Below are 56,633 nucleotides of genomic sequence, written 5' to 3' on the forward strand. Positions count from 1 at the left end.
GCCTTCCGTGGCAAACGCAAGATCGCCGGCGGTCGAAAGCGCGTTCGCGACGCTCTCTACATGGCTGCTCTCAACGCGGTTCGACGGGCCGATCCGTTCAAGGCCTTCTATGAAAGATTGCGACAGGCCGGCAAACCGGCCAAGCTCGCCCTCATTGCCGTTGCCAGGAAGCTGCTAACGGTCCTTAACGCTATGATGCGCGACAGGAAACCGTACCTGAAGGCCGGCCCCCAATAACAGTTGCCGGCTCTGCGGAGCGTCACAGCGTGCCGCACCGCGTCCGGGACACGAGAGTCGTGAAAATCCTACGACTTGAAAAAGCTGTTCGCCGCATCGCGCGAGGCGCGCTTCTTCGTGGCGGCTTCTTCCAGCCTTGCGATCTCGGTCTTGAGCAGCGTGACGCGCTCGGTCAGTTCCTCGACCGACAAGAGTGAGAGGTCCTGCCCGATTTCATGGCTGATCTTCTTGCGCGGGCGGTCGTCGTCTTCCGTCGCCATCCTCGTTCCTCCTGCGTTCGCGCACACAATATTGAGGCGGTTGCCAGCTTGGATCACGCTGGCTAAGCAAGGGCCTCGTTCATCCCGCACCTTCACCCAAGGACACATCATGGACAAGCTGCCCGCGCAAATGACCGTGGTCGCCATCTCCAAGCCCGGCGGACCGGAGGTGCTGGTCCCGGAACAACGCGCACTGCCGCAGCCCGGTCCTGACGAGATCCTGGTCAAGGTGGAGGCCGCCGGCGTCAACCGGCCCGACGTTGCGCAGCGCTCGGGAGCCTATCCGCCGCCGCCCGGCGCCAGCGACCTGCCCGGTCTCGAGATCGCGGGCGAAGTGGTTGCCGTCGGCAGCAATGCCAAGCGGCACAAGATCGGCGACAAGGTGATGTCGCTGGTCGCCGGCGGTGGCTACGCGCAGTACTGCATCGCCCAGGACGCCCAGGCGATGAGCGTGCCGCCGGCGCTGTCGATCAAGGAAGCCGGTGCGCTGCCGGAAACCCTGATGACGGTCTGGCACAATGTGTTCGAGCGCGGTGGCCTGAAGGAAGGCGAGACGCTGCTGATCCATGGCGGCTCCTCCGGCATCGGCACCATGGCGATCCAGCTGGCGAAGGCGTTCGGCGCGAAAGTGTTCGTCACCGTCGGATCGCAGGACAAGATCGACGCCTGCCTCAAATTAGGCGCCGACCGCGCCATCAATTACAAGACCGAGGACTTCGTCGCCGTGGTCAAGGAAGCGACCAACAAGGAAGGCGCCAACCTGATCCTCGACATGGTCGCCGGCGAATATGTCGATCGCAATTATGATGCCGCCGCGGTCGATGGCCGGATCGTGCAGATCGCGACGCTCAACGGGCCCAAGGTCAACGTCAACATCGCCAAGGTGATGGTGAAACGCCTGACCCATACCGGCTCGACCCTGCGCCCCCGTAGTAATGCGGACAAGGCGGCGATGGTGGCCGCAATCGAAGCGAAAGTGATGCCACTTTTGCGCGAAGGCCGCGTCAAACCGCTGATGGACAGCACTTTCCCGCTGGAAAAGGCGGCCGATGCGCACCGGCGCATGGAAACGAGCGCACATATTGGCAAAATTGTGTTGGAGGTCTAGGCCTCCGGCCCACAGGCGGCGGCGGAAACCCTTTGATTTTCCTTGCTTTCGTGGCATCTATCGCGACGCACCGAACTCATCCCGTTCGGTCTGAAATCGTCTTCACCTGAAGAGTTTGCGTCGAACGCGGAGAACTGGCCTTGCGTCTGATCAGGTGCCTCGCGCCCATCGCGCTGGGCCTCATGATTCTTGTCGCCGCGTATCCCGCGCGCGCGCTCGACGCCGTCAGCGTCCGCAGTGACGCGCCCGCGATCGACCTCACCGGCGTGCTCGAGCATCAGCGCAGCGATGCGGACCGCATCCAGGTCTCCACCGCGCCCGGCACCGACGGCATCGTCCGCCGCATCGAAGTGCGCGCCCGCGAGGGCGGCCAGAACTGGGTGGTGTTCGCGCTCGCCAACAACACCGACGACCAGCTCGACCGCCTGATCGTCGCCCCGCATTACCGCATCGTTTCCTCGGGGCTCTTGTGGCCCGACCTCGGCCTGTCGCGCATCGCGACCATCACGCCCTCCACCGGCGACCGGCCGGAGCGACAGGAAAGCCCGACCGCCGACGTGTTCCGCATCACGCTCGACCCCGGCGCCGTCATCACCTTCGTCGCGGAGCTGCGCACCGACAAGCTGCCGCAGCTCTATCTGTGGGAGCCGGAAGCCTACAAGGACAAGGTCAACTCGTTCACGCTGTACCAGGGCATCGTGATCGGCATCTCGGGCCTGCTGGCGCTGGTGCTGACCATTCTGTTCGTGGTGAAGGGCAGCATCATGTTTCCGGCCGCCGCGGCGCTGGCGTGGGCGGTGCTGGTCTATATCGGCGTCGATTTCGGCTTCTGGGGCAAGGTGCTCGACATGTCGAACAACGCCGAGCGCATCTGGCGCGCGGCGGGTGAAGCGATTTTGGCGGCAACGCTGCTCGTGTTCCTGTTCGCCTATCTCAATCTCAGTCGCTGGCATGTGCGCTATTCGCACATCACGGTGGGCTGGCTCGCGTTCCTGGGCTCGCTGGTGGCGCTGGCGCTGTTCGATCCCGCGGTGGCCTCCGGCATCGCCCGCATCTCGCTGGTGCTGATCGCCTTCGCCGGCTTCGCGCTGATTGTCTATCTCTCCACCCACGGCTTCGACCGCGCAGTGCTCTTGATCCCGACCTGGTTCCTGCTGGTGGTCTGGGTGGTCGCGGCCGGCATGACGGTCGCAGGTTCCGTCACCAACGACATCGTCGGCCCTGCCCTGCTCGGCGGCCTCGTGCTGATCGTGATGCTGATCGGGTTCACGGTGATGCAGCACGCCTTTGCCGGCGGCGGCGCCACCACCGGCGTCGTCTCTGACATCGAGCGGCGCGCACTGGCGCTGGCCGGCTCCGGCGATCTGATCTGGGACTGGGACGTCTCCGCCGACAAGGTCTTCACCAGCCCCGAGACCGAAGCCCTGCTTGGCCTCAAGCGCGGCACGCTCGAAGGGCCCGCGGCCTCCTGGCTCGAAGTGCTGCATCCACTCGATCAGGACCGTTTCCGCGCCGCGCTCGACAGCGTGCTCGACCAGCGCCGCGGCCGTCTGGTGCAGGATTTCCGCCTGCGCACGCCGGACGGCCATTTCATGTGGTTCGCGCTGAAGGCGCGCCCGGTGGTCGGCTCCGACGGCGAGGTCTCGCGCGTGGTCGGCACGCTCACCGACGTCACCGAGCTGCGCAACGCCGAGGAACGCCTGCTGCACGATTCCGTGCATGACAACCTCACCGGCCTGCCCAACCGCAAACTGTTCATGGACCGGCTGGGTGCGGTGGCGCATTTCGCCAAGACCATGCCGACGCTGCGACCGACGCTGATGGTGATCGACCTCGACCGCTTCAAGCAGGTCAACGATTCCGTCGGCATCGCGGTCGGCGATTCCATCCTGTTGACGCTGGCCCGCCGCCTCACCCGCATCCTGAAGCCGCAGGACACGCTGGCGCGGCTCGCCGGCGACCAGTTCGGCCTGATCCTGCTCTCGGAGCAGGACCCGGCCCGGATCACCGCCTTCGCCGAGACCATCCGCAAGACCATCCGGGCGCCGATCGCCTTCAACGATCGCGAGATTTTTCTCACGGCCTCGATCGGTCTCGCCCTTTCTGATCCGCAAGTTCAGCTCACGGACGAGATCATCAAGGACGCCGAGCTTGCGATGTATCACTCCAAGCGCATCGGCGGCGACCGCATCGACGTCTACAAGCCCGCCATGCGCGCGCGGAAGACCGACCGCCTGACGCTGGAGAGCGAGCTGCGCCGCGCCATCGAGCGGCAGGAGCTCACGATCCTGTATCAGCCGATCGTGCGGCTGGAGGATCGTTCGGTCGCGGGCTTCGAAGCGCTGGTGCGCTGGGATCACCCGAAGCTCGGCCGCATGGCGCCCTCGGAATTCATCACCATCGCCGAAGAGACCGGCCTGATCGTCGACCTCGGCATGTTCGTGCTCGACCAGACCGCCAAGCAGCTCTCGATCTGGCAGCGCGCGATGCGCTCACGCGAGCCGATCTTCGCCTCCGTCAACGTCTCGTCGCGGCAATTGCTGCGCCACGATCTGATCCACGACATCCGCACCGTGCTGTCGCGCTCATCGGTGGCGCGCGGCACGCTCAAGCTGGAATTGACGGAATCGCTGGTGATGGAGAATCCGGAGCACGCAGCGCAGATGCTGACGCGGATCCGCGAGCTGGGCACCGGGCTCTCGCTCGACGATTTCGGCACCGGCCATTCCTCGCTGGCCTATCTCCAGCGCTTCCCGTTCGACACCATCAAGATCGACCAGTCCTTCGTGCGCACCACCAATCGCGGCACGCGGCCGGTGATCCTGAAGTCGATCATCGCGCTCGCGCATGATCTCGGCATGGATGTGGTCGCCGAAGGCGCCGAGACCGATTCCGACGCGGTCGAGCTCTACCAGATGGGCTGCGAATACGCGCAAGGCTTTGCCTTCGGCGAGCCGATGGACGCGGACGCGGCGATGCGCCTGCTGACCGAAGTGCGGCTCGAAGCGGCGAGCTAGGCGCTCGTCCCTCCCCTAATCCGGTATCAGGGTGGGCAAAGGCGCACTTGCGCCGTGCCCACCATCCATCCAGCACTGCGACAGAAGTCCTGGGCACGCTTCGCTTTGCCCACCCTACGATACTGTTGGATATGGAGAGACCTTCACCCACCTGACCGGGTGCTCCGCCGCTACCGCCGCCCGTCCTTCTTCATCTTCGTGAACCGCACGCTCTGGCCGTCCGGCATCCGCACTGCCTTGAACCCGGCAGCAAGGCAGGCTTCGCGTTGCGGCATCTGGATGTCGGGGCTGCGCAGGCTGTCCCACCATGAGGCCCGATTGGCCGCGCGCGGCAGGGCCGCACCGATGATCTCTTCGATCTGTTCGAAGCTCAGGACGAATTCGGCCTGCTTCTGCCGCAGCAAATAGTCGCGCAACGCGTCGTAGTCGTTCACATCAGTCCTCTCGTCCGAAACCGGTCTGCTCGCAGGAGATCTGCCCAAAACCGTGAGCGGCGTAAACCGATTCTTAACTCACTACGGCAGCGCTGTTCCACCTTAAACACTACTCAAGATTTCGGGCGCATCCACTAGGGGATCGGGAGCAAGCGATGCTGTCTGGATGGCGCGAAGTCATGGCCCGCCGGCCGTGGCGGATTTCGGCGAAGCTGCTGATCATCTCGTCCGTGGTGACGGTGATCGGCTTTTCCGCCATTTGCGTCAACGTCATGCTCGACATGCGCCGGGGCGAGGAGGCGCTCGCCCGTCAGACGCTGGAGAACCTCGCGACCACCATCCAGTCCGACGTCAGCCGCAACGTCGAGATCTACGATCTGGCGCTGAAGGCGGTCGCCAGCAACATGTTGCTGCCCGAACTCGCGACCGTGTCGAAGCCGATCCGTCACCTGATCCTGTTCGATCATGCGACGACGGCGAGGCATTTCGGCGCCATCCAGGTTTTCGACCCCGAGGGCAGGCTGGCCATCGACGCCTCCACGCTCGATCCCCTCCCCGAGAACCGGAGCGAGGAGGAGTATTTCAAGGTTCACCGCGACAATCCCGACGTCGGGCTGTTCATCAGCCGCCCGATGCTGTTCCGCGGCGCCTACGCGATCGTGCTGAGCCGTCGCATCAGCGATACCGACGGCGGCTTCCTCGGCGTCGTCGCCGGCTCGATCCGCTTCAGCTATTTCCACGAATTGTTCGAGCGGCTGAACCTCGATCCTGAAGACACCATCACCGTGCTCAAGCGTGACCGCACCATCATGATGCGGCGGCCGTTCGATCTCGACATCATCGGCACCAACCTGAACGACCGGCGGGCCTGGAAGCCCGACAATCTCCCGGTCGGCACCTCCTATTCGGGAAAGGGCCCGGTCGATCCGACGCCGCGGCTCTATGTCCGCAGCGCCGATAACGGTCCGCTGTTCGTGGTGGCGGGCAAGCCGCTGACCGCGGTTTTCGCGCTCTGGCAGAAGGAGGCGTATCGCATCGGCGCTGTGGTGCTGGCGCTTGCGCTGTTCGTGCTGGGATCGACGCTGGTGCTCGCGCGCGAGATCGGCCGCCGCGCCGAGGCCGAGCGCAAGCTCGAGGAGATGGCGACGACGGACGCGCTCACCGGCCTGAAGAACCGCCGCAAGTTCGATTCCGTCATCGACGTCGAATGGCGGCGCGCCATGCGGCAGAAGGCGCCGGTCGCGCTGTTGATGATCGATGCCGATCACTTCAAGGCCTACAACGACACGTTCGGCCATCAGGCCGGCGACCAGGTGCTGGTCGGCATCGCCATCTGCATTTCCGATTCGGTGAGCCGGGCCGGTGACTGCGCCGCGCGCTATGGCGGCGAGGAATTCGCGGTGCTGCTCCCCAACACGTCTGCGACCGACGCCTTCAAGGTCGCCGAGACGATCCGCCTCAAGGTGCAGGGCTGGTCTGACGACGAGGTGATGTTGACGGTCTCCTGCGGCGTCGCCAGCCTCGTTCCCACCGCTGGCATGGACTGGGCGATCCTGGTCGCCGCCGCCGACAAGGCGCTCTATGCGGCGAAGGCGGGCGGACGTAATCAGTCGGTGGTTGCGAGCCTGCCGAAGCTGTCGCTGGTGGCGTGAGAGGTTCGCTCCTCGTCATTGTGAGCGAAGCAATCCACCACACCATTGGTGTCGTCCCTGCGAACGCAGGCACCCATAACCACAGGAAGTGGTTTGGCGAAGACTAGTCGCTCGGTACTGCTACCGAACGCCTTAGATAGATTCCGCGGTATGGGTCCCTGCGCCCGTGCGCAATTGCACACTAGGCAGGGACGACACCGCGAGTGTGGCGACTACTGCCCCAAATACTTCTTCATCTCCGCGATCAGCCCATCCCGCAGCTCCGGGCGCTTCAGGCCGTAGGCGATGTTGGCGCGGAGGAAGCCGGGCTTGGAGCCGCAATCATGGCGCTCGCCCTCGAACTCGACGCCGTAGAATTTCTGCGACTTGGCAAGGCCGATCATGGCGTCGGTGAGCTGGATCTCGCCGCCGGCGCCGCGCTCCTGTGTCTCGAGGATCTTGAAGATCTCAGGCTGGAGGATGTAGCGGCCGGTGATCGAGAGATTGGAGGGCGCAGTGCCCTTGGCCGGTTTCTCGACCATGCCGTCGACCTCGAACATCTTGCCGCTGCGCTTGCCGACGCCGCAGATGCCATATTGATGGGTGAGATGGTCGGGCACCGCCTCGACCGCGACCAGGTTGGATTTCTCGCCGAGCGTCGACGCCGTCTCGATCATCTGCTTGAGGCAGCCGGGCGAGTTGAGCACGAGCTCGTCGGGCAGCACGACAGCGAACGGCTCGTTGCCGACGATGTCGCGCGCGCACCAGACCGCGTGACCGAGGCCGAGCGGCGCCTGCTGGCGGGTGAAGCTGACAGCACCGGCTTCAGGCTGGTTCTGCGACAGGATGTCCTGCTCGGCCTTCTTGCCGCGCGCGGCCAGCGTGGCGTCGAGTTCGTACATCCGGTCGAAATGATCTTCGATGACGTTCTTGTTGCGGCCGGTGACGAAGATGAAGTGCTCGATGCCGGCCTCCCTCGCCTCGTCATAGACGTACTGGATCAGCGGCTTGTCGACGATGGTCAGCATTTCCTTCGGCATCGCCTTGGTGGCGGGCAGGACACGGGTGCCGAGGCCGGCGACGGGGAATACGGCTTTGCGAATTTTCATGTGATTGTTCGAATACCTGGGGGCACATGGGAACGGCGGAACGGAGCAATGGCATCTTGCTAGCCTGTTTGCAGCCGCCAACAAAGGCGGATGTGGGGCCTCACCCGCGCAGAGTTAAGAAAAAGGCCGCCACCAAAATTTCACCTTTGTTAAGCTATTGGCAACCGTAACCGGGCCTCCTGATGGCAGATTTTTGGAAGGCCGATGGGTGGGACATGATGCAATTGGTGGCAGGGCAGGCAAGACGGGCGGGATCCGTGACCGGCGCGGCGATGATCGCGGCCGCTCTGCTGCTGCCCGTCAGCGCGCACGCCCAGACGCAGAACGGCCTGTCCAATCTGTTCGGCGGCATCTTCTCGGGCCCCAACGCTGCGCCCTCGCAACCTGCGCCCGGTCCCGGCGGCGCTCTCCCCTGGAGCGGTGAGGACGGGGCTTCCGGCCATCCGCTGATGACGGCCGCGGCGATCCGCGAGGCCGCCGGCAATTTCAGCAATTGCGTTGCCGCGATGTGGCCCGATGCCGCACGGCGCAACATCACCCAGGAAAACTTCCAGCGCTTCACGGCCGGGCTCTCACCCGATCTGCGCATCATGGACCTGATGGACTCGCAGCCGGAGTTCACAAAATCGATCTGGGACTATCTCGACATTCTCGTGAACGACAACCGCCTCGCCAAGGGCCGCGAGATCCTGGCCAAATACAAGGCGCAGTTCGACGCCACCGAAAAGGCCACGGGCGTCGACCGCTACATCATCGCCTCGATCTGGGGCATCGAGTCCAATTACTCGACGCAGATGGGCGATCGCAGCGTACTGCAATCGACCGCGACGCTCGCCTGCATCGGCCGCCGCCAAGCCTATTTCAAGGACGAGTTCCTCTCCGCGCTGGAGATCCTCAACCGCGGCGACCTCAGGCCGGAGCAGATGCGCGGCTCCTGGGCCGGCGCGTTCGGCCCGACCCAGTTCATGCCGACCGCCTTCAAGCGCTTTGCCGTCGACGGCGATGGCGACGGCAGGCGCGACGTCGTCGACAATCCGACCGACCTGATTGCATCGACCGCCAACAACCTCAAGAAAGACGGCTGGCAGGCCGGCCAGACCTGGGGCTTCGAGGTCGTCGTGGCGCAGGGCTTCAACTACATGCTGGCCGACCGCGCCAAGGCGATGACGATCGCGCAATGGGAGAAGCTCGGGCTGAAGCGGGCGACGGGCCAGCCGTTCCCGCATCCGGCCGAGAAGGCCTATCTGCTGGCCCCCGCCGGCGCGCAGGGGCCCGGCTTCCTGATGCTGCAGAATTACCGGGTCATCATGAAGTACAACCCGGCTGAGGCTTATGCGCTGGCGATCGGCCATTTCGCCGACCGCCTGCGCGGAGGCCAGCCCTTCGTGCAGCCCTGGCCGCGGCAGGAGCGCGAGCTGTCGCGCACCGAGCGGCTGGAACTGCAGCAGCTGCTGGCCCAGCGCGGCTTCTACAAGGGCACCCCGGACGGCCAGTTCGGCGGCCAGACCCGGGAAGCCCTGCGCAATTTCCAGGCCTCGATCGGGGTGCCCGCGGACGGCTTTGCCTCCTCGGACGCACTGGAACGACTGCGCGGGCGGTAATATCGCGCCGAAAGTAACCCTGAACAGGGATTTTGGCAGGCAGCTTGACGGAGGCGGCTGTTCCCCGGTGTATGGGCACAAGAATCTGCAACGGAATTTGCCCGTTTGGCGCCTGATTCCGTTATTATATGAGCTACCTCCGATCCCAATTGCGCTGGCCCGAGATCGCATGTCGAAGCCGAAGTCCCTGTTCAAGGCGCTGACCGAGACCGGCCCGTTGATCGCGCTGGGGACGGCGCTTGCGATTCTGGTCTCGGTCGCTGGGCCTGCCTCGGCGCAGTTCTTCAACTTCCCCGGCTTTGGCGGCCCGCCGCAGCGTTCGGCTCCGCCACCACAACGGGGCGGTGGCGGAGGCGGCGGCTGGTTCGGCGGCGACTTCTTCGCGCCGTTCCAGCAGCAACAGCCGCAGGCGCCACGCCAGGATTTTTCGCGCGCGCCGGCGCCAGCCAAGCGCGACACCATTCCTGAGAAGAACGTGCTGGTGATCGGCGACGCCATGGCCGACTGGCTCGCCTATGGCCTCGAAGACGCCTACACCGAGCAGCCCGACATGGGCGTGATCCGCAAGCACAAGACCACGTCCGGCCTGATCAAGTACCAGCCGCGCGGCGAGCCCGCGGATTGGACGACTGCCGCAAAGGGCATCCTCGAGACCGAGAAGCCAGACGTGATCGTCGTCATGCTGGGCCTCAACGACCGCAGCGCGATCCGCGAGCCCGTCGCCGACAAGACGGACAAGGCCGCCGCAGATAAGGACAAGAAGAACGACAAGGGCGCGCGCGCCAAACAGCCAGCGAAGCCGGGGGACGCCAAGCCCGGCAACGACACCGCCGCCAAGCCCGACGACAAGCCTGCCGATGCCGATCTGCCGCAGGACGACGCCGACAATGCCGACGCGCCGGCGGCCGCGCCCGAAAAGACGGCCCGTAATCCGAACGGCCTCTACGAATTCCGCGACGACCGCTGGGTCGAGCTCTATGGCAAGAAGATCGAGGAGCTCGCCAACGTCCTCAAGACCAAGGGCGTGCCGGTGCTGTGGGTCGGCCTTCCCGCCATCCGCGGGCAGAAGGGCACGGCGGACATGCTGTTCCTGGATTCGCTCTATCGCGAAGGCGCGGCCAACGCCGGCATTACCTATGTCGACGTCTGGGACGGGTTTGTCGACGAGGCCGGCCGCTTCCTCCAGAAGGGTCCTGACTTCGAAGGCCAGATCCGTCAACTCCGCAGCTCTGACGGTGTCTTCTTCACAAAGCCCGGCGCGCGTAAGCTCGCGCACTATGTCGAGCGCGAGATCACGCGCCTGCTGGCAGGACGCTCCGGCCCGATCGCGCTGCCGAGCGAGCCGGCGACGCCCGACACCAGCGCCGAGCCCGGCAAGCCCGCACCGCGGCCGCTGGCGGGGCCGATCGTGCCGCTGGTTGCAGCCTCGATCTCGACCGATCAATTGCTGGGCGGCCCGGGCTCGCGTCCCGCCGCCGTCGACGCGCTGGCTGCGAAGACAATGGTGAAGGGCGAGCCGCTGGCGGCTCCAGCCGGCCGCGCCGACGATTATGCCTGGCCGCGCCGCGAAGTCGGCCGCGAGCAGGCCAAGGGCGATACCCCGATGGCCGCGACGACGCCTGAGGGCGGCGTCGCCAATCCCACCGCGCCGGGAGCCGCCGCCGCGATTGCCCCGCCGAAACTTGCGCCGAAGAAGCCGCCGGTCCTGCCGCAGCAACCGGCACAGGCTACGCCCTCATTCCGCGATTTCTTCGGCTTCGGCTCTCCGCAGCCACCGCCGCCGCGTCAACTGGCGCCGGCGCCCGGTCCGCGCAATCCGAATCCCGGGGTCCCGCGTCCGCCGGGTAACGTTGGCCGCTCGGCCGAGATGTTCCGGTAAGGTAAGGCCTCGTGTCCCGGACGCGACGCAGCGCCTCTTGGTGATGCGGCGCAGAGCCGGGACCCAATTCGTGCGGCATTCACAAAAGAATAGGCCCCGGCTCAGCAATGCGGCGTTGCCGACGATGCTACGCATCGCCTAGGCCGCATTGCGTCCGGGGCACGAGAGTTCGGGCGTTAGTTACGGGACTTGGTCACAAGTCCTAATAGCGCCAGCGCGACGGCGGGGGACGACGCGCGGGGCGCGACATCAGAAGCGCGAGCGCGAAACCGATGCCGCCGGCGACCAGCAGCGCGCCGAGCGGATTGTCCTGCACCTTCTTCGACAATGCTTGCGTGCCATCGCGAAGGGTCTCGCCGCTGTTGTCGTAGGCGTCCTTGGCGTAGTCGGCCGCAGTCTCGCCGGCCTCGCGCACGGCATCCTTGGCCTGGCCGTAGAGATTCTGCACCGTGCCCGCGGCTTCCCGCGCCTTGCCCGACGCCTGCGTCTTCGCATCGCCTGCCATGTCTCCGATCGCGCCTTCCGCGCGTCCGGCATATTCCTTGGCCGATCCAACAATCCGATCCGTGTCCATGATGATCCTCCTCGGTGGTCAGCCGAAGTAACCGATCAGGCGCGGCGCAGTTCCAAGTGTTTGCGAAAGTGTAACCCCTACGAAGGTGTGTAGCCCGGATGGAGCGCAGCGTAATCCGGGAGGGTCTTTCCGTAATGGGAGGACCCCGGATTACGTTGCGCTCCATCCGGGCTACGGGCCAGCTAAAGGATGAGCCCGCCATCAACGACCAGCGTCTGTCCGACGATGTAGGACGACAGCGGCGAAGCCAGGAACAGAGCCGCGCCCGCCATGTCGGCCGGTGTGCCCAGCCGCCGCAGCGGAATGCGTGACAATGCACCTTCGAGCCGCTTGGGATTGTCGGTCGTTACCTTGGTCATCTTGGTGTCGACGAGTCCTGGCGCGATGCCGTTGACGCGGATGCCGTCCTCCGCCCAGGCTTCGCCCAGTGTCCGCGTCAATCCGACCGCACCGGTCTTCGACGCGTTATAGGCGGGATTGCCCATGGTGGAATGATAGGCCGCGGTCGAGGACACCATGATCAGCGAACCCTTCGCATCCCGCAGCATGGAATGAAATCGCGTCGCACAGGCCATCAGGCTCATCAAATTGACCTCGACCACCTTGCGGAAGCCACTCATCTCGAACTCGCCGCGGCGATAGAGCACCGCGCCTTGCGCGAGCACGAGCACGTCGAGCCGCTCGAAGGAGGGCTTGAACGCCTCGATCGCACTGGGGTTGCTGACGTCGAGCTGCGCATAAGACAGGCCCGTGAGATCAGAACCTTCCTCTATCGAATAATCCTTTGGCTGCGCACGCGTGCCGCAAACCGCGACATGCGCGCCCCTCGCGCGAAACGCTTGCGCGATGCCGTTGCCGATCCCGCTGGAACCGCCGACCACCAGCACCTGCCTGCCTGAGAAATCGAGCTCGTTCGCCATCGCGGCCTCCCCTTTTGTCTTGCTTGTTTGACCTGTCTGCGGATCGATGCCAGCCTTGTCAATCATAACAAGAACAAGCAGGGCGCGAGGAAACAGCATGTCCGAGTTCAAACGGCTCAGCCGGTCCGTAAAGGGCCTGACCGTTCTCGTCACCGGCGCGGCCAGCGGCATGGGACGCGCCACCGCGCAATTGTTCGCTGCGGAGGGCGCGAACGTTGCCGTCACCGACTATGATGAGCAAGGCGCGCTCGCTGTCGCGAAGGAGATCGCGGCGAGCGGCGGTTCGGCAAAAGCCTGGAAGCTCGACGTCGCCGATGGCACCGAGATCAAGCGCGTGGTGAATGATGTTGCGGCACATTTCGGCGGGCTCGATATCGTCGTCAACAATGCCGGCATCTCCGTGCGCGTCGCGATCGACGACGAGTCCTATGAGGACGCGTGGGCAAAGGGCATCGCCGTGATGCTGACTGCGCATCCGCGCATCATCCGCGCGGCACTGCCTTACCTGCGCAAATCGAAGAGCCCGCGCATCGTCAACATCGCCTCGACCGAGGCACTCGGCGCCACCGCATTACACAGCCCCTATTCGGCAGCGAAGGGCGGCGTGGCGAGCCTCACCCGCTCGCTCGCCGTCGAGCTCGGCCGCGAGGGCATCACCGTCAACTGCATCTGCCCGGGTCCGATCCGCACTGGGATCACCGACCGCATCTCCGAGGAACACAAGACGATCTATGCCAAGCGCCGCACCGCACTCGGCCGCTACGGCGATCCCGAGGAGGTCGCGCATATGACGCTGAGCCTGTGCTTGCCGGCGGCGTCCTTCCTCACCGGCGCGGTGATCCCGGTCGACGGCGGGTTGATGGCGCGGAATGCGTAAGAGCTGATAAGGCGCCGTAGCCCGGATGGAGGGAAGCGCAATCCGGGAATCGTGCCACACGCAACGACGGCCTCGGATTACGCTACGCTCCATCCGGGCTACAGGCAGCCATGCGCGTCGAGCGTTGACAACGGCGAGTGCGGGAGTAGCTTTTTCGCCGACAGAGCGGGGCCAACCGCTCGCACATGCGGGAGAAAACGCCATGACGATCGCCATCCGGCAGCTTCAGAAGCACTTTGCCGGCGAGGTTTCCGGCCTCGATTTGCGAAAGCCCCTCACCGAGGTCGAGGCGCGCGAGGTCGAGGCCGCCATGGACAAATACGCGGTGCTGGTTTTCCACGACCAGGACATCACCGATGAGCAGCAGATGGCCTTTGCGCTGAACTTCGGTCAGCGTGAGGATGCGCGCGGCGGCAACATTACCAAGGCCAGCGAATACCGCCTCAACTCGGGCCTGAACGACGTCTCCAACCTCGGCAAGGACGGCAAGCCGCTGCCGAAGGACAGTCGCGCCAATCTGTTCAACCTCGGCAATTGCCTGTGGCACTCCGACAGCTCGTTCCGGCCCATCCCTGCAAAATTCTCGCTGCTGTCGGCGCGCGTGGTGAACCCCAAGGGCGGCAACACCGAATTCGCCGACATGCGCGCCGCCTATGACGCGCTCGACGACGACACCAAGGCGGAGATCGACGATCTCATCTGCGAGCACTCGCTGATGTATTCGCGGGGATCGCTCGGCTTCACCGAATACACCGAGGATGAGAAGGAGATGTTCAAGCCGGTGCTGCAAAGGCTGGTGCGGACGCATCCCGTGCATCGCCGCAAGTCGCTGTATCTGTCATCCCATGCCGGCAAGGTCGTCGGCATGAGCGTGCCCGAGGGCCGGCTGTTGCTGCGCGATCTCAACGAGCACGCAACGCAAGGAGAGTTCGTCTACGTCCACAAATGGAAGCTGCATGACCTCGTGATGTGGGACAATCGCCAGACCATGCACCGCGTCCGCCGCTATGACCAGTCGCAGCCTCGCGACATGCGCCGCGCGACGGTGGCGGGGACGGAGCCGACGGTGCAGCAGCAGGCGGCGGAGTAGCGCGGCAACCTCCGCTATCGTCCCGGACGAGCGAAGCGAAGATCCGGGACCCATGACCACAGGACGTGGTTTGGCGAAGACTTGGAGTGACCGGTCTGCCTTAAACTTCATCCTGGGAGTATGGGTCCCGGATCTGCGCGCGCTTGAGGCGCGCTTGTCCGGGACGACAGCGGAGGATGACGCACCACCGCGGAGCATGTCGCGGTAGCGACTAAAGCACCTACGCGTGCCCCGCCTCGTTCGAGAGCATGCCGGGGTCGATGCCGATCTTGCGCAGGGCGCGTCCGTATTTGTCATCGACGTCGTCACCGAAGATCAGGTCCGCATCCGCATCGCAATGCAGCCAGCCGTTGCTCTGGATCTCGGTCTCGAGCTGGCCCGGCGCCCAGCCGGCATAGCCGAGCGCGAGGATGGCGTGCTTGGGACCGGAGCCGTTGGCGATCGCGCGCAGGATGTCGACGGTCGCGGTGAGGCAGACGCCGTCGTCGATCCGCAGCGTCGCGTTCTCGATGTAGAAGTCGCTGGAATGCAGCACGAAGCCACGCCCGGTATCGACCGGACCGCCGCGCAGCACCTTCATGCTTTCGGCATTCTCCGGCAGCTTGATGTGCTCGCCCTTCTTGATGATGCCGAGCTGCTGCAAGAGTTCGGGAAAGTCGATGCTGCCAGCCGGGTGGTTCACGATGATGCCCATCGCTCCCTCCGCAGAATGGGCGCAGAGATAGATCACCGAGCGTTCGAAGCGGGAATCGCCCATCACCGGCATCGCGATCAAGAGCCGGCCGTCGAGATAACCGGCCGAATTAGGGAGCACGGGTCCCGCGCTGCGGGTGCTTTCGCCCGTCCTCTTGCCTGTGGGAGCCATCGGTTAAGCACTCCGGTTTCAATTCCTATCCTGATGTCGGGCCGGGCCGCTGTCAAATCAAGGCTTGCAGAGACTTGATTCAAGTGCATCCATCACAAGCAATTCAATGGTTTGCCTCAGGACGACCCTGTAAAGACGTGCCATGCTCACAAGAGTTCCCCTGCGTGCGGCGATTGGCGTCGCAACAACCCTGTTTGCGTCGTCGCTGGCCATCGTAGCCCGTGCCGATGACGCTTCGCCGTGGCAGCGCGACGGACATTCCGCGGTGCGGCTATTGGCGGGATCGCGCAGCGGCGCCGTCCTGCTCGGCGGTATCGCCATCCAGCTCCAGCAGGGGTGGAAGACCTATTGGCGCTCCCCCGGCGATTCCGGCGTCCCGCCGCGGTTCGACTTTTCCAAGTCGGACAATGTCGAGGCGGTGACGGTGATGTGGCCTGCGCCGCTGAAATTCGACGACGGCGCCGGCGGCCATTCGATCGGCTATCACAACCAGATCGTGCTACCCCTGCGCATCGTCGCCAAAGCGGCCGACAAGCCCGTGACCCTGCGCGCAGAGATCAATTACGCGGTGTGCGAAAAACTCTGCATTCCGGTCGAGGCCAGCGCCGAGCTCGGCTTCAACAGCGTGGCCTCGACCGAGGATGCCAATCTGCGTGCGGCACTCGATACCGTGCCCAAGCCCGCCAATATCGGCGATCCCAACCCGCTCACCATCCGCGACGTCAAGCGCGACGGCGCCACCAAGGTGACGGTCGACGTGGTCACGCCGGATGGGCGCAACGTTAATCTGTTCGTGGAAGGTCCGACGCCCGACTGGGCGCTGCCGATTCCAGCTCCGGTCAAAGACAGCCCGGCTGGCGTGAAGCGCTTTTCGTTCGAGCTCGACGGATTGCCGCCGGGCGCCAAGCCGGACGGGGCAGCGCTGAAATTCACGCTGGTCGGGCCGGACAAGGCGTACGAGTTCAATACGAATTTGGAGTGAGTACCCGGGTAGCTCGTCCGGGACGACACCGAGTATGGAACGCCACCCAACCGAATCTTAACGAATGGTTGCTAAGCCCCAGGACCACCGCAGCAAGCCTGCGGCATGCGGAAGACTGGGGACTTTTCGTGGCCGTGATGGATGCAGAACCTGCAACGACCGGACCGGCCGGGCTGATCGCGCGGCTGCGGGCCAGGCTGACGGGCGGCCCGAGCGAGGCATCGCTGACGCGGCGGCTGGCCGGCACCATCTTCATCATCCGCGTCATCAGCGCAGGCCTTGCCTATGTCTCGCAGGTGCTGCTTGCACGTTGGATGGGCACGTCCGACTACGGCATCTACGTCTATGTCTGGACCTGGGTGCTGCTGCTCGGCAGCATGATGGATTTCGGCATCTCGGCCTCGGCGCAGAAGATCATTCCAGAGTATCGCGCCAGCGGCGAGCAGGCGTTGCTGCGCGGCTTTCTCTCCGGCAGCCGCTGGCTGACCTTTGCGGTGTCCACGCTGGTCTCGCTCGCCCTCGCCGGCATCGTCAGGCTGCTGTCGCCCTGGATCGACCCGGCCGAGGAGCTGCCACTCTATATCGGCTGCATGACGCTGCCCGCCTTCGTCGTCGCCAACACCCAAGACGGCATCGCGCGCTCGCATGACTGGATGCAGCTCGGCCTGATGCCGCAATTCATCATCCGCCAGGGGCTGATCATCGGAATCACGGCTATCGCCTTCCTGCTCGGCTATCATCTCGGCGCCGTCGCCGCGATGGTTGCGAGCGCCGGCGCAGTGTGGATCGCGATGACCGGGCAGATGGTGGTGCTGAACCGCAAGCTCTCCGGCCATATCGCGCCCGGCCCAAAGACCTATGACATCGGCGGCTGGCTCGCCGTCTCGCTACCGATCCTGCTGGTCGAAAGCTTCTACCTGCTGCTGTCCTACACCGACGTGCTGGTGCTGCAGCAATTCCGCCCCTCCGACGAGGTCGGCGTCTACTTCGCGGTGGTAAAGACGCTGGCGCTGGTCTCGTTCATCCACTACGCGATGTCGGCAACGACGGCGCACCGCTTCGCCGAATACAACGCAAGCGGCGACAAGGCACGCCTGTCGGCCTATGTGACACATGCGATCAACTGGACGTTCTGGCCGTCGCTGGCGGCGACCATCGTGCTGCTCGCGCTCGGCAAGCCGCTGCTCTGGTTGTTCGGGCCGCAATTCGTGGTCGGCTACGATATCATGTTCGTCGCCGCGATCGGGCTCGTGGTGCGCTCCGCGATCGGACCGGTCGAGCGGCTGCTCAACATGCTCGGCCAGCAGAAGATCTGCGCGCTCGCTTATGCATTGGCCTTCGTGATGAACCTCATGCTCTGCATCGCATTGGTGCCGCGTTACGGCGGCCACGGCGCCGCGGCCGCGACCTCGATCTCGCTCACCTTCGAGACGGTGCTGCTGTTCTGGATCGTGCGGCAGCGGCTGGGGCTGCACGTACTGGCGTTCGGTAAATAGGTACTACGGCGCCGCCCTTGCTCACTCCCGCGGGGGAACGACTGTTTCGCAGCGCGCCTGGGAACAACCGGAAACGCCTCTCCATTTCCGACGCGCAGCACAATTTTTCTTATTCCGCCCAAGCGGTTGGCTCCAGGGAAAGTTTATTCTACGTCGTATTGCCCAACCGACGAGATCAACCTAAGATTCTCCAGACATGATCGATCCACTCTACGTCGCCTCCGGTTTCGGCGTCGGCCTACTCGTCGGGATGACCGGCGTGGGCGGCGGTTCCTTGATGACGCCGCTGCTGATCCTGCTGTTCGGTGTTCATCCCTCCACCGCGGTCGGCACCGATCTGCTCTATGCCGCCGCCACCAAGACCGGCGGCAGCGTGGTGCATGGCTGGTCGCGCAGCGTGCACTGGCCCGCGGTGCTGCGACTCGCCTGCGGCAGCATTCCCGCGAGCGCAGTGACGCTGCTGGTGCTGTGGAAGCTCGACCTCAGAAGCGATTCCGAGCGCAGCCTGGTCAATCTGGTGCTGTGCTTCGCGCTGCTGCTGACCGCGACCTCGCTGATCTTCCGCAAATCCATCATGGGGCGTTATCGCGGCCGACTCGAACAGGTCGACGAGCGCACCACCGCGATTGCCACCGTCCTCACCGGCATCGTGCTCGGCGTGCTGGTGTCGATTTCGTCGGTGGGCGCCGGTGCGGTCGGCGTGACCGTGCTGCTGCTGCTCTACCCTCGTCTGCCCATGGCAACCATCGTCGGCTCCGACATCGCCCATGCGGTGCCGCTGACGCTGGTCGCCGGCATCGGGCACTGGGCGCTTGGCGACGTGGATTGGGCCCTGATGGGCGTGCTGCTGATGGGCTCGCTGCCCGGCATCATCATCGGCAGCTACAGCGCGACGCGGGTGCCGGAGACGGTGCTGCGGCTGACGCTTGCCAGCGTGCTGTTCGTGGTCGCAGGCAAGATCATGTTTGCGGAGTTGAACCTGTCGTCGGCGTTCGTGACGGCGCTGGCCTGGACGCATTGAGCGGGAGCGGACGCCTCGTTCTCGGTTTCGTAGGGTGGGCAAAGCGAAGCGTGCCCACGCCTTTCTTGATTTGGAGAGAAATGGTGGGCACGGCGCTGACGCGCCTTTGCCCACCCTACGACTCCTCGTTCCGGAATCCCTACTCCGCCGTCCAGCCGCCGTCGATCGAGAGATTGGTGCCGGTGATCTGGGCGGCATCATCGCCGCACAGGAACAGCGCCAATGCCGCGACCTGCTCGGACGTCACGAACTCCTTGGTCGGCTGCGCGTCGAGCAGAACGTCGTTGATGACCTGCTCGCGCGTCAGATTGCGCGCCTTCATCGTGTCGGGGATCTGCCGCTCCACCAGCGGCGTCCAGACGTAGCCGGGGCTGATGCAGTTGCAGGTGATCTTGTGGGTCGCGACCTCCAGGGCCACGGTCTTGGTCAGGCCTGCGATGCCGTGCTTGGCCGAGACGTAGGCCGATTTGAAGGGCGAGGCGACCAGCGAATGCGCCGATGCCGTGTTGATGATGCGGCCCCAGCCCTTTTTCTTCATGCCTGGTACCGCTGCGCGGATGGCATGAAAGGCCGAGGACAGGTTGATGGCGATGATCTGGTCCCACTTCTCGAGCGGAAACTCCTCAATCGGCGAGACGAACTGGATGCCGGCATTGTTGACGAGGATGTCGACCGAGCCAAAAGTCTTCTCGCCGAGCGCGATCATGCCGGCGATCTCGGCCGGCTTGGTCATGTCGGCGGGCGAATAGATCGCCTTCACCTTGAAGTCCGACTCGATCTTGGCGCGCTCCTTCTCGATATCCTCCGGGGAGCCGAAGCCGTTGATGACGACATTGGCGCCGGCGGCGGCGAAGGCACGTGCGTAGGCGAGCCCGATGCCGCTGGTGGATCCGGTCACGACGGCGTTCTTGCCTGACAGACTACCCATAATCATTCGCTCCTTTTTGGCGGGGGTGCGGTGACGTCCCCCGTGAGATCGTAGGTCACCATGGTCTCGCCGGACTGCGGCCGCTCGAGCCAGTCCTTGTGGCGCATCGACAGATGCACGTCGCGCACGCCGGCCTCCCAATGCTCGACCATGGCGACGTGCGAGAAGTCGTAATCCTTGGATGAGGATTCGTAGTTCTTGCTGCGGTAGATCAGATGCACGACGGTAACGGTGCTTTCGCGCGACACCTTCGCCAGGAATTCGACGGAAGGATCGTTCTTGAGATAATCCGGCAATTTGCCGATCAGGTCGCGCACCGCCCTGCGGGCGTTGTGGATCTGCTTGTTCTTGTCGGTGTTCATCCGCGTGCGGCTGGAGAAGCGGATGTCCTTCTCGCGCTCGGTCGCCTCGAGCAGTGAATTCGGCAAGTCTCCGCGCGCGGAAAACAGGTCGACCTGAAAGATCAGCATGTCGCGATCGACCTCGGCATCGAGCACATAGTCGAGCGGTGTGTTGGAGGCGATACCGCCATCCCAATAATGTTCGCCGTCGATGACGACGGACGGAAAGCCAGGCGGCAGCGCGCCGGAGGCCATGATGTGCTCGGGGCCGATCTTCTTGCCGAGCTTCTTGAACTCGTAATTGTCGAAATATTTGAAGTTGCCCGAGGTGACGCCGACCGCGCCGACCGACAGGCGCGTCTTCAAATCGTTGATGCGGTCGAAATCAACCAGACGCTCCAGCGTCTTCTTCAGCGGCGCGGTGTCGTAATAGCTCTCGGCTTGCGAGCTGCCCGGCGGCCAGAGCGGCGCAGGCGGGATGCGCGGCGTGAAGAAGCCGGGCACGCCGAAGGTCGCGATCAGCGCAGCGCTGGTCGAGTTGAACAGCTCGCGGCTGCGGTCGCTCTTGCCGATCGGCTTCCACGGCACCGGCGCGGAGACCATCTCCCAGAATTCCTTGAGCCGCTTGACGCGGGTCTCTCCCTCATTGCCGGCGATGATGGCGGCGTTGACCGCGCCGATCGAGATGCCGGCCACCCATTCCGGCTCGAAGCCGGCATGGCACAACGCCTGATGGGCACCGGCCTGGTACGAGCCGAGCGCGCCGCCGCCCTGGAGGACCAGGACGCGTTGCGCATTCGCGGGGATGCTGGCGACTTCCGGGCTATGATCGGTCATTTGGGAACAATAGCAAAAGGCGAGCCACCGTGGCGACCCTCCGCCGCGGCGTCAATGCATCCTGGGATCAAGTCTGGCTTATCGGGGCTCTGTCGAGGCCAAGATCATGGTCCAGAACACCTTGTATTTGGTGCCGGGAGCATAGCTCGCCGCGATGCCCAATTTTGTGACACCGCCCTTGAGCATGTTGGCGCGGTGGGGTGGCGAGTCACGCCAGCCGGAAAACGCTTCCGCCAGCGTATGATAGCCGGCCGAGACGTTCTCGACGGCAACGGTGGCGGGATAGCCGCCGGTGGTAAGGCGCTTGGCCAGCGGCGCGCGGACGTCGTGATCCATCTTGTTGGCCGCAGCCATGGCCTGGGACTGGGATTCGGCGAGCCGCATCAAATCAGGATCGATGACAACGGTGCCGAGGGCGTTGTTCTGGCGGTATTGCGAGATCATGATCGCGGCCGCCTGTGCGTCGAGCTTGGAGCCTGGAGCCGCCATATCGGCATACATGGACGGCTGCTGGACCGGTGCCTCGTTGCCGGCACAGCCGGCAAGCAGCAAAGTGATGAGAATTGCGGCCGCAGCGCGCATGTAGAGCCCCCAAATGAGGGGCCGTTGTTGCATACCAACCGTGGCTGAAAGGTGAATTTTGATGAAAATCTGCTCGGTGTCATTCCGGGGCGATGCCGAAGCATCGAACCCCGAATCTCGAGATTCCGGGTCTGGTCCCTACGGACCATCCCGGAATGACCGGAGCCTAGCCCGCAAAGATCCGGTAGCGGCGGGGATTGAGGCCGATGGTGTCGCCGGCGCGCAGTTCCTTGTCGCGGGGGGCGTCGATCTCGATGGTTTCGCCGCCCGACAGCGCGACCTCCGCCCGCTGCACCGGACCGAAATTGCGGACGTGCTGGACCGCGCCCTCGAACGCGCCGGTGCCGGGTGGGCCGACCAGCATGTCATGTCGCCGTACGAATAGCTTTGACGCGCCAGGCGCCAGGCCCTCCGCCGCGAGCCGAAGCGGCCGGTCGCCGAGCCTGATCACACCGCCTTCGACCTGAACCGGGAGCTCGATGGATTCACCAATGAAGCCGTGGACGAAAGCGCTCGCCGGGGTTTCATAGACATCGTCGGGCGAGCCGATCTGCTCGATCCTGCCCTTGTCCATGACGACGACGCGGTTGGCGACTTCGAGCGCCTCCTCCTGGTCGTGAGTGACGAAGATCGAGGTGACGTTGATCTCGTGATGCAACGAGCGCAGCCATCGGCGCAGCTCCTTGCGCACCTTGGCATCGAGCGCGCCGAAGGGCTCGTCGAGCAAGAGAATGCGCGGCTCGATCGCGAGCGCGCGGGCCAGCGCAATGCGCTGGCGCTGGCCGCCGGAGAGCTGGCTCGGATAGCGGTCGGCGAGCCAGTCGAGCTGCACGAGGTCGAGCAGCTCCTTGACCCGCGCGCGGATCGCCGCCTCGTCTTTGCGGACCGCGCGCGGCTGCACGCGCAGGCCGAAGGCGACGTTCTCGAACACGGTCATGTGGCGGAACAGCGCGTAATGCTGGAACACGAAACCGACATGCCGCTCGCGCGCGCCCTGCGCCAGCGCGTCCTCGCCGTTGAAGGAGACCTCGCCAGAATCCGGCCAGTCGAGGCCGGCGATGATCCGCAGCAAGGTGGTCTTGCCGGAGCCTGATGGACCGAGCAGCGCCAGCAACTCTCCATTGTCGACCTTGAGGTCGACGCCGTCGAGGGCGGCAAAACTGCCGAACTTCTTGACGAGATTTTTGACTTCAATGGTCACTTGCGTCGTGTCCTTCGTCGAGGTGACGTTCGAGAACCGTCTTTGCGAGCAGCGTGATCAGCGCCAGCATCGCCAGCAGCGAGGCGATCGCGAAGGCGGCGACGAACTGGTATTCGTTGTAGAGGATCTCGACCAGCAGCGGCATCGTGTTGGTCTCGCCGCGGATGTGGCCGGAGACGACGGAGACCGCGCCGAACTCGCCCATCGCGCGCGCATTGCAGAGCAGGACGCCGTAGAGCACGCCCCATTTGATGTTGGGCAACGTGACGCGGAAGAAGGTCTGCAAGCCGGAGGCGCCGAGCGAAACCGCGGCCTCCTCCTCCTGCGTGCCCTGCTCCTGCATCAGGGGGATTAGCGCGCGCGCGACGAACGGGAAGGTCACGAAGGTGGTGGCAAGCGCAATGCCGGGCACCGCGAACAGGATCTGGATGTCGAGATCCCTAAGCCAGCTGCCGAAATAGCCTTGCGCGCCGAACAGCAGAACGAAGACGAGGCCGGAGATCACCGGGCTGACCGAAAACGGCAGGTCGATCAGCGTGATCAGGAAGGTCTTGCCCGCGAAATCGAATTTTGCAATCGCCCAGGCGGCGACGAGGCCGAAGACAAGGTTGAGGCCGACCGAGATCGCCGCGACGATCAACGTCAGCTTGATCGCGGCCAGCGCCTCCGGCTCGGCGAGCGCGGAGAGATAGGCGAGGATCCCCTTCGAAAAGGCCTGCGCGAACACGACCACCAGCGGCAGCACGACGAAGACGGAAAGAAAGATCATCGCCAACGCGATGATCGTGATGCGCACCGCGCGCGGCTCGGTGCGCAAATTGTCTTGCGCCGCCGCCGCATGTGCCCGGGCCTTCGCACGTGCCTTGGCGTCGGGAGCCGAGAGCGACACGGAGTCTGCGATCTGCATCGTCATCGCATCCCCCTCAGCGCGCCGGGATCCGGCTCCGCGCCCAGCGCTGGAGCCGGTTGACGGCGAAAATGATGACGAAGGAGACGACGAGCATGACCACCGCGATGGCGGTCGCGTCGGCGTAGCGGAATTCGGACAGCCGGATCACGATCAAGAGCGGCGCGATCTCGGAGACATTAGGCAGATTGCCGGCAATGAAGATCACCGAGCCGTATTCACCGACCGCGCGGGCGAAGGCGAGCGCGAGCCCGGTGAGCAGCGCCGGCGCGAGCGAGGGCAGGATCACGCGGATGATGGTCTGCCACCGGCTGGCGCCCAGGCTGCCCGCGGCCTCCTCGATCTCGGGGTCGAGATCCTGCAGCACCGGCTGCACCGTGCGGACCACGAAGGGAATGCCGATGAAGATCATGGCGACGAAGATGCCGACCGGCGTGAACGCCACCTTGATGCCGAGCGCCGCCAGCGGCGCCCCCAGCCAGCCCTTCTCGGCGAACAGCGCGGTCAGCGCGACGCCGGCGACCGCCGTCGGCAGCGCGAAGGGCACGTCGACGATGGCGTCGAACAGCCGCCGGCCAGGGAAGCGGTAACGCACCAGCGCCCAGACGATGATGCTGCCCATGACGAGGTTGACGCTGGCCGCCGCGAACGCAAGGCCGAAGGAAACCCGCAGGGCATTCAGGGTGCGTCGGCTGGAGAGGATGTTCCAGAACTGCTCGGGGCTGAGCTCGAGCGATTTCAGGAACAGCCCGGCGAGCGGAATCAGGATGATGATCGACAGCCAGGAAAGCGTCAGTCCCATGGTGAGACCGAAGCCCGGCAATGTCCGGCGTCGTGCTGCGAGTGCGCTCACCAGGCCCCCTGCTAAAGCCCTTAAGACAGCGCCAGATCAGTTCTTATAGATCTGGTCAAAGATGCCGCCGTCGGCAAAATGTTCCTTCTGCGCCTTGGTCCAACCACCGAAAACGTCGTCGATCGTGAATAGTTCGACCTTTGCGAAGGCGTTTTCGTATTTTTTGGCAATCTCGGCATCGCGCGGGCGGTAGAAGTTGCGCGCGGCGATTTCCTGCCCCTCCTTGGTGTACCAGTACTGGAGGTAGGCATCGGCGGCGTTGCGGGTGCCCTTTTTGTCGGCAACCTTGTCGACGATCGCGACCGGCGGCTCGGCGAGGATGGATTGCGGCGGCGCCACAATCTCGAATTTCTCCCGGCCGAATTCCTTCAGGGCGAGAAACGCCTCGTTCTCCCAGGCCAGCAGCACGTCGCCGACGCCGCGCTCGACGAAGGTCACGGTGGCGCCGCGCGCGCCGGTATCGAGCACCGGCACCTGCTGGTAGAGCTTTCCGATGAAGTCCTTGGCCTTGTCGGCGGCGCCGTATTTCTTCTGCGCAAAGCCCCAGGCCGCCAGATAATTCCAGCGCGCGCCGCCCGACGTCTTCGGGTTCGGCGTGATCACGGCAACGCCCGGCTTGATCAGATCGTCCCAGTCCTTGATCGCCTTGGGATTGCCCTTGCGCACCAGGAACACGATGGTGGAGGTGTAGGGTGACGCATTCTGCGGCAACCGCTTCTGCCAGTCCGTCGCCGTGAGGCCCTTGCCGGCGATCGCGTCGATGTCGTAGGCGAGCGCGAGCGTCACCACATCGGCCTGCAATCCGTCGATCACCGCGCGCGCCTGCGAACCGCTGCCGCCGTGCGACTGCTTGATCTCGACGCTCTTGCCGGTTTCCTTCTGATAGGCGTTCGCGAACGCCTTGTTGAATTCGGCATAGAGCTCGCGCGTCGGATCATAGGACACGTTGAGCAAATTGATATCGGCAGCGAGAGCCGCGCTTGCCACAAAAACCGTCGCGAGAAGTCCTGCAGCGAGCGGAACGATACGGCGCATCATGTCCATCTCCATTCACTTCGACGACGTCGGTGTCAGCGAAGGCAGGCGAAACTCGCGGCGAAACGCGCTTAAGTCAACGAAACCGGATTTTCTTGTTCGCAGCGTGGCAGCGTGACTGTGCTACGAAGTCTTCATCGTGTGGATGCCGCATTCTGTCTTGGCCCGGCCGCGCCAGCGACCGGCACGTTCATCCTCACCCTCGGCCGTTCTGCTCGTGCAAGGCATACACCCAACCGACAGGAAACCGGAGGCGACCAGTGGATGACGCGGCAATTTGGCGCGGACGAAGATGGCCTCGAGTTCCTCGCGCGAGACGTTGGCGAAGGGGTTGAACTTCAACCGCACGCCATCGTCTTCAACCACCGGAATGTCGGCGCGCGCATTGCCCTGGAAGCGCTTGCGGCCGTTGAGCCAGGCCGAGAACGGCTTCAATGCCCGCGCCAGCGGCTCGACTTTACGAATGCGGCAGCAGGCGTCGGGGTCGGAGAACCAGAGATCGCGGTCGGCATCTTCGCGCGCCAGCGTCTCCTCCGCCGGTTTGATCGAGCGGACGTCCTTCAATCCAAGCGTCGCGATCAGCGTGTCGCGATAGGCCAGCGTCTCCTCGAACAGCCAGCCGGTATCGAGGAAGATCACGGGAATCGCGGGGTCGACGTCCGCCATGACCTTCAGCAGCGTTGCCGATTCCGTGCCGAACGACGACACCAGCGCCAGCTGCTCGCGCCCGACCGTCTTCAGCGCCGCGGCGACGATCTCCGCGGGCGAGGCATCGCGCAGCGCGCGATCGAGTTCGTCCGCTGACGGAAGCGCAGAGACTGACGTCGACGAAACCTGAGGCGAGATCGCGTTCACGTGCCGACGCCTTCGGAATGGCGCAGCTGCATGCGCCGGTGCAAAGCCGTGATGCGGCCGTCGCCGGTCGGCTGGTAGAATACCGAATAGCGCTTTGCGGTCTGCATGAAGGCTTCCGCATCGGCCTGCTTCTTGACCTCGAAGGAATCGAAGCCGGCGCGCAGCATGAACACGAACTGGTCGCGCAGCACCTGGCCGGTGGCGCGCAACTCGCCGCGGTAATTGTAACGCTCGCGCAGGAGGCGGGCCTGGCTGTAGGCGCGGCCGTCGCGGAAGGTCGGGAACACCAGCGCGACGACTGCGATCTTGCCGAGATAGGGGACCAGTTCGGCGATGTCGCGGTTGTTCGGCCAGATCACGCCGACCTTGCCGGCGCGCTTGAGCAGCGCATCGGCCTCGCCGATGAAGCGCTCGGCCGGCACCAGGATGTCGCCGCCTTCGGGCAGCGGCGTGTCGACGGCCAGCTTGACGAAGCTGTCGTCGGCGATCTTTCCGCCGTTAACGAGTGGCATAGACGCGCTCCTTGAAGGGTTCGACGCCGAGGCGTTTCACGGTGTCCATGAACAGCTCTTCAGGCCGCTCGCGCAGCGCCAGATAGGCTTCCACGATATCCTCGACGACGTCGGCGACCTCATCGAACTTGACGCCCGGCCCGATCAGGTTCCCGAGCGCCGCGTTCTCGTCGGCGCGGCCGCCGATGGTGATCTGGTAGACCTCCTCGCCGTTCTTCTCGACGCCGAGAATGCCGATATGGCCGACATGGTGATGACCGCAGGCGTTGATGCAGCCTGAGATGTTGATATGGAGCCGGCCGATCAGGTTGGCGAGCTCGTGGTTGGCGAAGCGCCGCGTCAGCTCCTGCGCGATCGGAATCGAGCGCGCATTCGCCAGCGAGCAATAGTCGAGGCCCGGGCAGGCGATGATGTCGGTGATCAGATTGACGTTCGGCGTCGCGAGGCCAAGCTTGTCGAGCGCCTTCCACAGCGCCGGCAGGTCGCGCTTGGCGACATGCGGCAGTGCCAGGTTCTGCTCGTGGCCAACGCGGATCTCACCGAAGGAATATTTGTCGGCGAGATCGGCCAGCGCATCCATCTGCTCCGCCGTGGCATCGCCCGGAGGCGCGCCGATCGGCTTCAGCGAAATCGTGACGATGGAGTAGCCCTGGTTCTTGTGCGGGGCCACCGAGTTCTTGCGCCACGCTTCGAAGTCGGGATCGGCCGCCGCCTGCCGCAGCTCGTCCGGCATGTGCGGGAGCTTTTCGTAGGCCGGATAGGTGAAGCGCGAACGGATGTCCTCGATCACCTCGTCGTCGATCTGGAGCGAGGAGTTGCGGATGTGCTGCCACTCCTCCTCGACTTCGCGGGAGAACTTTTCGATGCCGAGTTCGTGGACCAGGATCTTGATGCGCGCCTTGTAGATGTTGTCGCGGCGGCCATACTGATTGTAGACGCGCAGGATCGCCTCGATATAGCTCAGGATATCGCGGCCGTGCACGAAGTGCTTGATAGTCTTGGCGATGAACGGCGTGCGGCCAAGACCGCCGCCGACCAGCACCTCGAAGCCGGTCTCGCCCTTTTCGTTCTTGATCAGGCGGAGGCCGATGTCGTGGATCTTGATCGCGGCACGGTCGTGGTCCGACGCGGTGATCGCGATCTTGAACTTGCGCGGCAGGAACGAGAATTCCGGATGCAGCGTGGTGTGCTGGCGGATCAGCTCCGACCAGATGCGGGGATCCTCGATCTCACCCGGCGCGACGCCGGCCCACTGATCCGAGGTGACGTTGCGCATGTTGTTGCCGGAGGTCTGCATCGCGTGGATGCCGACCTTGGCGAGATCTTCCAGCGCGTCCGGCAGCTCTGCGAGCTTGATCCAGTTGAACTGGATGTTCTGCCGCGTGGTGAAATGGCCGTAGCCGCGGTCGTATTTGCGCGCGACATGGGCGAGCGCCCGCAGCTGGTTCGTCGCCAGCGTGCCATAGGGGATCGCGACGCGGAACATGTAGGCGTGCAGTTGCAGATAGACGCCGTTCTGCAGACGCAGGATCTTGAACTCGTCCTCAGTGAGCTCGCCGGAGAGGCGCCGCTTCACCTGGTCGCGGAACTCCGAGACGCGCTCGTTGACGAGCGTGCGGTCGATTTCGTCGTAAGCATACATAGGAAAGCGCCTTAAACCTGGGCCGACTGTCCGATGGTCACACCGGTGCGGCGGATCTGTTCGCGCAGATTGCCGGGTTCGATCTTGCCGTCCGCGCCGACCTGCACCGGGGCGATATAGGGTCCGATCGCGCCGACGTCATCGGCGACGGACTCCGCAAGCAACGCCTTGGCCTCGTCGGAGTTGCGCACGATCGCAGCTTCCGACAGGTCCGCAGACCAGCTCTTGGCGGCGGTGCGATAAACCACGATGCCGTCCCAGGTGCGGTTGGCGGTCACGATCGAGGGGCCGGCGATCTTGATCTTCTTCTGTTCAAGCGGAGAGGTCATTCGGCTGCATCCAATAGGTCAGAGATGATTTGCTTTGGGGTTTCGCGACGAAGGGAACCGGCATGCCGGACCACCTCGCCGATGATGAGAATGGCGGGACCGCCGCTGACGCGCCGCACCAGCTCGGGGAGATAGCGCAACGTGCCAATCGCGCCTTGCGCATCGGGACGGGTGACGCGCGCGAACACGCCGACCGGCGTCTCCGGCGAACGGCCGGCGGCGAACAGGCCGGCGCGCACGGCGAGCGCGGCAGTCATGCCCATGTAGACCACGACGGTCATTTTGGTGTCGGTCAGCGTCGACCAGTCCACGACTTCCGCATCGCGCGCCTTGTGCGCGGTGAGGAAGGTGATGCGGGTCGCTTCATGACGGTAGGTGAGCGGCACCTCGAAATCGGCGGCGCCGCCGAGCCCCGCGGTGATGCCGGGGATGATCGAATAGGCGACGCCTGCCGCGCGCAGCGCTTCGACCTCTTCGCCGCCGCGGCCGAACACGAAGGGATCGCCGCCCTTCAGCCGCACCACGCGCTGGCCGGATTGCGCGGCCTCGATCATGCGCTTGTTGATGGCGTCCTGGCCGATGCCGGGCTTGCCGACGCGGCGGCCGACCGGAACGCGCGTGGTGTCGCGGCGGATGCGGTCGAGAATTTCGCCCGAGACCAGCTCGTCATGGAAGACGATGTCCGCGTCCTGCAATGCGCGCAGCGCCTTGATGGTGAGAAGATCGGGATCGCCGGGACCGGCGCCGACCAGCGCGACCGAGCCTTCCGGCTTGTCGGCACGCGCGAATTCGGAGGGATCGGCAATCGCCTTGAGCGCGGCATCCGCCTCGCTCCTGCGGCCGCCGAGCACGGCGGCGCCGATCGGGCCGTCGATGACGCGCTCCCAGAACCGGCGGCGCAGCGGAAACTCGGTGATGCGCTCGTTGATGGACTTGCGAAAGCCGCCGATGAACTCGGCGAGCTCACCGATACGGGCCGGCAGCAGCGCCTCGATCTTCTCCCGCACGCGCCGTGCAACGACAGGCGAAGTGCCGCCGGTACCGACCGCGACCACGACATCGCCGCGATCGACGATCGCCGGGAAGATGAAGCTGGAATGTTCGAGATCGTCCATGACGTTGACGGGCAGGCCGAGCGCCTTGGCGCGAACCGACATCGCCACGCCGACATCGCCCGCGCCGGCACAGACGATGGCGATGACTCCCGAGAGATCGGCAGTGAGCGGATCGCCCGACGCGATCTCGATACGCGCCGCGTCCCCGGAGCCGAGGTCCAGATCCTGATTGCCGTCGATCGCATGCACGCGGATGCGCGCACCGGCGGCAGAGAGCACGCGCAGCTTGGCACGCAAAAGCTCACCCGCGCCGATGAGGACCACCGGACCGGCCTTGAGATCGAGAAACACCGGCAAGAACCGCATGCGATACTCGCTTCCCCCACATCCGGGGTTGACTGGAATTATTTTCTATATATGTGTCGTTTCGAGCGCGCAAAGAGAAAATTTTTTCTTCTCTTCCGCACCGCAACTATAGAATTTTCGCCTCCAAACGCAAAGTGGCAGAGATGCATCTTCTCAAGGACGATTCCGCAGCGAGCGGACTGAGCAGCCCGGCCCCGGCTGAGCGCGCACGCAGGCAAGAATTTTCTGCTGACCTTGCCCCCAGCATGGACCATCTCGACCAGCTCGAGGCGCAGAGCATCTACATCTTCCGCGAGGCGTTCGCCCGGCTGAAGAAGATCGCGCTGCTGTGGTCGCTCGGGAAGGACTCCAACGTCATGATCTGGCTGGCGCGGAAGGCGTTCTTCGGCCGCGTGCCATTCCCGGCACTGCATGTCGACACCGGCAAGAAGTTTCCGGAGATGTACCGCTTTCGAGATCATTACGGCAAAGAGTGGGATCTCGATTTGCGCGTCGAGCCCTGCCCGCCCATCGATGCCGTCGATCCGACGCTGCCGCCGGCGGCCCGCTCCGCGGCGCGCAAGACCGAAGGCCTCAAGATGGCGCTCGGCAAATTCGGCTTTGACGGCCTGATCGCCGGCATCCGCCGCGACGAGGAGGCAACGCGCGCCAAGGAGCGTGTGTTCTCGCCGCGCGGGCTCGAAGGCAATTGGGACGTGCGCGACCAGCCGCCGGAATTCTGGGACCATTTCAACGCCTCGCCGCCGCAGGGCGCGCATCTGCGCATCCATCCGATCCTGCATTGGACCGAAGCCGACATCTGGGCCTACACCAAGCGCGAGAACATCCCGATCATCCCGCTCTATCTCGCCAAGGACGGCAAGCGCTATCGCTCGCTGGGGGATCAGGACATCACCAATCCGGTCGCATCGACTGCGTCCAACATCGACGAGATCCTGATCGAGCTCGAGCAGACCAAGGTGCCGGAGCGCGCCGGCCGCGCGCTCGACCACGAGACCGAGGACGCCTTCGAGCGCCTGCGCGTCGCCGGCTATCTCTGATCAAGAACGCGAGCGCGATATGAACATGATCGTCACCCCGGCTTCGCCCGCCACCCCGAACGGCACCACCCGTCCGCAGGTCCGCATCGTCATCGTCGGCCATGTCGACCACGGCAAATCGACGCTGGTCGGCCGCCTCTTGCACGAGACCGGCAGCCTGCCCGACGGCAAGCTTGAGATGCTGAAGGCCGTCAGTGCGCGGCGCGGCATGCCGTTCGAATGGTCGTTCCTGCTCGACGCGCTCCAGACCGAGCGTGACCAGGGCATCACCATCGACACCACGCAGATCCGCTTCCGCACCAATTCGCGCGACATCGTTCTGATCGACGCGCCCGGCCACGCCGAATTCCTGCGCAACATGATCACCGGCGCCTCCCAGGCCGACGGTGCGGTGCTGATCATCGACGCGCTCGAAGGCGTGCGCGACCAGACACGGCGGCACGGCTATCTCCTGCATCTGCTCGGCGTGAAGCAGGTCGCGATCGTCGTCAACAAGATGGACCGCGTCGACTTCTCCGCAGAGCGCTTCAAGGAGATCAGCGACGAGATCTCCGCGCATCTGAACGGCCTCGGCGTGAAGCCCACAGCCGTGATCCCGATCTCCGCGCGCGACGGCGACGGTGTTGCGATGCGCACCGACCGTATCTCCTGGTACAAGGGACCGACCGTGGTCGAGGCGCTCGACCAACTCGAGCCGGCGCGGCCGCTGGAAGCGCTGGCGCTCCGGCTGCCGGTGCAGGCGATCTACAAGTTCGATGACCGCCGCATCGTGGCGGGCCGCATCGAATCCGGCAGCCTGATTGCCGGCGACGAGATCGTGATCATGCCGGCCGGCAAGATCGCGAAGATCAAGACCGTCGAGAGCTGGCCGGCCACGCCGGTTGCGGGACGCCAGGGCGCGGGCCGCTCGGTCGGCATCACGCTGGACCGCGAATTGTTCATCGAGCGCGGCGACATCGTCGCGCATGCCGGCAGCGCCCCGCGCGAGACGCGGCGGCTGCGGGCGCGGATCTTCTGGCTGCACGACAAGCCGCTCGCCAAGGGCGACCAGCTCCTGGTCCGTTGCGGGCCGAAGGAAAGCCGCGCCACGGTCGTCGCGATCGAGAAGGCGGTCGATCCGGGCGAGCTCTCGAGCACCGAGAACAAGGCGATCGGCCGCAACCATGTCGGCGAGATCGACATCTCCCTGTCGAATCCGATCGCCACCGATCCCTACACCGAGAATCCGCGCACCGGTCGTCTCGTGATCGAAGTCTCCGGACGCATCGCCGGCGGCGGTCTGGTGCTGTCGGTCGATGCCGGCCAGCGCGCCTTGCCCGTCGACATTGTGCCGGTGGAATCCGCACTCCGTCCCGACGAGCGCTCCGCGCGCTATCAGCACAACGGCGCCGTGGTCTGGCTCACCGGCCTGCCGGCCTCGGGCAAGTCGACGCTCGCCAAGGCGCTGGAACGGCGGCTGTTCACCAATGGCGGCTCGCCGATCCTGCTTGACGGCGACACGCTGCGCGCCGGGCTCAACAGCGATCTCGGCTTCTCCACTGCTGATCGCAGCGAGAACATCCGCCGCCTTGCCGAAGTCGCAACGCATCTCGCCCGTAACGGCCATATCGCCATCGTCGCCGCGGTCTCGCCCGCGCGCGAGGACCGCGCCACCGCACGCCGCATCGCCGACACCGCGTTCCGCGAGATCCATGTCGCGACGCCGGCAGAGGTCTGCGAGGATCGCGATCCCAAGGGCCACTACAAGAAGGCTCGCGCCGGCGCGCTGGCATCCTTCACCGGCATCGGTAACGACTACGAAGCGCCGCAGGCGGCCGAGCTCGTGATCGACACCTCGACGCGAACCGTCGCCGAGGCGGCCGACGAGATCGAGCAGATGCTGAAGAACACCGGCGTGCTGTTCGACGAAGTCGTGGACCTCGCCGCGAATATTTGAGGCCGTCCTATTCCCCGCTGTCGTCGCCCGGCTTGACCGGGCGACCCAGTATTCCAGAGACAGCTTTGGGATACGGAGAAGCTGCGGCGTACTGGATTCCCCGCTTTCGCGGGGAATGACACCGGTGCGTGGGGGCCCACACCTTCTCTTGACATTTTGACAAACCCTTGGGGGTCTTCTCACCGCCCTTGTTTTGGGGCTAATAGGGCCCCGAAAGCCGCTCCCTCGTGGGCGCATTTTGCTGCTGTCGGGTCAAAAGCAGCCAAAAACAGCCATTTCCAACAAGAAAGCCCATCATGAAACGCGTCGACGCCCACGGATTGAAGATCGCTCCCGTCCTGTTTGATTTCATCGCCAAGGAAGCGGCCCCGAAAACGGGGATCGCGCCGGATGCGTTCTGGGCCGGGCTTGCCGCCATCATCAAGGATCTGGGGCCGAAGAACCGCGCATTGCTTGCGGTGCGCGACACGTTGCAGGCCAAGATCGACGACTGGCACCGCGCGAGCAAGGGCAAGGCGTTCGACCTCAACGCCTATACCGCCTTCCTGAAGGAGATCGGCTATCTCGTTCCGGAGCCGGCGACCCAGAAGGTCGAGACCGCCAATGTCGATGAAGAAATCGGCAAGATCTGCGGCCCCCAGCTCGTCGTGCCTCTCACCAATGCGCGCTATGCGCTGAACGCGGCGAACGCGCGCTGGGGTTCGCTCTATGACGCCTTCTACGGCACCGACGCGATCCCGCATGACCCGTCCGAGAGCGGCAAGGGCTACAACAAGGCGCGCGGCGACAAGGTGATCGCCAAGGCCAAGGCGTTCCTCGATGCCGCCGTGCCGCTTGCAACCGGCAGCCATACCGACGTCACCGCCTACAGTGTCGTCGCGGGCCAGCTCGCAGTGAAGCTGAAGAGCGGCAATGCCACCGCGCTGAAAAACGCGGCGCAGTTCGCCGGCTTCCAGGGCGATGCGGCCGCGCCTTCGGCCGTGCTGCTCGCCAACAATGGCCTGCATGTCGAGGTGAAGATCGACCGCAGCAGCGCGATCGGCAAGGACGATCCGGCCGGCGTCGCCGACATGATCATGGAATCCGCGGTTTCCACCATCCTCGACATGGAGGACTCGGTCGCGGCCGTCGATGCCGAGGACAAGGTGCTGGTCTACCGCAACACGCTCGGCCTGATGAACGGCACGCTGTCGGCCGATTTCGAGAAGGGCGGCAAGACGCTGACGCGCTCGCTCAACGCCGACCGCAGCTACAAGACCCCGGACGGCAAGGGCGAGGTCAAGCTGCACGGCCGCAGCCTGCTGCTGATGCGCAATTGCGGTCACCACATGTTCACCGACGCGGTGCTGGACGAGAAGGGCGAGGAGATTCCGGAAGGCCTTCTGGACGCCGCCGTCTCCGGCCTGCTCGCGATCCACGACCTCAAGGGCAACTCGAAGGTCAAGAACAGCCGCACGGGATCGGCCTATATCGTCAAGCCGAAGATGCACGGCCCGGACGAGGTGTCGCTCACCTGCGAGATCTTCGACCGCGTCGAGAAGATGCTGTCGCTGCCCGAGAACACGCTCAAGGTCGGCATCATGGACGAGGAGCGCCGCACCACCGTCAATCTCAAGGCCTGCATCCAGCGCGCCTCCAAGCGCATCATGTTCATCAACACCGGCTTCCTCGACCGCACCGGCGACGAGATCCACACCTCGATGGAAGCCGGCCCGATGATCCGCAAGAACGAGATGAAGGCGCAGGCCTGGATCAAGGCCTATGAGGACTGGAACGTCGACATGGGCCTGACCTGTGGCCTGCCCGGGCACGCCCAGATCGGCAAGGGCATGTGGGCCGCCCCCGACAAGATGGCGGACATGCTGGCGCAGAAGCTTGGCCATCCGCAGGCCGGCGCCACCACCGCCTGGGTGCCCTCGCCGACGGCTGCGACGCTGCACGCGCTGCACTATCACCAGGTCAACGTGATCGCGCGCCAGGAGGAGCTCACCAAAGGCGGACCGCGCGCAAAGCTTTCGGACATCCTCACCATTCCGGTGTCGAAGTCGAACTGGGCGCCCGATGACGTCAAGCAGGAGATCGATAACAACTGCCAGGGCATCCTCGGCTACGTCGTGCGCTGGATCGACCAGGGCGTCGGCTGCTCCAAGGTGCCCGACATCCACGACGTCGGCCTGATGGAAGACCGCGCCACCTTGCGCATCTCCAGCCAGCATCTCGCCAACTGGCTGCACCAGGGTGTGATCACCGAGGCGCAGGTGATGGAATCGCTCAAGCGCATGGCGGTCGTCGTCGACAAGCAGAACGCCGGCGACGCCATCTACAAGCCGATGGCGCCCGCCTTCGACGGCGTCGCCTTCAAGGCCGCCTCCGACCTGATCTTTAAAGGCCGCGAGCAGCCGAACGGCTACACCGAATACATCCTCACCGCGCGCCGCCGCGAGGCCAAGGCGAACGGCTGATAGTCGGCCCGCTCGAAACACCGAAAGCCCCGGCTCACGCCGGGGCTTTTTGTTGAGCGCAGCGGGCGAAACGTCGCGCCGCGCAGCGGAACGGCCGCGTGCCGGTCGCGTTGTACGGCCATCAACCATTGGGAGATGGTCATGGACTGGAATCGGATCGAAGGAAACTGGAAGCAGTTCAAGGGTTCGGCCAAGGAGAAGTGGGGCAAGCTCACCGACGACGACCTCCAATTGATCGAGGGACGCCGCGAACAGCTCGAGGGCCGGCTCCAGGAACGCTACGGCAAGGCCAAGGACCAGGTTCGTCAGGATGTCGACGACTGGCTGAAATCGCTGCACTGAAGCAGCGCAAAAGAAGCCCCGGCGAAAGCCGGGGCTTCTTGTTTGGCGAGCAGCCCGGATGAGCGAAGCGACATCCGGGACCTCTGTTGCGGCACCCCGGATATCGCTGCGGTCATCCGGGCTATGATCCCTTGCTAGAACACCGCGAGATATTTCAGCAGCGAGACGATGCCGATGATGATGACGACCACGCGCGCGATCTGCTTGGCGCGGCCGTCCATCGGCAGCATGTTGATGAGATAAAGGACGAGAATAACGACGAGAAAAGTGACGAGTACGCCCACCAGCATCGCGAGACCCCCTTCAGGCAAATTGCGACCACCGCTCTAACGCCTGTCTCCCGCGCTGGTTCCATCGCGGCAACCCACTGCAACTTCTAGTAAATACGTACTTCTACGATCGGACGGCCTGCCTAAAATTTTACCCTTTTCCATTCAGATGCGGAAATGACGCCGGGGCCGTGGGCCGCAAACGGCGTGCGATTGCCGTTCTGCCGCGCCGGGCTTGTCGATGCTGCCGGGCGTTTTCAAGAGCTTTGCAATGGGAATTGGGGGGACTTCGATGCTGAATCGTCTGACCGTATCCGCGCTGCTGAAGGCGGTGATCGCGATCACGTCGGCCTGCGTGGTGCTCGCGCTCTCGCTCACCGCCTTCGAGTCCTGGGATCGCCTCAAGACCGCCAACCGCATCTCGCAGACCGCCGACGCATCCGCCGATTTGTTCAAGGCGATGCACAGCCTGCGCACCGACCGATCGACCACGACGCGGCTCCTCAACTCGGCCGAACCGATGGATGCCGAGATCGAGAAATATCTGCGCGCGATCCGGGACACCGAGATGCCCGCAATGGCACGCGCGCTGGAGCTGCTGCCGGTCATGGACTTCCCGCAATCAGGCACGCCGGTGCCGGAGCTTGCGCGCCTCCACAAGTTGCTGACCGAAGAGCAGAAACAGTTCTGGGCGGATATGGCCAAGCCCAGGGATCAGCGTCGGGCCGGCCTGCCGAAGGAATATATGGAGACGACGGGCGGCCTGCTCGAAACGCTCGACAAGCTGTCGAACGTCCTGGCCGCCACCGTGAATCACCAGGACGCCGTGATCGACCAGCTGCTGTCGATCAAGCAGAACGCCTGGCTGCTCCGCAACACCGCGGGCGAAGCTTCGCTGGTCGTCTCGACCGGTCTTGCCGCCGGCAAGATCACACCGGAAGCCCGCAACAGCTACACCCAGCATGTCGGCGGCACGTCGGCGATGTGGAAGGCGCTGGAATTGTCAGCCTCGGGCATGCAGTTGCCGCCCGCACTCGTCTCCGCCCTGGCCGCGGCCAAGACCGCCTATTTCGAGCCGCAATATCTGACCCTGCGGGACCGCCTCGCTGACACGCTGGTCAAGGGCGAGAAGGCCGAGATGACCGCCAACCAGTGGAGCCCGCTCACGGTCGGCCGCCTTTCCAGCGCTGTCACAGTGGCGGAAGCCGCTCTCGACGCCGCCAAGGCCCATACGCTGGAGCAGCGCGGCGCCGCGCAGCGCGCACTGATCGTGCAGCTCGGATTGCTGGCGCTCGCCATAGGCCTTGCCGTCGGCGCGGTCATGCTCGTGAGCCGTCGCGTGATCCATCCCCTGAACACCATCCGCGACGCCATGTTGAAGGTCGCCGGCGGCGACCTTGCCGTCGACAGCGGCTATCTCGATCGTCAGGACGAGATCGGCGCACTGGCCGGCGCGCTGGAGACCTTCAAGCAGCAGGCCACCGACAAGCTCAAGATCGAAGAGCAGGAACGCGAGCGCAATACGGGCGCTGCCGCACGCCAGCGCGCCGTCGAGGCCTATGTCGGCGAGTTCGAGGGCGCGGTGCGCAAGACGCTGGGCGAATTGGGCGAGGCGTCCGGCGAGATGCGCAAGACCTCGGGCGACCTCTCCGCCGTGTCGCGCCAGACCAACGATCGCGTCCAGGTCGCCGGCAAGGCCTCCAACGACGCCTCCATGAGCGTCGACAGCGTCGCCGCCGCCGCCGAGGAGCTCTCGGCCTCAATCAACGACATCAGCCAGCAGGCTGCGCATGCCGCAGGCATCGCCGGTCGCGCCGTCACGCAGGCGCGCGAAACCGACGGCACCGTGCAGGGCCTGGCGAAGTCGGCGGGGCGCATCGGCGAGGTCGTCGGCCTGATCAACACCATTGCGGCGCAGACCAATCTGCTCGCGCTCAACGCCACCATCGAAGCGGCGCGCGCCGGCGAAGCCGGCCGCGGCTTTGCCGTGGTCGCCTCCGAAGTGAAGTCGCTGGCAAGCCAGACCGCGAAGGCGACCGAGGAAATCTCCGAACAGATCGCCGACATCCAGAAAGTCGCGGGCGACGCCATCAACGCGATCCAGACCATCGGCGGCATCATCGGCGAAGTGAACGAAGTGGCGACTGCCATTGCCGCCGCGGTGCAGGAGCAGGGTGCGGCGACGCAGGAGATCACGCGCAGCACCCAATTCGCGGCGCAGGGCACCAAGAACGTCTCGGACAACATCACCGGCGTCAAAGCCGATGCGGACGCTGCCGCCGCAGCCGCCGACAATGTGAAGCAGGCCTCCGAGATGCTGGAGAGCCAGAGCCGCCAGCTCGGCCATGAGGTCAGCGACTTCCTCGGCAAGATCCGCGCGGCGTAACGTTGTAAGTTAGACAGCAAGCTGCCTCTACACCTTCGGTGTCATCCCCGCGAACGCGGGGATGACACCGGAGATTGAGGCGGTAGCGCTAGACCCCACGTGAAGCCGCCGCTACTCCTTCGCCACCACCGGCACCTGGCGGAATTTGGCGCGCACCGATTCCGGCAGCGGCGAAAAATTCATCGCGACGCCGCGGCGGTCGTTGGCGTTGCGGCTGGCGACCACCAGGCCGTCAGCGCCGGCGACGATATCGCCCTTGCGGAGGGTAGGATCGTCGTCGACCTTGACCTGCGCAAGCCCGACCGGATCCTTGCCGTTGCAGGTGCAGCCCGCGACGATCTCATTGCGATAGCGGTACGCATTGGGCAATTCCGAATAAGATTTTCCCTTGTCGGTCGTGGCGTCTTCGATGTTGCCGCCATAGACCAGCGAGGTCTCCGACGTCGGGCAGAAACTCTTGCAGGATTGCGCCTTGCTCTCGGCATCATTGCCTTGCGCCGGGAAGTAGCGGCCGTCGCAGCCGCGCACGCAATAGGCCGTGCCGCCGCCATAGGCCGCGCGTTGGCGAGGGGCGTCGTAGCGGGGCATGCCGTCGTTGGGGAAAGGCATACGGATCTCCGGCGGCGGCCGCATCCGGAAGCCCCCGAACAGGGCCGAGAAGAAATCCTCCGCGTGCGCCGACGGCGTCTGAGCGACACCGGCGGAGGCAATGACCAGGATTGCCAGACCGCCAGCGAGCCTGCCGTTCATACGTCTGCTCATGTCACCTCACTCAGACTTAATTCACGGCCGAGGACGCCGAAATATTCAACGCCTGCCGGCCCGACGGCATCGCCGTCACGGCTGGACGCTTGCGCGCGGGGTCGCTGCCTTTGGCCATCAGCGGCGCGTTCTTCGGCAGCACTACGACTTTGGCGCCGATATTGACGCGGCTGAACAGGTCGGTGACGTCCTCGTTGGTCATGCGGATGCAGCCGGAGGAGACGAACTTGCCGATCGTGGAGGGATCGTTGGTGCCGTGGATGCGGTATTCGCTGGAGCCGAGATACATCGCACGCGCCCCGAGCGGGTTGCCGGGACCGCCGGCGACGAAGCGCGGCAAATAGGGCTGGCGCGCAATCATCTCGGCCGGCGGATGCCAGTCCGGCCATTCCGCCTTGCGGCTGACGCTCTGCACGCCGGACCACGTGAAGCCTTCGCGGCCGACGCCGACGCCGTAACGGATCGCACGACCATTACCGAGCACGTAATAGAGATAGGTGTTGTTGGTATCGATGACGATGGTGCCGGCCGGCTCGCTGCGGTCGAAGCCGACGACCTGCTTGCGCAGGCGATCGGGCAGCTGGGCATCCTCGTCGGCAGCCTGCGGCGCTTCGTTCACATAGCCCTGCGCGTAACCCTGGTCCTGCGGATACGCCTGCGGCTGCATCGGCGAATAGCCGTACGTCTGCGCGCTCGCGCCAGCGATAGGCACCGCCAGCAGAGCGGTTGCGAAAGCGAAGGCGGTGACGACGCGCGGCGAGAAGCTGCGACGGACTGCAGAGAACTTTGTCATGTGCTGCCCCGTTAAATGCGTGCATCAGGGTGATGCGCTTGCGAACAAACGCCGCGGGGGCGATTCAGGTTCCGGCCCTGCGCGCGGCATCCTTGTCACAGTCAAGCGAGCGCGTGTTCACGAAGCCGCGATGGAACCGCGGCACTGCTGGCGCATTATCAGCTCGCCAAATGGGCGCGCGGATCGAGGCTTCCGTGCGGGAGAGAGATTGTGCGCGTCCTTCCCAGTGAACGTCTGATTCCCGGCAACAGCGAAGGCAGTCCGCTTCCCGACAGCCATATCGAGCTGCCGCCGGTGATCCGCCGCACCGAGTTCGTCGCCTTCGCGCTTGCCGGCTTGTTACTGATTGCGGTCGTTACCGTGCTCTACGTTGGAAGAGCTTTCTTCCTGCCGGTAGTGATGGCCTTCGTCACCGGCACCATGCTGTCGCCGGCGGCGGGCTTTCTGGAGCGGTACAAGGTGCCGCGCAGCGTAGGTGCCGTTCTGATCGTAGTCGCGGGGACCGCCGTGGTGGCCTTTGTGGTGGCGCTGATCGCCTCCCCCGCGATGGAATGGAGCACGCGCCTGCCGGAGCTCGGCGCGCAATTGAAGGACAAGCTGCACGTGTTCGACCGGCCGCTCGCATTGTGGCGCGAGCTGCAGGCTATGGTCGGCGGCTCGGAAGGACTGCCCAACTTCCAGATGCCGAAATTCGATTGGGTGCAGCCGACGCTGGAATTCCTGTCACCGACCTTTACCGAATTCCTGCTGTTCTTCGTCACCCTGATCCTGTTCATCGCAAGCTGGCGCGACCTGCGCCGGGCGCTGATCATGACCTTCAGCGACCGCGACGCCCGGCTGCGCACGCTTCGGATCCTCAACGAGATCGAGGTCCATCTCGGCAACTACCTCCTGACCGTCACGCTCATCAATATTGGGGTCGGCGTCGCCACCGGCCTCGTCTGTGCGCTCACCGGCATGCCCAATCCGGCCGGGCTCGGCGCGCTCGCGGCAACCCTCAACTTCATCCCGATCATCGGGCCGATCGCGATGTTCGCCGTTCTGCTCGTGGTGGGGCTGGTCGCCTTCCCGACCATCAGCGGCGGCCTGATGGCGGCGCTCGCCTTCGGCGGCCTCACCTTCCTGGAGGGGCACTTCGTCACGCCCATGATCATCGGGCGGCGGCTGGCGCTGAACGCGCTCGCCGTGCTGCTGGCGCTCGCGTTCTGGACCTGGCTGTGGGGGCCTATGGGCGCCTTCCTGTCGTCGCCGCTCCTGATCGTCGCGCTGATCCTGAAGGAGCATCTGTTGCCGGCGGATGGGCCGCAGCTTCCGCAGGATTGACCGGTTTCCGCGAACGGAACTTCCCCGACGACGAAACGTTTTCCGGCTATCTCAGCCGTCAACAGTTTGGAGCTCCCGATGTCCACGACTAATGCCGAAGCCGGGATGAAAGACTGGACCGACAAAGCCACCAGAGAACGCCTCGAGAAGGATGTAGCAGCCGTGAAAAGCGATATCGCCGCCCTCACCGACCAGATCACCGACGCGCTCAACACCTTTGCCAATTCCACCAGCAAGCAGGCTCGCCGCGGCTATCGCCAGGCGCGCGAGAACATGGATACCGCGCTCGACGACGTGTCGGAGCGCGGCAGTGCAATGATGGGCGCGGCCCAGGAAGCCTACGGCTCGATCGAGGAGACGCTCGAAGACGCGATCACACAGCGGCCGCTTGCGACCGTCGGACTCGCGCTCGGCATCGGCTTTCTGATCGGTGCCGCCTGGCGCCGGTAAGACTTGCGGACGCGTGTTGAGGCGTCGGCACCGGCGCGTTGCCGGTGTCGGCCCGTGACGGTTTGGCTTGCGGGGAATTGAGGAGCGAGGGCCATGTTTCAGCGCATCATCGATGGGATCAGTGCATCTACCGGCACGACGGTGCGGCTGACCTCGCTTGCCGCAGCCGCGGCCTTCGCGCTGTTCGTGACGACGTGCTTCCTCTGCGCCGCCGCCTTCATCTCGGTGCTGGAGAAATATGGCCCGGTGCAGGCCTGTCTTGCCGGCGCCGGCATCTTCTTCCTGCTGACGCTGGCAGCGGCAGGCTCTTATTGGGGCTACAAGCGCGAGGTGCAGAAGCGCGCCCAGATCGCGGCCGAGCGCGCCGCGAAGTCGGCGGCGCAGAGCATGCTCGCGGATCCCATGCTGCTCGCCACCGGGCTGCAGATCGTCCGTGCCATCGGCATCAAACGGCTACTGCCGATCCTGGCGATCGGCGGCGTCGCCCTCGGCATCATGGCGAGCCGCGCGGGCGTTCCCGACGAGGCGTCGGCCGAGCCCGCCGAATAGCTTAGAAAATTTCGTTGTAAGTCCTCCGAGCGCATCTATCAGAATTCGTCGATAAGACACCGCGCAATTTCGCGCCATAACGGCGCGGCTGCCCCAGCCATCACGCAAACGCTACTCGGATGGGCAGGCGGTTGCCGTTAAAAGTATCACCCTGATTCCCAAAGCTATTTTAATCAATGAAACCGTCCGTTAAGGCGAACCTCGCCGCATTCCATCACGACGCCAGGCTGTATCTGACGCTCGGTATCGCCAACTGGTCGGTTTTCGTCGACCATATCCCGAACAACGTCGTCAACCTGCTGACGCTGCGCAATTTCGGCTTCAGCGGCGCCGCTGACCTGTTCGTGTTCGTCGTCGGCTATGGCGTCGCCATCATCCACGGCCGGATGGCGCTTGAACGGGGCTACCTCGTCGCGGCGACGCGCATCTTCCGCCGCGTCTGGCGGCTCTACGCCGCCTATGTCGTGCTGTTCGTGATCTACATCGACACCATCGCCTATGTCGCCTCGCAGTCGATGGCGCCGGAGATCATCCACGAATACAATATCTCGGGCATTCTCGAGCACCCGCTGCGGATCCTGGTCCGCGGCCTCGTGCTCCAGGAGGAGCCACTGAACCTCGATCTCCTGCAATTGATGATCCCGCTGATGGCCTTTTTTCCGTTCGCGCTGTGGGGTCTGTTGCGGTGGCCGAACCTGACCCTGGCGGCATCGGTCGCGCTGTATCTTGCCGCACGCTGGTTCGACTGGAATTTTCGGGTCTATCCGGACCAGGAATGGACTTTCAATCCGCTCTGCTGGCAGATGCTGATGGTGCTCGGGGGCTGGTTCGCCGTGACGGGCGCGCCCGGGCGCGCGCTACGTGACATGCCCTGGCTGCGAATTCTCGCCGGCACCTATCTCGTATTCGCGATGGCCATCACCTTGCTGCGCAATTCGCCGGCAATGTCGGCTTACCTGCCGGACCTCCTCCTCGACAGCATCGCGCCGACCGACAAGGAAAACCTCGCGCCCTATCGCGTGATTCACTTCCTCGCGCTCGCCTTGCTGGCGACCCATCTCATTCCGGCCAATCATCCCGGCCTGCAATTGAAGCCGCTGCAGGCGGTCATCCGATGTGGCGAGGAATGGCTCGCCGTGTTCTGCGTCGGGGTGTTCCTGTCGTTTGCGGGCCATCTCATCCTGATCACCAGCGCCAATCTGGTGGCGATGCAGATCGTGGTGAGCCTCGCCGGCTTCGCCGCCATGACCGCGGTAGCCTACTATGTCGCCTGGTCGAAGTGGCAGGATCTGCCGACGGCCTTGCGGCAGCAGGCCTAAAGCGCGATGCGATGAGGATAAATCGTCATCGCGCTTTAGGTTGTTGTTTAAGCATGATCTTTTCGGAAAACCGCTGCGCACTTTTCCGGATCATGCTTTAGAGCCAATTTCGTCCGATGGAATCGGAACGGGCCCTGGATTCTTGTTTTGGGTCGTTTTCTTCACGGCAGCCGGGATCCACTTCGCTCGAAAACGCTCCAGGCAGAGAATCGTGCGATTCTGCTAGGCCGAAAGCGGCGGCTGCGCTATGCGGAGAGGCTGTGCGTGAGGAGACCGGGCGTGGCGATGGTGAAAAGCGGGGGTGAAGAGGCCGAGAGCGCGCTCCGGCGCGGCCGGCCGCGATCGATCGAGACCAGCAACGCCATTCTCGAAAGCGCCTATACGCTGATGGCGTCCACTGGCCTTGCCGCCACCACCATCGACGCAATCGCCCGCCACTCCAGCGTCTCCAAGATGACGATCTACAAATGGTGGCCGTCCCGCGAGGCGCTCTTGATCGACGCCTTTCTTCAACATGCCGCGCAGATGCTGCCGCTGCCCGCGGTGAGCTCCGGCAACCCCGCAGCGCGCGCCCGCCGCCATGCCGCAGCCTACGCCGAGGCGCTCCAGGGCGAGTTCGGCAAGGTCCAGCTCGCGGTCATCTCCGAATGCATTTCCAAAACCGGCTCCGCCGAGCTGTTCTATGCCCGCTATCTGCAATTCCGTCGCGACGCGCTGGTCGAGATGATCGCGGCAGGCCAGAACGATGGCAGCATCCTGGCCGAAGGGCCGGCTGAGGATCTTTACGACGCGATCTATGGCGGCCTGTTCTACCGCTACGTCTTTGGCATCGCGCCGATCACGCCGGCCTATGCCCGCAATCTGGTCGACCTGGTGTTGCGGCCCAAGGGCTAGGAAGGGTCAGCCCAAGGCTGAAGCCGGCGGCTTCTATCGCGCAGGCCTCACCGGTGCCGAGATCTTGTCCGTGCGGTCGCGCTCGGTCATGTCGACCACCGTCTCCATCGGCGCGGTCAGCTCGTAGACATAGGAAGCGTCGGTGAAATAACGCTTGGCGGTGCCGCCGAGCGCCTCGGGGGCGACCCGGTCGAGCAGGATCAGGCCGAAATCGGAATCGGGGCGGCGCGTCGCCTCGCTGGTGTTGAGCTCCTCCCAGCGGAAATGGAAGACCTCGCCCACTCCCTCGCCCGTCACGGTCCAGCTGGCGGTGATGTGCGGGTGCTTTCCGACCAGCGACAGGCCCTCGTCGGAATGCGAGGCAAGTTCGAAGAACAGTAGCGAGAGGCTCTGCGCCGCGCGCGCGCTGACCGCGATATCAGGACCCGTGACGGCAATGCGGTCGGCATGCGGGATGGCGCGCGCCTCGAACAGGCCCTTCAGCTTGACGCCCTGCCACTGGCTCTCGCTGAGCAGCGAGACCACGTTGGACATGGCGTGGATGCGCCCGATCAGGAGCTCGCGAGCGACGTCGATGTCCGAGCCGTGACGCAAGGTGCGCGTCACGATCGACTGGATCACCGCGAGGATATTCTTGACCCGGTGGTTGAGCTCGTCGATCACCGCGGTCAGCCGGCGCTCGAAGCCGATTCTGACCTGGATTTCTCGGCTGAGCCGCAGATTGTTGTAGGCGACATAGCCAAACAAGCCGCACACCATCGCAGTGATCGCAAAGCCGATCGCAGCCACGATGATCGCGGTCTGCTCGGCGCGACGCGCCGAGTTGGTCTTGGCGTAATAACCCAGCTGCCAGTCACGGCCGCCGAAACTCACCGTGCGCGTCGCCGATGGCGTCGGCCCGTCCGCCGTCGTCATGCGGGTGGAGACGATGCCCTGATCGTTGGCAACGAGCTCGCCACCTTCCTTGCGCGGGTCCCTGAGCGCGACCGAGAACAACGACATGTCGTCGTTGGTCAGCATCAGCGAGGCGAGTTCGTAGGAAAAGGTGACGAACCCGGCTGGCTCGGTCGCCCCCTCGGGAATGACGGGAGCTGCCACAATGACCCCGACCGGCCCGTTGCCGCGCAACAGCGGAATCGGGTCCGACGCCACCGACCGCTTCTCGAGCCGGGCCCGTGTCAACATGGCGCTGCGAACCTGATCCTGGTCGTAACTACGGCCAGGCAGGGCCTTGGTCTCGTCGCTGCGCGGCTCGAGATCCAACAGCACGTCGATCGGCTGGGTGATCTCGGCCGGATTGATCGGCTTGTCGTCAAAGGTGCGAATCTTCGGATTCGGGAAGCCGGCGCCCCCAATGGCAGCCTGCGCCGCCGTAAGCTCGTTCGGCTTCAGCCGGGCGATCCAGCCGGCCACCACGAAATCGGTCTTGAAGGCATAGATGGCCGAGCGCAGCGGCTCCAGCATGTTCGGCTTGATCACGGATGGTGTGCGGAACAGGCCTGAGGCGACACGTGCGAGCAGTTCGCGCTCGGTGAGCCGGTCCTGCACCAGGCTGGCATGAACGTCGATCGCGCGCGCGAGCGCGATTCGATCCAGCGCCAGCTCCTGGTCGTGGACGCGATAGGCCGCAAGCCCGGAGAGCAAGGCTCCGAGCAGAGCGATGAAACCGATGATGAAACCCAGCCGGACCACGCGACTACTCAGGCGAAAGCAGGAGGTCGGCAATAAACAAGGAGCATATGAACGCCGCTCGAACGGCCATGTGCCGAAACAGGGTGAACCCCGGTGGCAGAGATAATGAAGGAGGAGGCATCGGTACGCAACTTGGGTCGCCTGGAAAGCTTAATCCGCCCGGCCGATGGTCTGGCCGGGATGAATTGCCCGGGCACCGGAGGTAGTTAATCGCCGTGTCCGAAATTTGTTCCGTGGTTGCGGCCCGGCCCCAAGGTTAATGGCGAAAAAGGCATGCGCCAAGTCGTCGCGCGCTGTCAGCCCGCCCGTTTCAGGCCGCCTTTGGCCTCGATGAAGCCGACAATGCGGTCAAGGCCCTCGCTCTTCTTCAGATTGGTCATGACGAAGGGGCGCTCGCCGCGCATGCGCCTGGCGTCCGTGTCCATCTTCTCCAAGGAGGCGCCGACATGGGGGGCGAGGTCGATCTTGTTGATGACCAGCAGGTCGGACCGGGTGATGCCGGGGCCGCCCTTGGACGGGATCTTGTCGCCGGCGGCCACGTCGATGACGTAGATGGTCAGGTCGGCCAGCTCCGGGGAAAAAGTGGCAGCGAGATTGTCGCCGCCGGATTCGATCAGAACGAGGTCGAGCCCGGGAAATTTCGCCCGCATGTCCGCCACCGCGGCGAGGTTCATCGAGGCGTCCTCGCGGATCGCGGTGTGCGGGCAGCCGCCGGTCTCGACGCCGGCAATGCGGTCCGGCGTCAGCGAGCCCGAACGCACCAGGAACTCGGCATCCCATTTGGTGTAGATGTCGTTGGTGATCGCGGCAATGTCATAGCGCTCGCGCATGGTCTTGCAGAGCAGGTCCATCAGCGCGGTCTTGCCCGATCCGACGGGACCGCCGACGCCGACACGCAAGGGGCCGTGAGATTTCGACATGTCATTCGCTCTTTCTCGATGGGTCAAAGGCCGCACCGCTCACGACCGGAACAGCCGGGTATATTGCGTCTCGTGCCGCAGGCTGGCGAGATCGGCGCGGAAGGTCGCGCTGCCGAGATCTTCCAGTATCGCATTCAGCGCACGATAGGCGGTGGCGGCGACGGCCGCTTCCAGCCTCACCAACACGCGCTGGCTGTCAGTCTGGCCGAGCGGAATGAGCCGGCTGGCGGCCGAAATCCAGTTCGATACCAACGCATGCAGGAACGCGTGCAGCGTCGGCGCCAGCGCCACGCCGTGCTTGGCGGCGACCACGCCGACCGCGACGGGATAGACCAGTGGCGTGCGGCAAGCCGCAACCATGGCATCCAGGCCGTCTACATCCCAGGCAGCGCGTGCGATGTCGATAAAGGCGCGGCCCTGCGAGGTCGTCTCCAGCTGCCGCTCGCGCGACGGCACCATGGCCGCAGCGAGCTCGGCGATATCGCTCAAGGTCGCATCTTCGCCCATCTCTGCAGCACGATAGGCATGCACGAGAAACGTCGCGTCGCAAAAGCCGGAGCCGTCGCCTAGCATTGCGTCGAGCCAGTCGGCCAGCGTGGCCGTATCGACGATGTCGCCCGCCTCGACCGCCCATTCGATGCCGCTGGAATAGGAGAAGCCGCCGACCGGGAATGCCGGCGACAGCCAGGTCATCAGCCGGTACAGCGCCGCCGCCTCGCCCTCGGCGAGGTCGCAGGCCGCGACCGGCTCACTTGTGGTCATGAGCATGCTTGTGGCCGTGGTGATGGTCGGGATGGTCGCAATGCTCGTCGTGGTGATGATCGTGCCCATGATCATGCGCGGCATGATCATGGTGGTGGTGGTCATGAGCGTGATGATCATGGCCATGGTGATCGTGACCATGGTCATGATGATGCCCGTGATCATGATGCGCATGATCGTCGTGCCCATGCGCGTGGCCGGCATCGGCATAGGCGCCGCCTTCGGGATCGAACGGCGCCTCGATCTCGATCACGCGCGCGCCGAGACCCTTCACCATCGCCTCGATGACGTGATCGCGGCGGATGCGCAAGGCTTTGGCCATGATCTGCGTCGGCAGATGACGGTTGCCGAGGTGCCAGCCGACGCGAATGAGGTGATGCGGATCGCGGCCGCGGATTTCCAGCAGCGGCTCGGGCGCCGCGACCACTTCGATGAGCCGGCCGTCCTCCAGCACCAGCGCATCGCCGCCGCGCAGCGCGACGGCCTGCTCCAGGTCGAGCAGGAATTCGAGCCCCCGCGTTCCCGTCATCGCCATGCGGCGGCGGTGCCGATCGTCGAAATCGAGCACCACCGTATCCGCCGGCGCTTCCGCGAAGCGGTGCTGTCCCCTGACCTGCGTCGCCCGGATCATGCGCTTTTACCCCGTTACCTTGTCTCGACCTTCTCGGGCGTGATCACTTCGATCTTCGGCGGTGCCGTGAAGCACTTGACCGCCACGCGCCCGAACGTCTTCATGTGCTCCATGCCACGATGTGGCACCAGCGCCTCGGCGTTCTCCCACTGCTCGACGAACACCATCTTGGCAGGATCGGTGACGCTTTCATGCAGATCATAGGCGATATTGCCGGGCTCTTTCCGCGTCTCCTTGATGCAGGCGGTGGCGGCTGCAATGAATTCGGCGCGCGTCTCGGGCTTGATGGTCAAGGTGGCAACGACGTAGATCACGAGAAATCCTCCCGGCTTTTCTTCTAAGGTTAGATACCGGGCGGGACATTAGACCAGGCGGGATCGAACGCAAAACCGTAAAAGCCATCCCCGGACATGCCCTCTGGACATAATCCCGGGGACATGCGTTGGGGCGCTATTTCAGTACATGAAATATCGCTGCGCCATGGGCAGCACCTCGGCGGGCGCGCAAGTGAGCAATTCGCCGTCGGCGCGGACCTCATAGGTCTCTGGATCGACCTCGATATTGGGCGTGGCGTCGTTGTGGATCATGCTCTTTTTCGAGATCTTGCCGCGGGTGTTCTGCACGGCATAGAGCTTCTTCTCGATGCCGAGTTTTCGCGCGAGACCGCCGGTGATCGCGGCCTTCGAGGTGAACACCACGGACGATGCCATGCGCGCCTTGCCAAAGGCGCCGAACATCGGCTGGTAATGCACCGGCTGCGGCGTCGGGATCGAGGCGTTGGGATCGCCCATCGGAGCTCCGACGATGCTGCCGCCCTTGACGATGCAGTCCGGCTTGACGCCGAAGAAGGCGGGCGACCACAGCACGAGATCGGCGAGCTTGCCCTTCTCGACCGACCCGATCAGTTTCGACACGCCGTGCGCGATCGCGGGATTGATGGTGTATTTGGCGATGTAGCGCTTGACGCGAAAATTGTCGTTGTCCTTGCCTTTGTCCTGCGGCAGTGACCCGCGCTGCTTCTTCATCTTGTCGGCAGTCTGCCAGGTCCGGATGATGACCTCGCCGAGACGGCCCATGGCCTGCGAGTCAGACGACATCATCGAGAGTGCGCCGAGATCGTGCAGGATGTCTTCGGCCGCGATGGTCTCCTTGCGGATACGGCTTTCCGCGAACGCCAGATCTTCCGCGATCGAGGGATCGAGGTGGTGGCACACCATCAGCATGTCCAGATGCTCGTCGATGGTGTTGCGCGTGAACGGCCGGGTCGGGTTGGTCGAGGACGGCAGTACGTTCTTGAGCCCTGCGACCTTGATGATATCTGGGGCGTGACCACCGCCGGCGCCCTCGGTGTGGAAGGCGTGGATGGTGCGGCCCTTGAACGCCTTGATCGTGTCCTCGACGAAGCCGGATTCGTTCAGCGTGTCGGTATGGATCATCACCTGGATGTCGTGAGCATCGGCAACCGACAGGCAGTTGTCGATCGCCGCAGGCGTGGTGCCCCAGTCCTCGTGCAGCTTCAGCGCGCAGGCGCCGGCCTTGATCATCTCGACCAGGGCAGCAGGCCGCGAGGCGTTGCCCTTGCCGGAGATGCCGAGATTGACCGGGAAGGCATCGAACGACTGAATCATCCGCCCCATGTGCCAGGGACCCGGCGTGCAGGTGGTGGCGAAGGTGCCATGCGACGGGCCGGTGCCACCGCCCAGCATCGAGGTGACGCCAGACATCAGCGCGTGCTCGATCTGCTGCGGGCAAATGAAATGGATGTGGCTGTCGAAGCCGCCGGCGGTGAGGATCTTGCCCTCACCCGCGATCACATCCGTGCCCGGACCGATGATGATGGTGACGCCCGGCTGGATGTCGGGATTGCCGGCCTTGCCGATGCCGGCGATCATGCCGTCCTTGATGGCAACGTCAGCCTTCACGATGCCCCAGTGATCGACGATCAGCGCATTGGTGATGACGGTGTCGGCCGCGCCCTGCTTGTTGGTGACCTGCGACTGCCCCATGCCGTCGCGGATCACCTTGCCGCCGCCGAACTTCACCTCCTCGCCGTAGGTGGTGAAATCCTTCTCGACCTCGATGATGAGGTCGGTGTCGGCCAGCCGCACCCTGTCGCCGGTGGTCGGGCCGAACATGTCGGCATAGACGGAACGCTTTATTTTGACGGACATCACAAGCCCCGTTTGCGTTTGAATGTTTGGTGACTCACAGCAAAGCCCTCGCTGCTTTCACGGCATCATCGAATTTCTCGTCGAGCCACGGATTGCCGCCGCGGCAACCGGCAGCGACCTGCGTGGCCCATCCAACGTAATCAGCGAGATCGTCGCGCTCGTCCGCACTCGGATCGGTCTGAATACGCGCGCCGATGTTGCTGATCTTGTCGGCGATCTTGATCAGCTTCGCGCCAGCAGATTTCTTCGGCGCATCGACAATCTGCAGACGCCGCCGCTCTGCCTTGGGACGGCTCATGTCGTCGGTGCATTCGACGACGAGGGAGGCAACACGCTCCGAGAATTTCTGCGCCAGCTCCTCGCGCGTGGTGTCGGTGTCCTCGATGGTGTCATGCAGCCAGCCGGCCGCGACCAGTTCGGCATCGGCGCCGTCGGTCGCGGTCGCCAGCAGGTTCGCGACCTCGGCAAGATGATTGACGTAAGGCTCGCTCCCCCGCCCCTTGCGCGCCATGCCATTGTGACGGTGCGCAGCGAGTTCGGCGGCTTCTGAGACGAGGCGGACGGGCGACAGCATGGCAAAGATCTCCGTTTCCGCCTCAACCGTGCCGCGCCGCGCTCGTTCCTGCTGAGATCACAGCTTCCCCATCACGTCGCCACGAAAACCGTAAATCGTCTTCTTGCCCGCCATGGCGACGAGTTGCACGTCGCGGGTCTGGCCGGGTTCGAAGCGGACGGCGGTGCCGGCGGCAATGTCGAGGCGCATACCGCGGGCTTTCTTGCGGTCGAATTTCAGCGCGGGGTTGGTCTCGAAGAAATGGTAGTGCGAGCCGACCTGGATCGGGCGGTCGCCGGTGTTGGCGACCGTCAGCGTGACGGTCTTGCGGCCGGCATTGAGCTCGATCTCGCCGTCCTGGATGAAGAGTTCACCGGGGATCATTCTATCCTCCTCGTCATTCCGGGGCTCGCGCAGCGAGAAGGCCGGAATGTCGAAACCAAAACCTCTGGATTCCGGGTTCGCCCTGCGGGCGCCCCGGAATGACGAATTCGAATTACCTGATCGGCTCGTGGACGGTGACGAGCTTGGTCCCGTCCGGAAAGGTCGCCTCGACCTGGATGTCGTGGATCATCTCGGGAATGCCCGGCATCACCTGGTCGCGGGTGAGGACCTGCGCGCCGGATTGCATCAGCTCGGCGACGGTGCGGCCATCGCGTGCGCCTTCGAGGATGAAGTCGGAGATGATCGCGATCGCTTCGGGATGGTTGAGCTTGACGCCGCGGTCCAGCCGACGGCGGGCCACGATGGCCGCCATCGAGATCAGAAGCTTGTCCTTTTCGCGGGGAGACAGGTTCATGAAGAATCTCTTCCGTTCAACACGTCAATTCGGCCGGTCAGTTCAGCCAGAGTCGCGGCAGGGCCGTTCCAGTGCGCGCCAGCACGGCCATCATGTCGGCCCGCAACCGCGCCGCATCTTGGGCACAGAACCGGGCCATTGCAAAGCCATTCCACGCCGAGATCCCGACCTCGCCGGAGAATGAGTCCGAGGCCTCGCGAATGCGCTCGATCAGAGCCTCGTCACCGGGCACGATCAGCGCCGTGCCGATCGCGGCACCGCCCTTGGCGACGGCGGATCGCTCAAGCTTTGCGCCGATATTGCCGTCGAGCCTGATGGTCTCGGCAAACACCAGCCTGCCACCACGCCGCAGCCGCCAGCGGTCGACGAACTCGCCCTGCTCCATCCGCTCGCCCATGGCAGCGCGGCCGAATACCACGATCTCGCAGAGCAGGAGCGAGGCGGCATCATCAAGCTCGATATCGAAGCGGCGGTGGACCCGGGCGCGGTCGAACAGGATCGTCTCTTGCGGCAACCAGGAAAGATGCGCGCCTGCAGCGACGTTCAAGGCGATGCTGAGCTGCGCCGCGGCTCCGGGCGCCCGATAGACCTTTTCGGCGGCGGCGGTCGTCAGCGTCAGGCGCGAGCCTTGGCCCGCCGCGATGTCGATCTCGAAACTGTCGCCACCGGCAACGCCGCCTGCCGTGTTGACGAACACGCCGGAGAGCCCCTCGCCTTCCGGCGAAGGAAAACGCACGCGCAGCGAGCCGGATTCATGCAAGACGCCGCGCCGCGTCACGCCGTCACGCGCATGGACGTCGAAGCGCACCGCGCCGCGGGCACGGTTCGCCTCGAAAACCCCTGACGTGACCGAAACGTCGCTGCGCATCCGCCTCCCCCCAGCCGGTCGCGGCAGAACGGCTTACAGCGCCATCTGGCGGCTGATCTCGCTCGCGTCCAAATTGGCGCGATCGCAGGTGAATTTCACCGCGCCGCGATCCATCACGGCAAAACTGTCGCCGAGTTCGCAGGCAAAGTCGAGATATTGTTCGACCAGCACGATGGCGATGTTGCCGAGGTTGCGCAAATAGGAGATGGCGCGGCCGATGTCCTTGATGATCGAGGGCTGGATGCCCTCGGTCGGTTCGTCGAGGAGCAGCAATTTCGGCCGCATCACCAGCGCGCGACCGATCGCGAGTTGCTGCTGCTGGCCGCCGGAGAGATCGCCACCGCGCCGGCCGAGCATGGATTGCAGCACCGGAAACAGCGAGAACACGTCGTCCGGAATGTGCTTGTCCTCGCGCTTGAGCGGACCGAAGCCGGTCTTGAGGTTCTCCTCGACCGTGAGCAGCGGGAAGATCTCGCGGCCCTGTGGCACAAAGCCGATGCCCTTGCGCGCCCGCTCATAGGGCTTGAGGCCGGTGATGTCGCTGCCGTCGAGCACGATCGCGCCCGACGAAATCGGATATTGCCCGACCATGGCGCGCAAGAGCGAGGTCTTGCCGACGCCGTTGCGCCCGAGCACGCAGGTCACCTTGCCCGGCTCGGCCGAGATCGAGACGCCGCGCAGCGCCTGCGCCGCGCCGTAGAATAGATTGATATCCTTGACCTCAAGCATCGCTCAGCGTCCCAGATAGACTTCGATGACCCGCTCGTTGGACGAGACCTGGTCGATGGTTCCTTCGGCAAGCACGGTGCCTTCATGCAGACAGGTGACCTTGACGCCGAGCTCGCGCACGAAGGTCATATCGTGCTCGACCACCATCACGGTGTGGGTCTTGTTGATCTCTTTCAGCAGCTCGGCGGTCAGATGCGTCTCGACATCGGTCATCCCCGCGACGGGCTCGTCGACGAGGAGGAGTTTTGGGTCCTGCGCCAGCAGCATGCCGATCTCCAGCCATTGCTTCTGGCCGTGGCTGAGGCTGCCGGCAAGGCGGTTACGGGCCTCGGTGAGACGGATCGTCTCCAGCACCTTGTCGATGCGCTCGGACTCCGCCTTGCTGCCGCGCCAGAACAACGTGCCCTTGACGCTATGGTCGACATTGAGCGCGAGCAGGAGGTTGTCCTGCACGCTCTGGCTCTCGAACACGGTCGGTTTCTGGAACTTGCGGCCGATGCCGAGCTCGGCGATGCGGGTTTCGTCCAGCCGCGTCAAATCGGTGACGCCGTCGAACAGAACCGTGCCCTCGTCGGGCTTGGTCTTGCCGGTGATGATGTCCATCATCGTGGTCTTGCCGGCACCGTTCGGACCAATGATGGCGCGCATCTCGCCGGGCTCGAGTGTCAGTGACAGATTGTTGATGGCGTGGAAGCCGTCGAACGAGACGTGCACGCCGTCGAGATAGAGCATTGCGGAGGTTGCGCGGTTGTCCATGACGTTCATTTGCGCTTACTCCGCCATCTTGGGTTCGGTGACGCCGTCCTCGGCCGCGGCGCTCGCCATGGCCGCGGCGCTGCGCTTTTCCTTCGACTGATCCCACCAGGCGTTGAAAGTGCCGACAATGCCCTTCGGCAGCAGCAGCGTCACCAGGATGAACAATGCGCCCAGCATGAACAGCCAGTACGGCGCGAGCATGCCCGAGGTGAAAAACGTCTTGGCGTAGTTGACGACGACGGCGCCGAGCGCGGCGCCGACCAGCGTGCCGCGGCCGCCGACCGCGACCCAGATCACCGCCTCGATCGAATTGCCGGGCGCGAATTCGGAGGGATTGATGATGCCGACCTGCGGCACGTAAAGCGCGCCGGCGACGCCGGCCATGCAGGCCGACACCGTGAACACGAACAGCTTGTAGGATTCGACGCGGTAGCCGAGGAAGCGCGTGCGCGACTCCGCATCACGCACCGCAACCAGCACCTTGCCGAGCTTGGAGGAGACGATAGCGCGGCAGATCAGGAAGCCTGCGATCAGTGCCAGACAGCTCAGCGCGAACAGCGCGGCGCGGGTGCCCTCCGCCTGCACGTTGAAGCCGAGAATGTCCTTGAAGTCGGTCAGGCCGTTGTTGCCGCCAAAACCGAAGTCGTTGCGGAAGAAGGCGAGCAGCAGCGCATAGGTCATCGCCTGCGTGATGATCGACAGATACACGCCGGTCACACGGGAGCGGAACGCGAGCCACCCGAAGCAGAAGGCCAGCAGGCCGGGCACGAGCAGCACCATCAGCGCCGCGAACCAGAACATGTCGAAGCCGTACCAGGTCCAGGGCAGCTTCGAATAGTTCAGGAACACCATGAAGTCGGGCAGGATCGGATTGCCGTAGACGCCGCGGGTGCCGATCTGCCGCATCAGGTACATCCCCATCGCGTAGCCGCCAAGCGCGAAGAAGGCGCCGTGGCCTAGCGAGAGAATGCCGCAATAGCCCCAGATCAAATCGATCGAAAGCGCGAGGATCGCGTAGCAGACATATTTGCCCCAGAGCGCGACCAGATAGGTCGGCACCTGCAGGAACGAGCCCGCGGGCAGCAGCAAATTGGAGAGCGGGATGAGGATGCCGCAGGCCGCGACGACGGCAAGGAAGATCGTCGCGCTGCGGTCCAGCGATCGCGTCAGCATGTGAGGGGTCATGCTTCCACCGCACGGCCCTTGAGCGCGAACAGGCCGCGCGGGCGCTTTTGAATGAACAGGATGATGAGAACCAGGATGGCGATCTTGCCGAGCACGGCGCCGGCGACCGGCTCCAGGAACTTGTTGGCGATGCCGAGCGTGAAGGCGCCGACCAGCGTGCCCCAGAGATTGCCGACACCGCCGAACACCACGACCATGAAGCTGTCGATGATGTAGCTCTGGCCGAGATTGGGGCTGACATTGTCGATCTGCGACAGCGCCACGCCGGCGATGCCGGCAATGCCGGAGCCGAGCCCGAAGGTCAGCGCGTCGACGCGCGAGGTGGCGATGCCCATCGAGGCCGCCATGCGGCGGTTCTGCGTCACCGCGCGCATCTCGAGGCCCAGCGCGGTGTAGCGCAGCATCGCGAGCAGGATCGCGAACACGGCGAGCGTGAACACGAGGATCCAGAGCCGGTTATAGGTGATGGTGATCTGGCCGAGCTCGAAGGCGCCGCTC

56 protein-coding genes (1 of these 56 running past the window's edge) are annotated in these 56,633 nt (G+C 64.5%); 21 read left to right on the top strand and 35 right to left on the bottom strand.

The genetic code is table 11. From position 1 onward, the window contains the following. Window positions 1–237: transposase (locus CV770_RS08780; RefSeq protein WP_146101263.1), on the top strand; the 237-nt coding region annotated here is incomplete at its 5' end. A gap of 68 nt (window positions 238–305) precedes the next feature. Here CV770_RS08780 and CV770_RS08785 read toward each other — a convergent pair. After that, complete coding sequence (locus CV770_RS08785; RefSeq protein ID WP_018318721.1) at window positions 306–497, bottom strand: DUF1192 domain-containing protein; 192 nt, start codon at window positions 495–497, stop codon at window positions 306–308. A 109-nt stretch (window positions 498–606) separates the two neighbouring features. Between CV770_RS08785 and CV770_RS08790 the strand changes: the two genes are divergently transcribed. Together CV770_RS08790 and CV770_RS08795 are read left to right on the top strand one after the other, a co-directional pair. Beyond that, window positions 607–1,605 (top strand): NAD(P)H-quinone oxidoreductase, encoded by a 999-nt coding sequence (locus tag CV770_RS08790; RefSeq protein ID WP_091955982.1) that lies wholly within the window; start codon window positions 607–609, stop codon window positions 1,603–1,605. Between the two features lie 140 nt (window positions 1,606–1,745). Next, window positions 1,746–4,622: an EAL domain-containing protein gene (locus CV770_RS08795; RefSeq protein ID WP_201759766.1), complete on the top strand. Its 2,877-nt coding sequence runs from the start codon at window positions 1,746–1,748 to the stop codon at window positions 4,620–4,622. Window positions 4,623–4,792: 170 nt separating this feature from the next. Here CV770_RS08795 and CV770_RS08800 read toward each other — a convergent pair whose 3' ends face one another. Beyond that, window positions 4,793–5,056 carry a DUF7662 domain-containing protein gene (locus CV770_RS08800; protein WP_026202061.1) on the bottom strand — a complete coding sequence of 88 codons (264 nt, stop codon included), beginning with the start codon at window positions 5,054–5,056 and terminating at the stop codon, window positions 4,793–4,795. A 155-nt stretch (window positions 5,057–5,211) separates the two neighbouring features. On the opposite strand from CV770_RS08800, the gene CV770_RS08805 reads away from it, so the two are divergent. After that, window positions 5,212–6,708, top strand: coding sequence for a sensor domain-containing diguanylate cyclase (locus CV770_RS08805; RefSeq protein WP_091955980.1), 1,497 nt, complete (start codon window positions 5,212–5,214; stop codon window positions 6,706–6,708). Between the two features lie 212 nt (window positions 6,709–6,920). Here CV770_RS08805 and CV770_RS08815 read toward each other — a convergent pair whose 3' ends face one another. Continuing rightward, window positions 6,921–7,796: a UTP--glucose-1-phosphate uridylyltransferase gene (locus CV770_RS08815; RefSeq protein ID WP_104462044.1), complete on the bottom strand. Its 876-nt coding sequence runs from the start codon at window positions 7,794–7,796 to the stop codon at window positions 6,921–6,923. A 215-nt stretch (window positions 7,797–8,011) separates the two neighbouring features. On the opposite strand from CV770_RS08815, the gene CV770_RS08820 reads away from it, so the two are divergent. Continuing rightward, on the top strand, window positions 8,012–9,397 hold the full coding sequence (locus CV770_RS08820) for a lytic murein transglycosylase (protein ID WP_201759771.1): 1,386 nt from the start codon (window positions 8,012–8,014) through the stop codon (window positions 9,395–9,397). A 169-nt stretch (window positions 9,398–9,566) separates the two neighbouring features. Beyond that, window positions 9,567–11,276, top strand: coding sequence for an SGNH/GDSL hydrolase family protein (locus CV770_RS08825; RefSeq protein WP_104462046.1), 1,710 nt, complete (start codon window positions 9,567–9,569; stop codon window positions 11,274–11,276). 202 nt (window positions 11,277–11,478) lie between these two features. Here the strand turns inward: CV770_RS08825 and CV770_RS08830 are convergent, their stop codons facing one another. Together CV770_RS08830 and CV770_RS08835 are read right to left on the bottom strand one after the other, a co-directional pair. After that, on the bottom strand, window positions 11,479–11,850 hold the full coding sequence (locus CV770_RS08830; protein WP_018318729.1) for a CsbD family protein: 372 nt from the start codon (window positions 11,848–11,850) through the stop codon (window positions 11,479–11,481). Window positions 11,851–12,032: 182 nt separating this feature from the next. Next, on the bottom strand, window positions 12,033–12,770 hold the full coding sequence (locus tag CV770_RS08835) for an SDR family NAD(P)-dependent oxidoreductase (RefSeq protein ID WP_091956045.1): 738 nt from the start codon (window positions 12,768–12,770) through the stop codon (window positions 12,033–12,035). Between the two features lie 97 nt (window positions 12,771–12,867). Between CV770_RS08835 and CV770_RS08840 the strand changes: the two genes are divergently transcribed. Continuing rightward, window positions 12,868–13,647 (top strand): SDR family NAD(P)-dependent oxidoreductase, encoded by a 780-nt coding sequence (locus tag CV770_RS08840; protein WP_104462047.1) that lies wholly within the window; start codon window positions 12,868–12,870, stop codon window positions 13,645–13,647. 202 nt (window positions 13,648–13,849) lie between these two features. Further along, window positions 13,850–14,737 carry a TauD/TfdA dioxygenase family protein gene (locus CV770_RS08845; RefSeq protein WP_091955976.1) on the top strand — a complete coding sequence of 296 codons (888 nt, stop codon included), beginning with the start codon at window positions 13,850–13,852 and terminating at the stop codon, window positions 14,735–14,737. A gap of 220 nt (window positions 14,738–14,957) precedes the next feature. On the opposite strand, the gene CV770_RS08850 is transcribed toward CV770_RS08845, so the two are convergent. Continuing rightward, window positions 14,958–15,602, bottom strand: coding sequence for a YqgE/AlgH family protein (locus CV770_RS08850; RefSeq protein ID WP_028142053.1), 645 nt, complete (start codon window positions 15,600–15,602; stop codon window positions 14,958–14,960). 142 nt (window positions 15,603–15,744) lie between these two features. On the opposite strand from CV770_RS08850, the gene CV770_RS08855 reads away from it, so the two are divergent. The 3 genes from CV770_RS08855 to CV770_RS08865 all read left to right on the top strand — a co-directional run bounded on the left by CV770_RS08855 (window position 15,745) and on the right by CV770_RS08865 (window position 19,101). Further along, complete coding sequence (locus CV770_RS08855; RefSeq protein ID WP_104462048.1) at window positions 15,745–16,584, top strand: protein-disulfide reductase DsbD domain-containing protein; 840 nt, start codon at window positions 15,745–15,747, stop codon at window positions 16,582–16,584. Window positions 16,585–16,712: 128 nt separating this feature from the next. Next, window positions 16,713–18,080: a flippase gene (locus CV770_RS08860; RefSeq protein ID WP_502693591.1), complete on the top strand. Its 1,368-nt coding sequence runs from the start codon at window positions 16,713–16,715 to the stop codon at window positions 18,078–18,080. Between the two features lie 196 nt (window positions 18,081–18,276). Continuing rightward, window positions 18,277–19,101, top strand: a complete 825-nt coding sequence (locus tag CV770_RS08865) for a sulfite exporter TauE/SafE family protein (RefSeq protein WP_104462049.1) — start codon at window positions 18,277–18,279, stop codon at window positions 19,099–19,101. A gap of 139 nt (window positions 19,102–19,240) precedes the next feature. On the opposite strand, the gene CV770_RS08870 is transcribed toward CV770_RS08865, so the two are convergent. The 12 genes from CV770_RS08870 to cysG form a co-directional block, all read right to left on the bottom strand. Then, complete coding sequence (locus CV770_RS08870) at window positions 19,241–20,029, bottom strand: 3-hydroxybutyrate dehydrogenase (protein WP_104462050.1); 789 nt, start codon at window positions 20,027–20,029, stop codon at window positions 19,241–19,243. A gap of 2 nt (window positions 20,030–20,031) precedes the next feature. Continuing rightward, window positions 20,032–21,207, bottom strand: a complete 1,176-nt coding sequence (locus CV770_RS08875; protein ID WP_104462051.1) for a DUF3734 domain-containing protein — start codon at window positions 21,205–21,207, stop codon at window positions 20,032–20,034. A gap of 78 nt (window positions 21,208–21,285) precedes the next feature. After that, complete coding sequence (locus CV770_RS08880) at window positions 21,286–21,789, bottom strand: CAP domain-containing protein (protein ID WP_104462052.1); 504 nt, start codon at window positions 21,787–21,789, stop codon at window positions 21,286–21,288. 166 nt (window positions 21,790–21,955) lie between these two features. Further along, window positions 21,956–22,990 (bottom strand): sulfate/molybdate ABC transporter ATP-binding protein, encoded by a 1,035-nt coding sequence (locus CV770_RS08885; RefSeq protein WP_104462053.1) that lies wholly within the window; start codon window positions 22,988–22,990, stop codon window positions 21,956–21,958. Further along, on the bottom strand, window positions 22,980–23,903 hold the full coding sequence (cysW, locus tag CV770_RS08890) for a sulfate ABC transporter permease subunit CysW (RefSeq protein ID WP_104462054.1): 924 nt from the start codon (window positions 23,901–23,903) through the stop codon (window positions 22,980–22,982). Before cysW ends, CV770_RS08885 begins: the two co-directional genes overlap by 11 nt. Window positions 23,904–23,913: 10 nt before the next feature. Next, on the bottom strand, window positions 23,914–24,750 hold the full coding sequence (gene cysT, locus CV770_RS08895) for a sulfate ABC transporter permease subunit CysT (RefSeq protein WP_165637244.1): 837 nt from the start codon (window positions 24,748–24,750) through the stop codon (window positions 23,914–23,916). 36 nt (window positions 24,751–24,786) lie between these two features. Then, window positions 24,787–25,788 carry a sulfate ABC transporter substrate-binding protein gene (locus tag CV770_RS08900; RefSeq protein ID WP_038950060.1) on the bottom strand — a complete coding sequence of 334 codons (1,002 nt, stop codon included), beginning with the start codon at window positions 25,786–25,788 and terminating at the stop codon, window positions 24,787–24,789. A gap of 120 nt (window positions 25,789–25,908) precedes the next feature. Further along, the gene (locus tag CV770_RS08905) at window positions 25,909–26,640 is read right to left on the bottom strand and encodes a phosphoadenylyl-sulfate reductase (protein ID WP_104462055.1); all 732 of its coding nucleotides are present in this window, start codon (window positions 26,638–26,640) and stop codon (window positions 25,909–25,911) included. Next, window positions 26,637–27,152 carry a DUF934 domain-containing protein gene (locus CV770_RS08910; RefSeq protein WP_091955967.1) on the bottom strand — a complete coding sequence of 172 codons (516 nt, stop codon included), beginning with the start codon at window positions 27,150–27,152 and terminating at the stop codon, window positions 26,637–26,639. Before CV770_RS08910 ends, CV770_RS08905 begins: the two co-directional genes overlap by 4 nt. Beyond that, window positions 27,139–28,794, bottom strand: a complete 1,656-nt coding sequence (locus CV770_RS08915; protein WP_091955966.1) for a nitrite/sulfite reductase — start codon at window positions 28,792–28,794, stop codon at window positions 27,139–27,141. The genes CV770_RS08910 and CV770_RS08915 overlap by 14 nt, the downstream gene beginning before the upstream one ends. 11 nt (window positions 28,795–28,805) lie before the next feature. Beyond that, window positions 28,806–29,123, bottom strand: a complete 318-nt coding sequence (locus CV770_RS08920; RefSeq protein WP_018318747.1) for a DUF2849 domain-containing protein — start codon at window positions 29,121–29,123, stop codon at window positions 28,806–28,808. Continuing rightward, window positions 29,120–30,544, bottom strand: coding sequence for a siroheme synthase CysG (gene cysG / locus CV770_RS08925; RefSeq protein WP_104462056.1), 1,425 nt, complete (start codon window positions 30,542–30,544; stop codon window positions 29,120–29,122). Before cysG ends, CV770_RS08920 begins: the two co-directional genes overlap by 4 nt. Window positions 30,545–30,789: 245 nt before the next feature. On the opposite strand from cysG, the gene cysD reads away from it, so the two are divergent. From cysD to CV770_RS08945, 4 genes are all read left to right on the top strand, one after another. Next, window positions 30,790–31,584, top strand: a complete 795-nt coding sequence (cysD, locus tag CV770_RS08930) for a sulfate adenylyltransferase subunit CysD (RefSeq protein ID WP_026202064.1) — start codon at window positions 30,790–30,792, stop codon at window positions 31,582–31,584. 19 nt (window positions 31,585–31,603) lie between these two features. Then, entirely contained in the window at window positions 31,604–33,520 is a 1,917-nt protein-coding gene (cysC, locus tag CV770_RS08935) for an adenylyl-sulfate kinase (RefSeq protein ID WP_104462057.1), read from the top strand. A gap of 296 nt (window positions 33,521–33,816) precedes the next feature. Beyond that, entirely contained in the window at window positions 33,817–35,982 is a 2,166-nt protein-coding gene (locus CV770_RS08940) for a malate synthase G (protein WP_104462058.1), read from the top strand. Window positions 35,983–36,123: 141 nt separating this feature from the next. Beyond that, a complete protein-coding gene (locus CV770_RS08945; protein ID WP_008546815.1) occupies window positions 36,124–36,324 on the top strand; it encodes a CsbD family protein in 201 nt (66 codons plus the stop codon). 134 nt (window positions 36,325–36,458) lie between these two features. Here the strand turns inward: CV770_RS08945 and CV770_RS08950 are convergent, their stop codons facing one another. Next, complete coding sequence (locus tag CV770_RS08950; protein ID WP_007599832.1) at window positions 36,459–36,614, bottom strand: Thivi_2564 family membrane protein; 156 nt, start codon at window positions 36,612–36,614, stop codon at window positions 36,459–36,461. Between the two features lie 271 nt (window positions 36,615–36,885). Between CV770_RS08950 and CV770_RS08955 the strand changes: the two genes are divergently transcribed. After that, the gene (locus CV770_RS08955; protein WP_104462059.1) at window positions 36,886–38,979 is read left to right on the top strand and encodes a methyl-accepting chemotaxis protein; all 2,094 of its coding nucleotides are present in this window, start codon (window positions 36,886–36,888) and stop codon (window positions 38,977–38,979) included. A gap of 111 nt (window positions 38,980–39,090) precedes the next feature. On the opposite strand, the gene CV770_RS08960 is transcribed toward CV770_RS08955, so the two are convergent. Both CV770_RS08960 and CV770_RS08965 read right to left on the bottom strand, forming a co-directional pair. Further along, the gene (locus CV770_RS08960; RefSeq protein WP_091955961.1) at window positions 39,091–39,741 is read right to left on the bottom strand and encodes a DUF2865 domain-containing protein; all 651 of its coding nucleotides are present in this window, start codon (window positions 39,739–39,741) and stop codon (window positions 39,091–39,093) included. A 16-nt stretch (window positions 39,742–39,757) separates the two neighbouring features. Beyond that, entirely contained in the window at window positions 39,758–40,534 is a 777-nt protein-coding gene (locus tag CV770_RS08965; RefSeq protein ID WP_104462060.1) for a L,D-transpeptidase, read from the bottom strand. 210 nt (window positions 40,535–40,744) lie between these two features. On the opposite strand from CV770_RS08965, the gene CV770_RS08970 reads away from it, so the two are divergent. The 5 genes from CV770_RS08970 to CV770_RS08990 all read left to right on the top strand — a co-directional run bounded on the left by CV770_RS08970 (window position 40,745) and on the right by CV770_RS08990 (window position 45,069). Beyond that, window positions 40,745–41,857, top strand: a complete 1,113-nt coding sequence (locus tag CV770_RS08970) for an AI-2E family transporter (RefSeq protein ID WP_104462061.1) — start codon at window positions 40,745–40,747, stop codon at window positions 41,855–41,857. Between the two features lie 78 nt (window positions 41,858–41,935). After that, complete coding sequence (locus CV770_RS08975) at window positions 41,936–42,307, top strand: ElaB/YgaM/YqjD family protein (protein WP_028142077.1); 372 nt, start codon at window positions 41,936–41,938, stop codon at window positions 42,305–42,307. 93 nt (window positions 42,308–42,400) lie between these two features. Then, window positions 42,401–42,856: a hypothetical protein gene (locus CV770_RS08980; RefSeq protein WP_091955958.1), complete on the top strand. Its 456-nt coding sequence runs from the start codon at window positions 42,401–42,403 to the stop codon at window positions 42,854–42,856. Window positions 42,857–43,032: 176 nt separating this feature from the next. Beyond that, entirely contained in the window at window positions 43,033–44,175 is a 1,143-nt protein-coding gene (locus tag CV770_RS08985) for an OpgC domain-containing protein (RefSeq protein WP_091955957.1), read from the top strand. A gap of 285 nt (window positions 44,176–44,460) precedes the next feature. Further along, entirely contained in the window at window positions 44,461–45,069 is a 609-nt protein-coding gene (locus CV770_RS08990; protein ID WP_201759773.1) for a TetR/AcrR family transcriptional regulator, read from the top strand. A 33-nt stretch (window positions 45,070–45,102) separates the two neighbouring features. Here CV770_RS08990 and CV770_RS08995 read toward each other — a convergent pair whose 3' ends face one another. From CV770_RS08995 to urtB, 14 genes are all read right to left on the bottom strand, one after another. Continuing rightward, window positions 45,103–46,761, bottom strand: coding sequence for a CHASE domain-containing protein (locus CV770_RS08995; protein WP_104462062.1), 1,659 nt, complete (start codon window positions 46,759–46,761; stop codon window positions 45,103–45,105). Between the two features lie 296 nt (window positions 46,762–47,057). After that, window positions 47,058–47,681 carry an urease accessory protein UreG gene (ureG, locus tag CV770_RS09000; protein WP_008131868.1) on the bottom strand — a complete coding sequence of 208 codons (624 nt, stop codon included), beginning with the start codon at window positions 47,679–47,681 and terminating at the stop codon, window positions 47,058–47,060. Between the two features lie 39 nt (window positions 47,682–47,720). Then, entirely contained in the window at window positions 47,721–48,449 is a 729-nt protein-coding gene (locus CV770_RS09005; protein WP_104462063.1) for an urease accessory protein UreF, read from the bottom strand. Next, the gene (locus CV770_RS09010) at window positions 48,430–49,074 is read right to left on the bottom strand and encodes an urease accessory protein UreE (RefSeq protein WP_104462064.1); all 645 of its coding nucleotides are present in this window, start codon (window positions 49,072–49,074) and stop codon (window positions 48,430–48,432) included. The genes CV770_RS09005 and CV770_RS09010 overlap by 20 nt, the downstream gene beginning before the upstream one ends. Window positions 49,075–49,088: 14 nt before the next feature. Further along, entirely contained in the window at window positions 49,089–49,388 is a 300-nt protein-coding gene (locus CV770_RS09015; RefSeq protein WP_018318764.1) for a putative quinol monooxygenase, read from the bottom strand. A gap of 141 nt (window positions 49,389–49,529) precedes the next feature. After that, window positions 49,530–51,245 (bottom strand): urease subunit alpha, encoded by a 1,716-nt coding sequence (gene ureC / locus CV770_RS09020; RefSeq protein WP_104462065.1) that lies wholly within the window; start codon window positions 51,243–51,245, stop codon window positions 49,530–49,532. A gap of 34 nt (window positions 51,246–51,279) precedes the next feature. Next, window positions 51,280–51,819, bottom strand: a complete 540-nt coding sequence (locus CV770_RS09025) for an HD domain-containing protein (RefSeq protein WP_104462066.1) — start codon at window positions 51,817–51,819, stop codon at window positions 51,280–51,282. Between the two features lie 57 nt (window positions 51,820–51,876). After that, on the bottom strand, window positions 51,877–52,182 hold the full coding sequence (locus CV770_RS09030; RefSeq protein WP_026202067.1) for an urease subunit beta: 306 nt from the start codon (window positions 52,180–52,182) through the stop codon (window positions 51,877–51,879). A gap of 112 nt (window positions 52,183–52,294) precedes the next feature. Further along, entirely contained in the window at window positions 52,295–52,597 is a 303-nt protein-coding gene (locus tag CV770_RS09035) for an urease subunit gamma (protein WP_007605424.1), read from the bottom strand. A gap of 37 nt (window positions 52,598–52,634) precedes the next feature. Beyond that, on the bottom strand, window positions 52,635–53,465 hold the full coding sequence (locus tag CV770_RS09040; protein WP_104462067.1) for an urease accessory protein UreD: 831 nt from the start codon (window positions 53,463–53,465) through the stop codon (window positions 52,635–52,637). Window positions 53,466–53,498: 33 nt separating this feature from the next. Then, on the bottom strand, window positions 53,499–54,194 hold the full coding sequence (gene urtE / locus CV770_RS09045; RefSeq protein ID WP_018318770.1) for an urea ABC transporter ATP-binding subunit UrtE: 696 nt from the start codon (window positions 54,192–54,194) through the stop codon (window positions 53,499–53,501). A 3-nt stretch (window positions 54,195–54,197) separates the two neighbouring features. After that, window positions 54,198–54,959, bottom strand: coding sequence for an urea ABC transporter ATP-binding protein UrtD (gene urtD / locus CV770_RS09050; RefSeq protein WP_091955950.1), 762 nt, complete (start codon window positions 54,957–54,959; stop codon window positions 54,198–54,200). A gap of 6 nt (window positions 54,960–54,965) precedes the next feature. Continuing rightward, window positions 54,966–56,135 carry an urea ABC transporter permease subunit UrtC gene (gene urtC / locus CV770_RS09055; RefSeq protein WP_104462068.1) on the bottom strand — a complete coding sequence of 390 codons (1,170 nt, stop codon included), beginning with the start codon at window positions 56,133–56,135 and terminating at the stop codon, window positions 54,966–54,968. Further along, a protein-coding gene (urtB, locus tag CV770_RS09060) for an urea ABC transporter permease subunit UrtB (protein WP_104462069.1) crosses the window boundary here: on the bottom strand, window positions 56,132–56,633 show its 3' portion. The gene runs 1,106 nt beyond the window's last position; the window shows 502 of its 1,608 coding nt (coding positions 1,107–1,608); the start codon falls outside the window, past its right edge — the gene reads right to left on this strand; its stop codon occupies window positions 56,132–56,134. The genes urtC and urtB overlap by 4 nt, the downstream gene beginning before the upstream one ends.

Origin of the sequence: Bradyrhizobium sp. AC87j1 (assembly GCF_002936975.1) — a bacterium.
Classification (GTDB): Bacteria; Pseudomonadota; Alphaproteobacteria; order Rhizobiales; family Xanthobacteraceae; genus Bradyrhizobium; species Bradyrhizobium shewense.

Excerpts from the sequence above, each read along its gene's own strand:
- ureC (WP_104462065.1), bottom strand. The coding sequence starts at position 51,245 with ATGTCCGTCAAAATAAAGCGTTCCGTCTATGCCGACATGTTCGGCCCG.
- CV770_RS08940 (WP_104462058.1), top strand. The coding sequence starts at position 33,817 with ATGAAACGCGTCGACGCCCACGGATTGAAGATCGCTCCCGTCCTGTTT.
- urtD (WP_091955950.1), bottom strand. The coding sequence starts at position 54,959 with ATGAACGTCATGGACAACCGCGCAACCTCCGCAATGCTCTATCTCGAC.
- CV770_RS08950 (WP_007599832.1), bottom strand. The coding sequence starts at position 36,614 with ATGCTGGTGGGCGTACTCGTCACTTTTCTCGTCGTTATTCTCGTCCTT.
- CV770_RS08975 (WP_028142077.1), top strand. The coding sequence starts at position 41,936 with ATGTCCACGACTAATGCCGAAGCCGGGATGAAAGACTGGACCGACAAA.
- urtC (WP_104462068.1), bottom strand. The coding sequence starts at position 56,135 with ATGACCCCTCACATGCTGACGCGATCGCTGGACCGCAGCGCGACGATC.
- urtE (WP_018318770.1), bottom strand. The coding sequence starts at position 54,194 with ATGCTTGAGGTCAAGGATATCAATCTATTCTACGGCGCGGCGCAGGCG.
- CV770_RS08920 (WP_018318747.1), bottom strand. The coding sequence starts at position 29,123 with ATGACCTCTCCGCTTGAACAGAAGAAGATCAAGATCGCCGGCCCCTCG.
- cysG (WP_104462056.1), bottom strand. The coding sequence starts at position 30,544 with ATGCGGTTCTTGCCGGTGTTTCTCGATCTCAAGGCCGGTCCGGTGGTC.
- CV770_RS08855 (WP_104462048.1), top strand. The coding sequence starts at position 15,745 with ATGCTCACAAGAGTTCCCCTGCGTGCGGCGATTGGCGTCGCAACAACC.
- CV770_RS08945 (WP_008546815.1), top strand. The coding sequence starts at position 36,124 with ATGGACTGGAATCGGATCGAAGGAAACTGGAAGCAGTTCAAGGGTTCG.
- CV770_RS08985 (WP_091955957.1), top strand. The coding sequence starts at position 43,033 with ATGAAACCGTCCGTTAAGGCGAACCTCGCCGCATTCCATCACGACGCC.
- CV770_RS08880 (WP_104462052.1), bottom strand. The coding sequence starts at position 21,789 with ATGCGCGCTGCGGCCGCAATTCTCATCACTTTGCTGCTTGCCGGCTGT.
- CV770_RS08845 (WP_091955976.1), top strand. The coding sequence starts at position 13,850 with ATGACGATCGCCATCCGGCAGCTTCAGAAGCACTTTGCCGGCGAGGTT.
- CV770_RS08805 (WP_091955980.1), top strand. The coding sequence starts at position 5,212 with ATGCTGTCTGGATGGCGCGAAGTCATGGCCCGCCGGCCGTGGCGGATT.
- CV770_RS08865 (WP_104462049.1), top strand. The coding sequence starts at position 18,277 with ATGATCGATCCACTCTACGTCGCCTCCGGTTTCGGCGTCGGCCTACTC.
- CV770_RS08840 (WP_104462047.1), top strand. The coding sequence starts at position 12,868 with ATGTCCGAGTTCAAACGGCTCAGCCGGTCCGTAAAGGGCCTGACCGTT.
- CV770_RS09040 (WP_104462067.1), bottom strand. The coding sequence starts at position 53,465 with ATGCGCAGCGACGTTTCGGTCACGTCAGGGGTTTTCGAGGCGAACCGT.
- CV770_RS08910 (WP_091955967.1), bottom strand. The coding sequence starts at position 27,152 with ATGCCACTCGTTAACGGCGGAAAGATCGCCGACGACAGCTTCGTCAAG.
- cysW (WP_104462054.1), bottom strand. The coding sequence starts at position 23,903 with ATGACGATGCAGATCGCAGACTCCGTGTCGCTCTCGGCTCCCGACGCC.
- CV770_RS08790 (WP_091955982.1), top strand. The coding sequence starts at position 607 with ATGGACAAGCTGCCCGCGCAAATGACCGTGGTCGCCATCTCCAAGCCC.
- CV770_RS08835 (WP_091956045.1), bottom strand. The coding sequence starts at position 12,770 with ATGGCGAACGAGCTCGATTTCTCAGGCAGGCAGGTGCTGGTGGTCGGC.
- CV770_RS08830 (WP_018318729.1), bottom strand. The coding sequence starts at position 11,850 with ATGGACACGGATCGGATTGTTGGATCGGCCAAGGAATATGCCGGACGC.
- CV770_RS09030 (WP_026202067.1), bottom strand. The coding sequence starts at position 52,182 with ATGATCCCCGGTGAACTCTTCATCCAGGACGGCGAGATCGAGCTCAAT.
- CV770_RS09005 (WP_104462063.1), bottom strand. The coding sequence starts at position 48,449 with ATGCTCATGACCACAAGTGAGCCGGTCGCGGCCTGCGACCTCGCCGAG.
- CV770_RS08955 (WP_104462059.1), top strand. The coding sequence starts at position 36,886 with ATGCTGAATCGTCTGACCGTATCCGCGCTGCTGAAGGCGGTGATCGCG.
- ureG (WP_008131868.1), bottom strand. The coding sequence starts at position 47,681 with ATGTCGAAATCTCACGGCCCCTTGCGTGTCGGCGTCGGCGGTCCCGTC.
- CV770_RS09035 (WP_007605424.1), bottom strand. The coding sequence starts at position 52,597 with ATGAACCTGTCTCCCCGCGAAAAGGACAAGCTTCTGATCTCGATGGCG.
- CV770_RS08785 (WP_018318721.1), bottom strand. The coding sequence starts at position 497 with ATGGCGACGGAAGACGACGACCGCCCGCGCAAGAAGATCAGCCATGAA.
- CV770_RS08960 (WP_091955961.1), bottom strand. The coding sequence starts at position 39,741 with ATGAGCAGACGTATGAACGGCAGGCTCGCTGGCGGTCTGGCAATCCTG.
- CV770_RS08900 (WP_038950060.1), bottom strand. The coding sequence starts at position 25,788 with ATGATGCGCCGTATCGTTCCGCTCGCTGCAGGACTTCTCGCGACGGTT.
- CV770_RS08980 (WP_091955958.1), top strand. The coding sequence starts at position 42,401 with ATGTTTCAGCGCATCATCGATGGGATCAGTGCATCTACCGGCACGACG.
- CV770_RS08875 (WP_104462051.1), bottom strand. The coding sequence starts at position 21,207 with ATGACCGATCATAGCCCGGAAGTCGCCAGCATCCCCGCGAATGCGCAA.
- CV770_RS08850 (WP_028142053.1), bottom strand. The coding sequence starts at position 15,602 with ATGGCTCCCACAGGCAAGAGGACGGGCGAAAGCACCCGCAGCGCGGGA.
- CV770_RS08965 (WP_104462060.1), bottom strand. The coding sequence starts at position 40,534 with ATGACAAAGTTCTCTGCAGTCCGTCGCAGCTTCTCGCCGCGCGTCGTC.
- CV770_RS08815 (WP_104462044.1), bottom strand. The coding sequence starts at position 7,796 with ATGAAAATTCGCAAAGCCGTATTCCCCGTCGCCGGCCTCGGCACCCGT.
- CV770_RS09010 (WP_104462064.1), bottom strand. The coding sequence starts at position 49,074 with ATGATCCGGGCGACGCAGGTCAGGGGACAGCACCGCTTCGCGGAAGCG.
- CV770_RS08915 (WP_091955966.1), bottom strand. The coding sequence starts at position 28,794 with ATGTATGCTTACGACGAAATCGACCGCACGCTCGTCAACGAGCGCGTC.
- CV770_RS08820 (WP_201759771.1), top strand. The coding sequence starts at position 8,012 with ATGATGCAATTGGTGGCAGGGCAGGCAAGACGGGCGGGATCCGTGACC.
- CV770_RS08825 (WP_104462046.1), top strand. The coding sequence starts at position 9,567 with ATGTCGAAGCCGAAGTCCCTGTTCAAGGCGCTGACCGAGACCGGCCCG.
- CV770_RS08870 (WP_104462050.1), bottom strand. The coding sequence starts at position 20,029 with ATGGGTAGTCTGTCAGGCAAGAACGCCGTCGTGACCGGATCCACCAGC.
- cysD (WP_026202064.1), top strand. The coding sequence starts at position 30,790 with ATGGACCATCTCGACCAGCTCGAGGCGCAGAGCATCTACATCTTCCGC.
- CV770_RS08990 (WP_201759773.1), top strand. The coding sequence starts at position 44,461 with ATGGTGAAAAGCGGGGGTGAAGAGGCCGAGAGCGCGCTCCGGCGCGGC.
- cysC (WP_104462057.1), top strand. The coding sequence starts at position 31,604 with ATGAACATGATCGTCACCCCGGCTTCGCCCGCCACCCCGAACGGCACC.
- CV770_RS09025 (WP_104462066.1), bottom strand. The coding sequence starts at position 51,819 with ATGCTGTCGCCCGTCCGCCTCGTCTCAGAAGCCGCCGAACTCGCTGCG.